This window comes from Flavobacterium seoulense, from assembly GCF_000695795.1.
Lineage (GTDB): Bacteria > Bacteroidota > Bacteroidia > Flavobacteriales > Flavobacteriaceae > Flavobacterium > Flavobacterium seoulense.
On sequence record NZ_JNCA01000015.1, the window covers coordinates 1 to 46203 of the forward strand.

46 protein-coding genes are annotated in these 46203 nt (G+C 32.3%); 29 read left to right on the plus strand and 17 right to left on the minus strand.

Annotation, left to right across the window (positions count from 1 at the left end):
* Positions 1–593 precede the first annotated feature (593 nt).
* Complete coding sequence (gene rpiB / locus FEM21_RS07755; RefSeq protein WP_035659331.1) at positions 594–1025, plus strand: ribose 5-phosphate isomerase B; 432 nt, start codon at positions 594–596, stop codon at positions 1023–1025.
* A 67-nt stretch (positions 1026–1092) separates the two neighbouring features.
* On the opposite strand, the gene FEM21_RS07760 is transcribed toward rpiB, so the two are convergent.
* Positions 1093–1341 (minus strand): DUF1294 domain-containing protein, encoded by a 249-nt coding sequence (locus FEM21_RS07760; protein WP_035659332.1) that lies wholly within the window; start codon positions 1339–1341, stop codon positions 1093–1095.
* Positions 1342–1394: 53 nt separating this feature from the next.
* Here FEM21_RS07760 and FEM21_RS07765 point away from each other — a divergent pair, with 53 nt between their 5' ends.
* On the plus strand, positions 1395–3518 hold the full coding sequence (locus tag FEM21_RS07765) for a Tex family protein (protein WP_035659333.1): 2124 nt from the start codon (positions 1395–1397) through the stop codon (positions 3516–3518).
* A gap of 74 nt (positions 3519–3592) precedes the next feature.
* On the opposite strand, the gene FEM21_RS07770 is transcribed toward FEM21_RS07765, so the two are convergent.
* Positions 3593–3769 (minus strand): Sec-independent protein translocase subunit TatA/TatB, encoded by a 177-nt coding sequence (locus FEM21_RS07770; RefSeq protein WP_035659334.1) that lies wholly within the window; start codon positions 3767–3769, stop codon positions 3593–3595.
* A 215-nt stretch (positions 3770–3984) separates the two neighbouring features.
* On the opposite strand from FEM21_RS07770, the gene FEM21_RS07775 reads away from it, so the two are divergent.
* From FEM21_RS07775 to FEM21_RS07795, 5 genes are all read left to right on the plus strand, one after another.
* Positions 3985–4488, plus strand: a complete 504-nt coding sequence (locus FEM21_RS07775; RefSeq protein WP_035659335.1) for a hypothetical protein — start codon at positions 3985–3987, stop codon at positions 4486–4488.
* Between the two features lie 61 nt (positions 4489–4549).
* Complete coding sequence (locus FEM21_RS07780) at positions 4550–6049, plus strand: GH3 auxin-responsive promoter family protein (protein ID WP_035659337.1); 1500 nt, start codon at positions 4550–4552, stop codon at positions 6047–6049.
* On the plus strand, positions 6049–7728 hold the full coding sequence (locus tag FEM21_RS07785; protein ID WP_035659339.1) for a DUF6909 family protein: 1680 nt from the start codon (positions 6049–6051) through the stop codon (positions 7726–7728). Before FEM21_RS07780 ends, FEM21_RS07785 begins: the two co-directional genes overlap by 1 nt.
* Before the next feature lie 24 nt (positions 7729–7752).
* Entirely contained in the window at positions 7753–8736 is a 984-nt protein-coding gene (locus FEM21_RS07790) for a UDP-glucuronic acid decarboxylase family protein (protein ID WP_035659340.1), read from the plus strand.
* Between the two features lie 2 nt (positions 8737–8738).
* Entirely contained in the window at positions 8739–9506 is a 768-nt protein-coding gene (locus FEM21_RS07795; protein ID WP_035659341.1) for a glycosyltransferase family 2 protein, read from the plus strand.
* Here FEM21_RS07795 and FEM21_RS07800 read toward each other — a convergent pair whose 3' ends face one another.
* Entirely contained in the window at positions 9507–10028 is a 522-nt protein-coding gene (locus FEM21_RS07800) for an ORF6N domain-containing protein (RefSeq protein WP_035659342.1), read from the minus strand. It lies immediately after the preceding gene.
* Positions 10029–10069: 41 nt separating this feature from the next.
* Positions 10070–11380 (minus strand): phenylacetate--CoA ligase family protein, encoded by a 1311-nt coding sequence (locus FEM21_RS07805; protein WP_035659344.1) that lies wholly within the window; start codon positions 11378–11380, stop codon positions 10070–10072.
* Positions 11381–11530: 150 nt separating this feature from the next.
* Between FEM21_RS07805 and purD the strand changes: the two genes are divergently transcribed.
* Positions 11531–12805: a phosphoribosylamine--glycine ligase gene (gene purD / locus FEM21_RS07810; RefSeq protein WP_035659345.1), complete on the plus strand. Its 1275-nt coding sequence runs from the start codon at positions 11531–11533 to the stop codon at positions 12803–12805.
* An 85-nt stretch (positions 12806–12890) separates the two neighbouring features.
* Here purD and FEM21_RS07815 read toward each other — a convergent pair whose 3' ends face one another.
* Positions 12891–13121, minus strand: coding sequence for a DUF6341 family protein (locus tag FEM21_RS07815; RefSeq protein WP_035659347.1), 231 nt, complete (start codon positions 13119–13121; stop codon positions 12891–12893).
* Positions 13122–13262: 141 nt separating this feature from the next.
* Here FEM21_RS07815 and FEM21_RS07820 point away from each other — a divergent pair, with 141 nt between their 5' ends.
* Positions 13263–14198 (plus strand): DUF6427 family protein, encoded by a 936-nt coding sequence (locus FEM21_RS07820; protein WP_035659349.1) that lies wholly within the window; start codon positions 13263–13265, stop codon positions 14196–14198.
* Here the strand turns inward: FEM21_RS07820 and upp are convergent.
* Entirely contained in the window at positions 14188–14841 is a 654-nt protein-coding gene (upp, locus tag FEM21_RS07825; RefSeq protein WP_035659390.1) for a uracil phosphoribosyltransferase, read from the minus strand. The genes FEM21_RS07820 and upp overlap by 11 nt on opposite strands.
* Positions 14842–14939: 98 nt before the next feature.
* Between upp and FEM21_RS07830 the strand changes: the two genes are divergently transcribed.
* The 5 genes from FEM21_RS07830 to FEM21_RS07850 all read left to right on the plus strand — a co-directional run bounded on the left by FEM21_RS07830 (position 14940) and on the right by FEM21_RS07850 (position 20826).
* Positions 14940–15545 carry a DUF4254 domain-containing protein gene (locus tag FEM21_RS07830; protein WP_035659351.1) on the plus strand — a complete coding sequence of 202 codons (606 nt, stop codon included), beginning with the start codon at positions 14940–14942 and terminating at the stop codon, positions 15543–15545.
* 42 nt (positions 15546–15587) lie between these two features.
* On the plus strand, positions 15588–16586 hold the full coding sequence (locus FEM21_RS07835; RefSeq protein WP_035659392.1) for a glycosyltransferase family 9 protein: 999 nt from the start codon (positions 15588–15590) through the stop codon (positions 16584–16586).
* 185 nt (positions 16587–16771) lie between these two features.
* On the plus strand, positions 16772–19552 hold the full coding sequence (locus tag FEM21_RS07840) for an outer membrane beta-barrel protein (RefSeq protein WP_035659353.1): 2781 nt from the start codon (positions 16772–16774) through the stop codon (positions 19550–19552).
* 13 nt (positions 19553–19565) lie between these two features.
* A complete protein-coding gene (locus FEM21_RS07845; RefSeq protein WP_051627531.1) occupies positions 19566–20327 on the plus strand; it encodes a GLPGLI family protein in 762 nt (253 codons plus the stop codon).
* Between the two features lie 34 nt (positions 20328–20361).
* A complete protein-coding gene (locus FEM21_RS07850) occupies positions 20362–20826 on the plus strand; it encodes a GNAT family N-acetyltransferase (RefSeq protein WP_035659355.1) in 465 nt (154 codons plus the stop codon).
* A gap of 22 nt (positions 20827–20848) precedes the next feature.
* Here the strand turns inward: FEM21_RS07850 and FEM21_RS07855 are convergent, their stop codons facing one another.
* The 4 genes from FEM21_RS07855 to FEM21_RS07870 all read right to left on the minus strand — a co-directional run bounded on the left by FEM21_RS07855 (position 20849) and on the right by FEM21_RS07870 (position 23011).
* Positions 20849–21157, minus strand: coding sequence for a hypothetical protein (locus tag FEM21_RS07855; RefSeq protein ID WP_035659356.1), 309 nt, complete (start codon positions 21155–21157; stop codon positions 20849–20851).
* A gap of 56 nt (positions 21158–21213) precedes the next feature.
* Positions 21214–21531 carry a type II toxin-antitoxin system RelE/ParE family toxin gene (locus FEM21_RS07860; RefSeq protein ID WP_035659357.1) on the minus strand — a complete coding sequence of 106 codons (318 nt, stop codon included), beginning with the start codon at positions 21529–21531 and terminating at the stop codon, positions 21214–21216.
* The gene (locus tag FEM21_RS07865) at positions 21531–21752 is read right to left on the minus strand and encodes a hypothetical protein (protein ID WP_035659358.1); all 222 of its coding nucleotides are present in this window, start codon (positions 21750–21752) and stop codon (positions 21531–21533) included. The genes FEM21_RS07860 and FEM21_RS07865 overlap by 1 nt, the downstream gene beginning before the upstream one ends.
* A 209-nt stretch (positions 21753–21961) precedes the next feature.
* Entirely contained in the window at positions 21962–23011 is a 1050-nt protein-coding gene (locus FEM21_RS07870) for a ferredoxin--NADP reductase (RefSeq protein WP_035659359.1), read from the minus strand.
* A 287-nt stretch (positions 23012–23298) separates the two neighbouring features.
* Between FEM21_RS07870 and porW the strand changes: the two genes are divergently transcribed.
* From porW to FEM21_RS07950, 15 genes are all read left to right on the plus strand, one after another.
* A complete protein-coding gene (gene porW / locus FEM21_RS07875; protein ID WP_035659360.1) occupies positions 23299–25920 on the plus strand; it encodes a type IX secretion system periplasmic lipoprotein PorW/SprE in 2622 nt (873 codons plus the stop codon).
* Between the two features lie 2 nt (positions 25921–25922).
* Complete coding sequence (locus tag FEM21_RS07880; protein ID WP_035659362.1) at positions 25923–26312, plus strand: bactofilin family protein; 390 nt, start codon at positions 25923–25925, stop codon at positions 26310–26312.
* A complete protein-coding gene (locus FEM21_RS07885; RefSeq protein ID WP_035659363.1) occupies positions 26293–26514 on the plus strand; it encodes an AtpZ/AtpI family protein in 222 nt (73 codons plus the stop codon). The genes FEM21_RS07880 and FEM21_RS07885 overlap by 20 nt, the downstream gene beginning before the upstream one ends.
* A 548-nt stretch (positions 26515–27062) precedes the next feature.
* Positions 27063–28253, plus strand: a complete 1191-nt coding sequence (gene atpB, locus FEM21_RS07895) for a F0F1 ATP synthase subunit A (RefSeq protein ID WP_035659364.1) — start codon at positions 27063–27065, stop codon at positions 28251–28253.
* Between the two features lie 56 nt (positions 28254–28309).
* Positions 28310–28507, plus strand: a complete 198-nt coding sequence (locus FEM21_RS07900; RefSeq protein ID WP_035659366.1) for an ATP synthase F0 subunit C — start codon at positions 28310–28312, stop codon at positions 28505–28507.
* 81 nt (positions 28508–28588) lie between these two features.
* A complete protein-coding gene (locus FEM21_RS07905) occupies positions 28589–29089 on the plus strand; it encodes a F0F1 ATP synthase subunit B (protein ID WP_035659367.1) in 501 nt (166 codons plus the stop codon).
* A gap of 4 nt (positions 29090–29093) precedes the next feature.
* Positions 29094–29627 carry an ATP synthase F1 subunit delta gene (gene atpH / locus FEM21_RS07910; protein ID WP_035659369.1) on the plus strand — a complete coding sequence of 178 codons (534 nt, stop codon included), beginning with the start codon at positions 29094–29096 and terminating at the stop codon, positions 29625–29627.
* Between the two features lie 38 nt (positions 29628–29665).
* Positions 29666–31243, plus strand: coding sequence for a F0F1 ATP synthase subunit alpha (atpA, locus tag FEM21_RS07915; protein WP_035659371.1), 1578 nt, complete (start codon positions 29666–29668; stop codon positions 31241–31243).
* 78 nt (positions 31244–31321) lie between these two features.
* Positions 31322–32182: an ATP synthase F1 subunit gamma gene (atpG, locus tag FEM21_RS07920; RefSeq protein WP_035659372.1), complete on the plus strand. Its 861-nt coding sequence runs from the start codon at positions 31322–31324 to the stop codon at positions 32180–32182.
* 163 nt (positions 32183–32345) lie between these two features.
* Positions 32346–33815 carry a lipopolysaccharide biosynthesis protein gene (locus FEM21_RS07925; protein WP_035659373.1) on the plus strand — a complete coding sequence of 490 codons (1470 nt, stop codon included), beginning with the start codon at positions 32346–32348 and terminating at the stop codon, positions 33813–33815.
* Positions 33816–33857: 42 nt separating this feature from the next.
* Positions 33858–34292 (plus strand): dUTP diphosphatase, encoded by a 435-nt coding sequence (dut, locus tag FEM21_RS07930; RefSeq protein WP_035659374.1) that lies wholly within the window; start codon positions 33858–33860, stop codon positions 34290–34292.
* Positions 34293–34415: 123 nt separating this feature from the next.
* On the plus strand, positions 34416–35426 hold the full coding sequence (locus FEM21_RS07935; protein ID WP_035659376.1) for a sugar phosphate nucleotidyltransferase: 1011 nt from the start codon (positions 34416–34418) through the stop codon (positions 35424–35426).
* Positions 35427–35635: 209 nt separating this feature from the next.
* A complete protein-coding gene (locus FEM21_RS07940; protein WP_035659378.1) occupies positions 35636–36985 on the plus strand; it encodes a tetratricopeptide repeat protein in 1350 nt (449 codons plus the stop codon).
* 1 nt (position 36986) lies between these two features.
* Positions 36987–37763: a DUF4292 domain-containing protein gene (locus FEM21_RS07945; protein ID WP_035659380.1), complete on the plus strand. Its 777-nt coding sequence runs from the start codon at positions 36987–36989 to the stop codon at positions 37761–37763.
* Between the two features lie 25 nt (positions 37764–37788).
* Complete coding sequence (locus tag FEM21_RS07950) at positions 37789–39096, plus strand: murein hydrolase activator EnvC family protein (RefSeq protein WP_035659381.1); 1308 nt, start codon at positions 37789–37791, stop codon at positions 39094–39096.
* 51 nt (positions 39097–39147) lie between these two features.
* Here FEM21_RS07950 and FEM21_RS07955 read toward each other — a convergent pair whose 3' ends face one another.
* From FEM21_RS07955 to FEM21_RS16550, 7 genes are all read right to left on the minus strand, one after another.
* Positions 39148–40176, minus strand: a complete 1029-nt coding sequence (locus FEM21_RS07955) for a hypothetical protein (protein ID WP_035659382.1) — start codon at positions 40174–40176, stop codon at positions 39148–39150.
* Between the two features lie 95 nt (positions 40177–40271).
* Positions 40272–40727: a c-type cytochrome gene (locus FEM21_RS07960; protein WP_035659383.1), complete on the minus strand. Its 456-nt coding sequence runs from the start codon at positions 40725–40727 to the stop codon at positions 40272–40274.
* A 12-nt stretch (positions 40728–40739) separates the two neighbouring features.
* Positions 40740–41858: a PQQ-dependent sugar dehydrogenase gene (locus tag FEM21_RS07965; RefSeq protein WP_035659384.1), complete on the minus strand. Its 1119-nt coding sequence runs from the start codon at positions 41856–41858 to the stop codon at positions 40740–40742.
* Positions 41859–41914: 56 nt separating this feature from the next.
* Positions 41915–42337 carry a very short patch repair endonuclease gene (locus FEM21_RS07970; protein WP_035659385.1) on the minus strand — a complete coding sequence of 141 codons (423 nt, stop codon included), beginning with the start codon at positions 42335–42337 and terminating at the stop codon, positions 41915–41917.
* Between the two features lie 6 nt (positions 42338–42343).
* Positions 42344–44731: an AIPR family protein gene (locus FEM21_RS07975; protein WP_035659386.1), complete on the minus strand. Its 2388-nt coding sequence runs from the start codon at positions 44729–44731 to the stop codon at positions 42344–42346.
* Positions 44731–45702, minus strand: coding sequence for a PD-(D/E)XK motif protein (locus tag FEM21_RS07980; protein WP_035659387.1), 972 nt, complete (start codon positions 45700–45702; stop codon positions 44731–44733). Before FEM21_RS07980 ends, FEM21_RS07975 begins: the two co-directional genes overlap by 1 nt.
* 2 nt (positions 45703–45704) lie before the next feature.
* A partial coding sequence (locus FEM21_RS16550) for a hypothetical protein (protein WP_035659389.1) occupies positions 45705–46203 on the minus strand: 499 nt, incomplete at its 5' end.

Here is a 46203-nt window from a genome sequence, read left to right on the forward strand (position 1 = left end):
ATTATAGCTTGTTAATAGCTGCAATAATTTTTTTAGAATTTGTTTTTAAATGAAGTTTTTCTTCGTTATCAAGAGTTATTAACAAGCTTGTTTTGGTTTAAATATTTAATTTTTAAGCTTTTTTGAATTTTAATTAACAACGGTTAATAATCGAAAAGTATTTTAAAATGTAAATAAGTATTTTTTTAAAAGGTATTAATAAAATCATTTTTTGTGTTTATAACTTTTCTAAAAATCGTTCAAACTTTTTTAGGTTTTTAAATTCCAATTTTGGATTAGATATTTTTTTAATACAACCAAAAAATACTTCTAATTTTCTTTCTTAACTTATTAACAATTCGTGTTAAATTAAAGTTAACTGAAAATCAGCTAATTATGAAACGCTATTAACAACTCAAAAAATTAACAAATTAATTATTGAATAAGAATTGATTTTCAATGTTTTATGAATTATTAAAAATGTTAATAAGCCGCTATTCTATTAATTTTCTGTTATTTATAGATGCAAAAGTAAATTTGATACTTAGGGTATTTTTTAAATAATAAAATACGAATAGTTTTTGGTAAATTTGCAACAAATTAAATACATAAAAATGAAAATCTCTATAGGAAACGATCACGCTGGTCCAGAATATAAAAAAGCAATTGTTCAATATTTAGAATCAAAAGGGCATCAGGTAACTAATTATGGTACTGATACCGAAGCTTCTGTAGATTATCCTGATTTTGGACATCCTGTTGCAACTGATGTTGAAGAAGGAAAAGCTGATTACGGAATTGTAATTTGCGGTTCAGGAAACGGAATTGCTATGACTGTTAATAAACATGCCGGAGTGAGAGCTGGTTTATGCTGGACTAAAGAAATTGCTTATTTAACACGTTTGCATAACGATGCTAATATTGTGAGTATTCCTGCCCGTTATACTTCAATTCAACAAGCTATCGAAATTGTAGAAACATTTTTAGAAACTGCTTTTGAAGGTGGAAGACACCAAAATCGTGTAGATAAAATTGCTTGTAAATAAAAAATTACGGTGCTTCGCACCAAATTAGATAGTAAAGCTCGGTTTTTCACCGGGCTTTTTTTATTTATTAAAATAATACCAGAATCTGAATAATTACAATTGTCCAAAACTTAAATAAATAACTTCGTTTAGCAATTTTATGCCTGAAAATCAACATAGATAATCCGGATCCAATGGTTCCACCAAAAAAGGTAAAACTTAAAAGTGTTTTTTCAGAAATTCTTCTTTTGTAGTTTTTTGCTAAATATTTATCATAGCCAATAAGAAGAAAAGCTAAAAAATTGATTGTTAATAAAGCATAGAATAAAGAAAGCATTAGTATCAAATTAAAAACAAAGATATTATTTTAGCGAATAGAAAAATATACCAATGACTAATATACAATTTATATCAAAATCAGTTGCTACAGCAGCTATAAACATTCAAAATACGGTTCAATTATTAGAAGAAGATTGCACCATTCCGTTTATTTCCCGTTATCGAAAAGATAAAACAGGTAATTTGGATGAAACGATTATTGAACAAATTGCTAAACTTCAAAAAGAATACGAAACCATCGTAAAACGAAAAGAAGCCATTTTAAAATCAATCGATGAGCAAAACGCATTGACATCTGAATTAGATAAAAAAATCCAGCAAAGCTTCGATTTACAGGAATTAGAGGATTTTTATCTGCCGTTTAAAAAGAAGAAAAAAACCAAGGCCGATGTGGCTCGTGAAAACGGATTGGAACCTTTGGCGAAAATTATCATGGCGCAAAATAACGATGATGTTGATTTTATTTCGACAAAATATATCAATGAAAATGTTATTAATAAAGAAGCCGCTTTACAAGGCGCACGTGATATTATTGCCGAATGGATTAATGAAAATATTTCTGTTCGTAAACAATTGCGAAGATTGTTTCAGCGTAAAGCTACCATTACAACCAAGGTAGTAAAAACAAAAAAGGATGAAGCAGACGCTCAAAAATTCAACCAATATTTCGATTGGTCAGAACCGTTAACAAAAGCACCTTCGCATCGTTTATTGGCAATGCTTCGTGCCGAAAACGAAGGATTTATCAAGTTCAAAGTAGAAGTTGATATTGATGAAGCTTATGATATTATTGACGAATTGGTTTTAAAAGGGCAAAGTCCGGCAACGTCACATGTGCAATTAGCTATCGAAGATTCGTATAAAAGATTACTAAATCCTGCAATTTCTAATGAAACTTTACAAGAAGCCAAAGCTAAGGCTGATGCCAATTCGATTCAGGTTTTTGCTAATAATTTAGGGCAATTATTGTTGGCACCACCATTGGGTGAAAAACGAATTTTAGCTATTGATCCTGGATTTAGAAGTGGTTGTAAAGTGGTTTGTCTGGATGAAAAAGGCGATTTGTTATACAATGAAACCATTTATCCACACGCACCTCAAAATGAAAGCGCGATGGCGATGAAAAAAATCCGTTCGATGGTGAATGCTTATAATATTGAAGCCATTTCGATAGGAAATGGTACCGCTTCACGCGAAACAGAATTCTTTATCAAAAAAATTGCTTTGGATAAGCCGGTTCAGGTTTTTGTAGTTTCTGAGGCTGGAGCTTCGGTGTATTCGGCTTCTAAAACGGCGAGAGAAGAATTTCCAAATTATGATGTAACGGTGCGTGGTTCGGTTTCTATTGGTCGTCGTTTGAGTGATCCTTTGGCCGAATTGGTAAAAATTGATCCAAAAGCCATTGGCGTAGGCCAATACCAGCATGATGTAGATCAAAGTAAACTGAAAGAAGAATTGGATACTACAGTAATTCGTTGCGTGAATTCGGTTGGCGTAAATATCAATACGGCATCTAAACATTTGTTAAGTTATGTGAGTGGAATAGGAGAGAAGCTTGCCGAAAATATTGTTAATTATCGCTCTGAAAACGGTCCTTTTGAAGACAGAAAACAATTAAAAAAAGTACCTCGATTAGGCGAAAAAGCCTATCAGCAAGGTGTGGCTTTTATTCGAATAAAAGACGGAAAAAATCCATTGGATAATTCGGCGGTGCATCCCGAAGCGTATGGAATTGTTGAAAAAATGGCAAAAGATTTAAAGTTAAAAGTTGGTGATTTAATTGCCAATAAAGAAAAAACAGCTTTGATTAAAGCAGAAAATTATATTACGCCCGAAATAGGTTTGTTAACTTTAAAAGACATTATTAAAGAATTAGAAAAACCAGGATTGGATCCGAGAAAATCAGCGAAAGTATTTGAATTTGATCCCAATGTAAAATCGATTAAAGATTTAAAAACAGGAATGATTTTGAACGGAATTGTCAATAACATTACCAATTTTGGCTGTTTTGTTGATATTGGAATTAAAGAAAGCGGATTAGTTCATATTTCTCAGCTCAAAGCAGGTTTTGTAAGCGATGTGAATGAGGTTGTAAAACTACATCAGCACGTTGAAGTAAAAGTCACTGAAGTGGATGAAGACAGAAAACGTATTCAGTTAACGATGGTTTTGTAAAACAGTAAAAACAAAAAATCCCAAAATCCAATTATGACATTAGATTTTGGGATTTTTAATAAAAAATAAATTTTTTATTTAGTTTCGTCTTCTTTTTTATCAGCAGGCTGATCTCCGTCTTTAGCAGCATTTTTGAATTCCTTAATTCCACTACCTAAACCTTTCATTAATTCCGGAATTTTTTTACCTCCAAAAAGTAATAAAATAACTGCCACTATAACAAGGATTTCTGGTAAACCTAATCTTCCCATGATTGAATAATTTATGCCGAAGCAAATTTGTAATAAAAACTGGCTACAAATATAATTAGAATAACTTAATTAGGAACTCATTTTAAGACAATTATTTAGTTTTTATAACGTTAAAAATTATTTAATTTTTTTTAAATTATTTATAATCATAAGCTAATAGCTACGGCATACATTGCTTTACATTAATTATTATATTTGTGAAATAAAGAAAAAATATGTCTGGTAAAAGATTAAAAAGAAAGAAACTTCACAAGAAATTATTCACTAAAAACCGATTGGTTATATTGAATGAAGATACTTTTGAGGAAACTTTTTCTTTAAAACTTACTTTGATGAATGTTTTTGTGGTGGCTACATTAGGAGCTATTTTTTTAATTACGGTGACAACTTTTATCATCGCTTTTACACCTTTACGGGAATTTATTCCGGGATATTCTTCGACAAAATTGAAAAAAGATGCTACTGAATTAGCATTAAAATCTGATTCCCTAACCATGGCTCTAAAGAAAAACGAAGCCTATATTCAATCGATTCAAAAAGTACTTAATGGACAATTAGATTATGCTAAATTCAATAAAGATTCCATTTTAGCTGTTGCGACAGATACAATTGAAAAAACTGATTTATCACCATCGAAAGAAGAATTAGAATTGAGAGCTGAGGTAGAAAAAGAAGATAAAAAAGCACAGCAAACGGTGTCTAAAAAGAAGAAAAAGTAAGTACTTGATTTATTAAAATGGAATTTATTTTTCTTCGAAAAAAATTAATCAGCAAAACAAAATGTCAATAAAATCAATAGCGGCAAAACTATTTGCTAAAAATATTTATAAAAAAACACAGCTTTGGGCAAGAAATCCAGTTGCTACGCAACAAGCCGTTTTTGAAAGTTTAATCAAAGATGCGCAGCAAACGCAATTTGGAAAAGACCATCATTTTGATCAAATTAAAACTACCGAAGATTTTGCTAAAAAAGTTCCCATTCGGGATTATGAAGATTTAAAATCTTATGTGGAGAAAGTAGTAAAAGGCGAGGAAAATGTGTTGTGGAAAGGCAAACCTTTGTATTTTGCAAAAACGTCGGGAACCACTTCGGGAGCTAAATACATTCCGTTGACTAAAGAATCTATGCCGTATCATATTGAAGCGGCCCGAAATGCGATTTTGCATTATATTCATGAAACGGGTAAAGCCGATTTTGTAGATGGAAAAATGATTTTCCTGCAGGGAAGTCCTATTCTGGAAGAAAAATACGGAATTAAATTTGGACGACTTTCAGGAATTGTAGCACATTTTGTTCCAAAATATTTACAAAAAAACCGCATGCCTTCCTGGGAAACCAATTGTATCGATGATTGGGAAACCAAAGTAGATGCGATTGTAGAAGAAACATTCGATAAGAATATGACGGTGATTTCTGGAATTCCGTCCTGGGTGCAAATGTATTTTGAGCGTTTACAACAAAAAGGAGGGAAGCCGATTGGAGACATTTTCAAAAATTTCAATTTGTTCATTTACGGAGGTGTGAATTATGAACCCTATCGGGCGAAATTTGAAAATTTAATTGGTAGAAAAGTAGATAGTATCGAATTGTTTCCGGCTTCGGAAGGTTTTTTCGCTTATCAGGATTCCCAAAAAGAAAAAGGAATGTTGTTATTGTTGAATTCTGGAATTTTCTACGAATTCATAAAATCGGACGAATTTTATACTGAAAATCCAAAACGTTATACCATTGGCGAAGTAGAATTGGGCGTGAATTATGTGCTAATTATTTCTACGAATGCGGGACTTTGGGGCTATAATATTGGCGATACCGTTCTGTTTACTTCGTTGAAACCGTATCGTGTCATTGTTTCGGGCAGAATCAAACATTATATTTCGGCTTTTGGCGAACACGTTATTGGTAAAGAAGTTGAAAGTGCTTTACAGGAAGCTGTCGAAGGAACTAACATTCGTGTAAACGAGTTTACTGTTGCACCTCAAATCAATCCTGAAAGTGGTTTACCGTATCACGAATGGTTTATAGAATTTGATTCTGAAACTTCTGGAGAACCTGAAAATTTAGAACATTTTGCGGAAGCGATAGATAATGCCATGCGTAAACAAAACATTTACTACGACGATTTGATTGTAGGCAATGTGTTGCGAAAAGTGGTTGTTACCAAAGTGCCAAAAAATGGTTTTCAGGAATACATGAAATCCATTGGGAAATTAGGAGGTCAAAATAAAATTCCGAGACTTTCTAATGATAGAAAAATTGCTGATTTTTTATCTAAAAACTAATGAAAGAAACTAAAAATACATCAAGAACCAGAGCTCAGGAATCATCGGCGGCTATTGAAAAAATGTACATTACCATGCGACATTTATTCAATAGAGGATTTTATAAACCAATGGGAATTTCGGGCGATACTTTGCGTGAAGCATTATTGACTTTAAGACCTGAAATCTACGGTAATATTGCCGATGAAAAAGTAGAATTAAAAGGACTTTTGTATGTAATTGAGCGTTTGCCGGTAGGAATTGAAGAATGCCGATTTATCAATTTAACTTCTGATGAAGGTTATTCTAAATCGCATTTTCAACCAATAATTCCACCAAAAAGAAGACGTAATTGTTACCGAATTGACGAAGAACAAATGAATGTCGAAATCACTCGTGGACGTTCGGACATTTATGATATTTTGACGCATCTGACTTTTATTTTCATCGAATCACATAAAATAAAAGACCGTGTTTTACTTGACGATGGAGGCGAAGTTTCGCGCGATTGGTTAAAATTAGAGCAAGCGGTTTTAAAAAATGAAAAGTTAAGTCTGATAGAAAAAGAAATTGCTATTTCGCATGCAGCAAATATTCTGGCCCGAACTTTTGAAGATGTATTAGAAATCTATGACGATTTTGCTTCGGTAGATGTCCCGGATCGTTTTTTACATATCATTTTTTGGTTAGGAAAATTAGCCATCGAAGAGGTAATGGGAAATAATAAAAGAACGATTACTTTCAGTCCGATTCTTAGAGAGCGTTTAGGGCATCATATGCACGGCGAAATATGGGCAACGAATATCAAGGAGGTTTTAAAAGAAAATCAGCTTTTAGACCGTCCTATTCATATAATTAGTGCCAATATGCATTCGGTAATGAATTCTATTTTTGCTAAAAATGTTTTGAAAACGGCTCTTAAAGGCAAATCTGATTTTGATATCTATGGAGAATTAAGCAAATCATCGGCTAACGAAATTAGAAATTCGGTTAAAGAAGTGGCTTTACAACAAGGAATGATTTTTTTGCCAGAAACTGTAGGAACCAACATTGATGTTCAAATTTTTGATACCGCTAAAATTGACTGGTCAACAACTTCTTTCCCAAATGCTAATTTTGGTGATCAAAAACCAGTGTTGATTGTAATGGATTATGCCTTTGGCGAACAAGCGTATGAAACCGTTGATGAGTTATTGAAACCGTATAAAAAGAATATTTTTCTCAATGTAGAATCGGTTTCGATTATGGGAAAAGCAGGAATTCTGGAAGGAGAAAAGGGAGATATCATGATTCCGAATGCGCATATTAATGAAGGAACGGCTGATAATTATTTTTTCGAAAATGAATTAACTCCCGAAATGTTTCAGGGTAATAATATTGCTGTTTTTTCGGGTTCTATGGTTACCGTTTTGGGAACTTCATTACAAAACAGGGATTTATTGAAGTTTTTCCATGATTCGACCTGGAGCGTTATTGGCTTAGAAATGGAAGGTTCTCATTATCAAAAAGCCATTCAATCAGCATCTAAAATTAGAAAAAGTATCCCAAAAGATGTCAAAGTGCGTTATGCTTATTATGCATCGGATAATCCGTTAGAAACCGGAAGTACGCTCGCTTCAGGCGGACTGGGAACTACGGGTGTAAAACCTACTTATTTGATTACTATTAAAATATTAGAACAAATTTTTAATATCAGTTAGAAAATAATTGATGAACATATACTTATGAAAAGAATATTGATTACAGGTGCAGCGGGATTTTTAGGTTCTCATTTATGCGATCGTTTTATCAAAGAAGGATATTTTGTTATAGGAATGGACAATCTCATTACAGGAGATTTGAAAAATATTGAACATTTATTCAAACTGGAAAATTTCGAATTTTATCATCATGATGTGAGTAAATTTGTTCACGTTCCAGGCGAATTAGATTATATTTTGCATTTTGCCTCACCGGCAAGCCCGATTGATTATTTGAAAATTCCAATTCAGACTTTGAAAGTTGGTTCACTTGGAACACATAATTTATTAGGATTAGCAAGAGTTAAAAAAGCCCGAATTTTGATTGCATCTACTTCTGAAGTTTATGGAGATCCATTAGTTCATCCTCAAACGGAAGATTACTATGGAAATGTAAATACGATAGGTCCAAGAGGTGTTTATGACGAAGCCAAAAGATTCCAGGAATCCATCACGATGGCGTACCATACTTTTCACGGTGTAGAAACGCGTATTGTTCGAATTTTTAATACTTACGGGCCAAGAATGCGTCTTAACGACGGTCGTGTAATTCCGGCTTTTATTGGTCAGGCGATTCGTGGCGAGGATTTAACCATTTTTGGTGATGGGTTGCAAACGCGTTCGTTTTGCTATGTAGACGATCAGGTAGAAGGAATTTTCCGTTTGCTGCATTCTGATTATGTGTATCCGGTAAACATTGGAAATCCAGATGAAATTACCATCAAGGATTTTGCTGAAGAAATCATCAAATTAACAAGAACCAATCAAAAAGTGGTGTATCATCCTTTGCCAATAAATGATCCATTACAGCGTCAACCGGATACTACCAAAGCCAAAGAATTATTAGGTTGGGAAGCTAAAGTAGGTCGTGCCGAAGGAATGAAAATCACCTATGAATACTTCAAATCGTTATCTCCGGAAGAACTTTCTAAAGAAGAGCATAAGGATTTTACGGATTATATTAAGTAAAAATGGAAAAGCCTTTAGTATCTGTAATTATACCAACATTCAATTCTGAAAAATACATTTCAGATACTATTATTTCTGTCCAAAATCAAACGTATCAAAACTGGGAAATCATCTTGGTTGACGATGGTTCGACAGATGAAACCCAAACAATAATAACTTCATTTCTAACGGATAAAAGGATTCAATTTTATTCGTTAGAAAAAAATTTAGGAACTGGAGTTGCAAGAAATTTTGCTTTGGAAAAAGCCAATGGAAAGTATATTTCTTTTCTGGATGCCGATGATTTGTGGAAATTGGATAAATTGGAAAAGCAAATCAATTTCATGAAAACAAATAATTTACCGTTTACTTTTTCGTTTTATGATTGTATTGATGAGCAAGGAAATTCATTGAATAAAAGAGTAGAAGCACCACGAAATTTATCTTATTTGCAATTGTTTTTTTGCAATTATGTAGGCAATCTGACGGGAATTTATGATGTAGATTATTTTGGAAAAATAAATATTTCTAATATTCGAAAACGTCAAGATTGGATGCATTGGCTTACTATTTTAAAAGAGATTAAAACGGTTAAACCAGTTCCTGAAAGTTTGGCAATTTATAGAATCAGGGAAAATTCGCTTTCTACTTCTAAGACTGCTTTAATTCAATATAATTTTGCGGTTTACAGGCAGTTTCACGGCTTTAATTTAGTAGTTTCCAGCTTGTGTATGATTGGGTTTTTAATTACGCAATTAGCGATAAAACCACGATATATTAAGAGCATTTAATTATTTTTTATATCCAATTTTTGTTCTTGGTTTCTGCTCCTCTTTTTTATTGGTTAACTCATCTAAATAAGAGAAAACCAATTCAATATTTTTACCTTGATTTTCTAGTTTCTTTTGAATTTGGACAATATCCAATTTTATTTCGGTGGTATCGAGAAGCATTTGTCTTACTTTGGCAAAAATCCTCATAATTTGAATATTGGTTTGAATGGCTTTTTCGCTATTCAAAACACTTGATAACATTAAAATGCCGTGTTCAGTGAATACAGAAGGTAATTTTCGTGTTCCGCCCCAACTTGAGGTCACAATTTGTGACTTCAAGTTTTGAAATTCAGTTTCAGTAAGTTGAAACATAAAATCTTCGGGGAATCGAGAAATGTTACGTTTAACAGCTTGATTTAAAACTTTGGTTTCAATTCCATAAAGTGATGCTAAATCTCTATCTAGCATTACTTTTTGATTTCTAATGTAGTAGATGTTATTAGAAATTGTTTCTTCCGAAAGAATAAGTTTGGAGTCCATCGCTTAGTATTTAGAAATACTAATATACGATTTTATTTACATTATAAGAAAGATGTAAATTGTTTTAGTTTTCCTCTTGCGGTTCTTTCTAATGTGTCTTTTCGAATGAATTCAAAATTTAGGTTGGGCTCTAAATATAAAGTTATTACCTGTTCTATTTTTTGAATTTGTGACAAATCTAATTCGGTTTCGCTTACATATTCAATTTCAAAACTGTCGATTTTTTGTTGTTTGATAACAAATTCTTTGACGTTTCCATCGTCTTCAATAATCGATTTGGTTACATAATAAAATGTCAATCCTGGCGATTTTTTTCCACTTGGGAGAATGGCTACATCATTGGTTCTACCAATAAGTTGTTTTAGAATGGGTTTTTCTAAAGTACTTTTTTCATCCAAAATTCCAATATCACCAATATCATAACGGATAAAAGGATGCGCTTTGTTGAACAAAGAAGTAATTACAATTCGACCTGCTGATCCGTAAGGCAAAACCTGATTGTTTTCATCCAGAATTTCCACAAACAGCGTTTCGGAATTGATTCGCCATCCGTTTTCGGGGTTTTCGAAAGCAATCAAATCCAGTTCTGAAGCGCCATATTCATTGACAATTGGAATTCCAAATTGCATTTCTAACAATTTTCTATCATCCTCAAAAAGCATTTCGGAAGTGACCATACATACTTTCAAAGTGGGACAAATTTCCTTTAAGATGAGGTTTCGCTTTCGTAAAAATTTGGCAAACAAAACAATTGAACTCGTGTAGCCGTTGAGGTAATCGAATTTTGTATTTTCGAATTTTTTCAGTATTTTTTCTAAAACTGCATCCGATAAATCAAAAACAGGAAACCGATAACGCTTACTCAAAAAATCCTTAAAACGTTCTTTTCTGTATCCGATAAAATCCAACGCAATGCCATAAAACCGAGCTTGCAGCGAACGATTAAAATCGATACCAAACGAGCCAAAACGATACATATTTGAAGCCCAGGTTAGGGCATGAGTATATTTGTCTTTGGCAAAAATAAAAGGTTCTCCACTGGAACCAGAAGTTTTATTAATGTAACAGTTTTGTATTGTAAAACCTTTAGAGATTCTATTTTTTAAAGGAATTTGAAGATTAGTTTTGTTTAAAACAGGTAAATCTTCCCAGTTTTTATATTCTTTGGAGCCGACTAAATTTTGATAAAAGGCATTGTTTTGTAAATGATAATCAACAATAGCTTGTTTCTGATTTTCAATAAATTGCTTTTTTTCTTGAGGAGAAAGTGCAACTATTTTGTCCAAATCGGATTTTGCTTTCTTAATTGGGAAAGCATTTAGTTGCAGCGAAAGGTCGAAAATAGAAAACATCAAAACTGTTATTTCTTCAAAAATAATATTATAACAAGAACTAAAGGTGTAGAATCGACAACTTTTTAATAAATAATTATTTTTTCAGTTCAAAAGCAATTATTTTTGCAGCACTCTAAAAATGAGTTTTTGCAACTAAAATTTAAAGACATGAATATATTACTATTGGGTTCAGGAGGAAGAGAGCATGCATTTGCATGGAAAATGGTTCAAAGTCCGCTTTGTGATACCCTTTTTATGGCACCTGGAAACGCCGGAACGGCTGAAATTGCAACTAATGTAAACATTGCGGTAACCGATTTTGAAGCCATCAAAGCTTTGGTTATCAAAGAAAACATCCAAATGGTTGTGGTAGGTCCTGAAGATCCTTTAGTAAGAGGTATTTATGACTTTTTCCTGGCTGATTCAGCTTTAAGTCATGTTCCGGTAATTGGTCCTTCAAAATTAGGAGCAACATTGGAAGGAAGTAAAGAATTTGCTAAAGAATTTTTGGTAAAACATAAAATTCCTACTGCAGCTTATGATAGTTTTACTGCCGAAACGGTTGAAAAAGGATGTGATTTCTTAGAAACTTTAGCTCCGCCTTATGTATTAAAAGCAGATGGTTTAGCAGCTGGAAAAGGAGTGTTGATTATTCAGGATTTAGAAGAAGCTAAATCTGAATTAAGAAATATGTTAGTAGGTCAAAAATTTGGTGCTGCAAGTTCAAAAGTGGTTATCGAAGAATTTTTGGACGGAATCGAATTGAGCTGTTTTGTATTGACTGACGGGAAAAGCTATAAAATTTTACCAACAGCCAAAGATTACAAACGTATTGGTGAAGGTGATACAGGATTGAATACAGGCGGAATGGGAGCGGTTTCTCCGGTTCCTTATGTTGATGCAGTGTTGATGGAAAAAATTGAAACCCGCATTGTAAAACCGACTATCGAAGGTTTTCAAAAAGACGGAATTCCGTATAAAGGTTTTGTTTTTATTGGATTAATCAATGTTAAAAACGAACCAATTGTAATTGAATACAATGTTCGAATGGGAGATCCGGAAACTGAAGTAGTTATTCCAAGACTAAAAACGGATTTAGTAGAATTATTTCAGGCTGTAGCCAATGAAAAATTAGACAAAATTGAATTAGAAATAGACGAAAGAAGCGCTACTACTGTAATGCTTGTTTCTGGCGGATATCCTGAAGATTTTGAAAAAGGAAAAGTAATTACTGGTTTAGAAAACGTAAATAATTCTATTGTTTTTCATGCAGGAACAAAATTAGATAACGGAAATGTAGTTACTAATGGAGGTCGTGTACTGGCAATTACTTCTTATGGTAATTCTTTCCAGGAAGCTTTGGCACAATCATACCAAAACATTGAAGCTATCCATTTTGACAATGTGTATTTTAGAAAAGATATTGGTTTCGATTTAGTTTAAAATCGGAACCAATTAGACATAAAAAAACGTCCCGATAAAGCTATCGGGACGTTTTTTTATATAAACTTGTATTGTTTTTTTCTTCTTATTTAAAGAAAGAGTGAGCTGTAGTATCTTGATTTTCAGTTCCAGCAGCGTCAAAAATACGTAATTGTTTGATCCAGTAAACAATTGCAGCTGAACAGATAATCATAAAAATCCAGTTAATTGTATTAGCGCCAAACCAAGAAATTAGTTCTAATGAACGTAACCAATCTAATGGTAAGAAAAGAAAATCAACAAAAAGAGATTGTATTCCTTCGAAAAATGCTTTCATGATATAGAATTTAAATTTTATGAATCGTTGTTATAAATTAGTAAATATTTAAAATTTATTATGCCAATAAAATTTTACTATAACTCGTTTCCTTTTTAAACAAGTATTATATTTACAGTCACAAAAGTATAAAATATCCTTATGATTACAAGTGTTTTTAAAAAATCTACACCATTAAATTTTTCTTTAGTAGTATTTTTGATATTGTTTTTTGGTTTTATATACCAAATTCAGGATTTAGCTTGGTCACATTCGGCTATTTTAGTTTTAGAAAAAATAGGAATTGGCTTGATTATTCTGGCTTCGGCATTGATTACTACTTTTGTAACAAAAAAGAATGATCTGAGCAGAGACAGTGCTTACAGCATTTTGTTTTTCCTGTTGTTTCTACTTTTTTTTCCGTCACTTTTTGACAATTTCAATCTTGTTTTAGCTAACTTTTTTATTCTTTTGGCTTTTCGACGACTTATTTCGTTACAATCTCAAAAAGTTTCTAAAGAGAAAATATTTGATGCTTCTATATGGATTTTTGTGGCTTCATTATTTCATTTTTGGTGTATTCTTTATCTAATATTAGTTTTTATTTCGATAATTGCTCACGTTGCAGGCGATTATAGAAACTGGATTTTGCCTTTTATTGCTTTTTTTGCAATAGCAATTCTTTTTGCTTTGTATTCGTTATTATTTAATAATGATGCCATTAATTATATTGTAAATGGAGTTCAGACTAATTTTAGCATTGATTATTTTACTAATGATTATCAAAACGCAGCTTTGTCTATTTATGCTACAATGGCGTTGTTTTTCATTATTTCAATTGCAATGACTTTATCATCAAGGCCATTATTGTTGCATGCTTCGTTTAAAAAAATCTTATATGCTTTTTTTATTGGTGTAGTTATCTATGTAATTTCAGAGGGAAAAAGCAACGATTTATTAGTGTTTACAATTGCTCCTTTAGCAATGATGGCAACAAGTCACATCGAAATGCCACAAATTAAACTCAATCAGGAATTAGCTTTAGGAATAGTAATGTTGTGCAGTTTATTTGCTTTTTTCTCCCAAATTATAGTTTGATTCCGTAAGCCAAATCGCCTGCGTCTCCAAGACCCGGAACAATATAACTATGCTCATTTAGTTTTTCGTCTAAAGCGCCAATCCATAAATGGCAATTGTCTGACAGATGTTTTTCCAGATAAGCAATTCCTTCAGGAACGGCGATTGTTACGGCAATATGAATGGTTTTAGGAATTCCTCTTTCAATCAGTTTGTTATAAACCGCAACAATAGATTGTCCTGTGGCAAGCATAGGATCGATTAATAACAAGCATTTGTCAGTAATATCAGGAATGGCCTGATATTCAACTTTTATTTCAAAATCATCGTCGTTATTAGGATGATGTCTGTAGGCTGAAATAAATCCGTTTTCGGCCTGGTCAAAATAATTTAAAAAACCTATATGCATCGCTAATCCAGCTCTTAGAATGGAGCAAAGCACAATGGGATTAGCAATTTGAGTTGTTTTTTTGATTCCAATGGGAGTTTGGATTTCGATATCATTGTAGGCTAATTCTTTGCTTAATTCATAAGCCATAATTTCGCCAATGCGTTCGATATTTCGTCTAAAACGCATCGCGTCTTTATGGATATTTACATCTCTTATTTCTCCTAAAAAATGATTTAAAATGCTGTTTTTTTCTGATAGATTATGGATTTTCATAGGAGAATAAAGGTTTGTTATAATGACAAATAGAAAGTTGAATAGTAATTTTTTTATAAAAGTATAAAAAGTATCTTTGTCTAAATAAAAAGATAAATATGTTTTCAAAATTAGCTTATTCCGTTTTTGAGCAAAGTATAAAAGATTATCATCAGTTTGATAATGTAGACCAACCTATAAACAATCCTTATCCAAAGGAACAGTTTGAGCATTTATTGTATTTAAAAAACTGGATTGACACCGTTCAATGGCATTTTGAAGATATTATTCGTGATCCGCAAATCGATCCTGTTGCTGCTTTGACTTTAAAAAGAAGAATTGATGCTTCTAATCAGGAACGTACGGATATGGTGGAATATATTGATAGTTATTTTCTACAAAAATACAGCAAAGTTGTTGTAAAAGAAGAGGCTAAAATCAACTCTGAAAGTCCGGCATGGGCATTTGACCGTTTGTCAATTTTGGCTTTAAAAATTTATCACATGACTGAAGAAGCTACTCGTGCTGAAGCTTCACAAGAACACAGAGATAAATGTCAGGAAAAATTAAACGTACTTTTAGAGCAAAGAACAGATTTATCTACAGCCATTGATGATTTGTTGACTGATATTGAAAATGGAGACAAATTCATGAAAGTGTACAAGCAAATGAAAATGTACAATGACGATGAATTGAATCCTGTTTTGTACCAAGGAAAGAAATAATTGAAAAGTCAGTTGACTCCAAAAATAAAGCATATCGCCGTCATGAGACTTTCCGCTATGGGAGATGTCGCCATGACGGTTCCTGTTTTACGCGCTTTTGTAAAACAGTATCCTACAATTAAAATAACGGTAATTTCCCGACCATTTTTCAAACCTTTTTTTGACGGAATACCGAATCTTTCATTTTTTGCTTTCGACGAAAAAGAAAGACATAAAGGTTTCTTAGGACTATTACGCTTGTTTAGTGATTTAAAACAATTAAAAATCGATGCTTTTGCTGATTTGCATAGTGTACTCCGATCTAAAGTGGTACGAACACTTTTTGCTTTAAGCGGAAAAAAAGTCGCTGCTGTTGACAAAGGCCGTGAAGGTAAAAAAGCATTAACGGCTCTTGAAAATAAAGTGTTCAAGCAGCTGCCAACGATGTTTGAAAATCATATTCAGGTATTTAAAAAATTAGGTTTTGACATCGATTTATCGAATCCCGTTTTTCCTGAAAAAGCTGTTTTAAGTTCTGAAATTGTTTCGATAATAGGCGAAAACCATCAGAAACTAATTGGAATTGCGCCTTTTGCACAATATGAATCTAAAGTCTATCCTTTAGATTTAATGCAGCAAGTGATTTCGAAATTAGCTGAAAATAAAAATCATACTATTTTGCTTTTTGGCGGAGGAAAAAAAGAAATAGAAATTTTGGATTCTATTTCGTCTCCATACGAAAATGTAATCAATATGGCTGGAAAAATAAAATTTCAGCAGGAATTACAATTGATTAGTAATCTGGATGTGATGCTTTCTATGGATTCCGGAAATGCTCATATTGCAGCCATGTTAGGCGTAAAAGTGGTTACACTTTGGGGCGCTACACATCCTTTTGCCGGATTTTCACCATTTAATCAACCATTGAAAAACGCTTTGGTTTCTGATAGGGAAAAATATCGATTATTGCCTACTTCGGTTTACGGGAATAAGATTGTTTCAGGTTACGAAGAGGCTATGCGAACGATTACGGTCGATTCTATTCTACAAATTTTAAAGTAATGTAAGTAAGGAAGTTAAAATGTATTTTTAGCAAAGCCTTATATTTCCTGAGTTTTTTATTGAAAGAATAATTTTATAAATTATTTAACAAACAGCTTTTAAATTATTAGTATTAAAAATACTACTTTGGCTCGCCATTAAATTGATTTTGTGAGCAGAAGTAATATTTTAAATCATTACTATTTATGAAAAAAACTATAGGTCTAGTTACAATTTTCTTCTTATGTTCATTTTCAGTTTTTTCTCAAAAAGCAACTATTTCAGGTGTTATCACCGATGCTAATGAAAAAACTCCCGTTTACAATTCAGTTGTAGCTTTGTTAACTCCTATAGATTCTATCTTATACAAATTTACCCGATCGGATAAACAAGGAAAATTTAATCTCAAGAATGTAAAATCAGGTGATTATATACTGATGACTTCACACAATCAATACGCCGATTATGTGGATGTGATTACTATGAATGAAAATGAAAAAAAGCTGGGAACTATTCCTTTAAGGAGTAAAATTGAGCTTTTAAGAGAAGTAGTAATTAAAACAGGATCTATAAGAATTAAAGGTGATACCACCAGTTACAGAGCCAGTGATTTTAAAGTAGATGCCAATGCAAATGTGGAAGAATTACTTAAAAAACTTCCCGGAATTCAGGTAGATAGAAACGGAGCTATAAAAGCGATGGGAGAAACGGTACAAAAAGTATTGGTAGATGGCGAAGAATTTTTTGGTGATGATCCGGGTATGGCCGTTAAAAATTTACGTGCCGATGCAGTAAAGGAAGTTCAGGTATTTGATAAGAAAAGTGAACTGGCTGAATTTACAGGAATTGACGATGGAAAAACCCAAAAAACAATCAATCTGAAATTAAAAGAAGATAAGAAAAAAGGATATTTTGGTAAAATAGACGGAGCGAATCAGCCGTTTACAGATGCTGATTCCAGATACAATACTAATTTAATGTTTAGCAGTTTTAAAGGCAAAAGGAAATTATCTGCTTTTTTATTAAATGGAAATACGGGTCAAGATGGACTGGGTTGGGAAGACAGTGAAAAATTTGGAGCCCGTGATAACAATATTAGTATGAATATGGATGATGATGGAAATGTAAGCTATGAATGGGTAGGAGACAATAATGATGGCGAACCGCGTATTAATACGCAAAATGGATTTATCAAAAATACGAATGCAGGATTGCAGTACACTAACAAGTGGAATGACAAACAAAACCTGAATATTTCGCCAAAATTCAATAACCAAATTTACACTAATAACAGCAGCAGAATTTCCCAAACACAAGTGGGTGAAACGCAATTAAATGAAAACCGATCTACGGTAACTAATGTTGACAGAAGTAATTTTAAGCTTAATGCGGTTTATGATGTAAAATTAGATTCGGTAAATTCTATAAAATTCTCTGCCAGAACTAATTTTTATGATACTAACAGTGATGAATTTACAAACGGAGAGACAAAAGGAAATGACGGAATATTAAAAAATAAACAACAACGGTCATTCAATACAAATTCAGATAAATCAGCTTTGTCAGCGGGTTTTTTATTCAAACATAAATTTGCTAAACCACGTCGTACGTTTTCGGTAAATGGTAGTTGGAGTAGGTTGAGTACCAACTCAGATAACTTGTTAAAATCTTCTAATGAAAGTTATATCGAAGGTATTCTTGCTACAAAAGATACTGTAAATCAAAATAAAATAGGAGACAGAACAAGTCAAAATCTTTCAGCAAGTTTTAGTTATTCTGAACCTATTGCCAAGCAGTTGTCACTTCAGTTTGCATACCAAATTGCTTATGATACAGGCAAGAATAATCAATTAACCTATGATTATTCCGAAGATACAGGAAGATATGATCAATTGGTATCTTCATTATCAAATGAGTTTGAACAGACTTTTATCACACACAGACCCAATATAAAATTGAGCTATAATGCTAAAAAAATCAATTATAGCATTGGAAGCGGTTTTGGATTTACTTCTTTTGATTTGTTAGATAAAACTATGAATAAGGAATACAAGCGTAGTTATACTAATTTTTTCCCTTCGGCGAATTTCTCCTATAAGTATAAAAGCAATAGTAACTTAAGGATTAATTATCAGGGATCAACCAGACAGCCTACGCTTGATCAATTGCAGCCTTTGAGAAACAATCAGGACTTTTTTAATCAAACGGTAGGAAATCCAGATTTAAAGCAATCTTTTACAAACAATATCAATATCAATCAGGGTAGTTATGATATGCTGACTGAAACTCAGATTTATCAGGGACTAAATTTCAGCACAACAAGTAATGCTATTATTTACAGTAGAGTGATTGATCCGGAAACGGCTAAAACAGTTTCTAAGCCCATCAATACAAATGGAAACTTTTCAGGAAATTTTTATTTTGGTTACGGATTAAAAATAAAGAAATTAGACTTAAGAGCTGATTTTAGCCCATCTTTTAGCTACAGTAAATCGGTACTGAGTATTAATGACAAAATGGGAAGTGCAAAGAATTTGAACACAGGATTATCTGTTTATTTAAGTAAGTTTAAACAAAAGCAATATGATATTAATTTAAGTAACCGATTTTCATTTAATAGAAATAGTACTTCTCAAAATAATGAAGTTAAATCGTTTAACACTAATAATTTGAGTCTGGATGTAGGAGTTTATTTTGCTGAAAAATGGAAATTATCTACTGATTATAATTTGAATACACGACAAAAAACAGTCGATTTTCAAGATAATCTGACCAATCAATTGTGGAATGCAAGATTACAACGCACTTTTAAAAATGATGAGTTTACTGCCTATTTTCTGATACGTGATATTTTAAATCAAAATATAGGAATACAAAGAAATGTGTATGAAAACACCATTAGTCAGGAACAAAACGACAGGCTTAGAAGATATGCTATGATAGGTTTTACCTGGAATTTTAAAAATGGAGGAGGAACAAAAAAATAAATAAAATAGCTATATGAAAACAAAACTTTTTTTTATCACTGTGCTCTTTTTTACAATAAGATTAAATGCACAACATTTTGTTGATAAGGCTGTAATTGAGTATGAAGTAAGTACCAATCTCAAAAAAACGATGAGTAATGATAGTTGGGGCGAAATGATGAAAGACAATCTTTCTGATCTTAAAATTTCTTATTTCAATTATACTTTTGCCGATAATAAAAGCATCTTTAAATTTAACAGATGGAGTCCGAAAACCAGAATTCCAAAATATCTGAAAGATGCAGATGAAGAAAATAGTTGGTATTCTAATTTTTATACCGGAACTATAAATATGCAAAAACAAATAGCAGGAACTCTTTTTGTTATAAACGATAGTATTCCAAAAATTGAATGGAAAATTACCAATGAAAACAGAGAAATTGCCGGATATAATTGCCGAAAAGCCGTAGGTAAAATAATGGATGATGTATATATATTTGCTTTTTATACTGATGATATTACTATTTCTGGCGGTCCGGTTTCCATTAGCGGTTTACCGGGTATGATTTTAGGACTTACAGTACCAAGATTATATACTTCCTATATTGCGACTAAAGTAGATGTAGCTTTTACTAATCCGGCTGATATAAAACCTATTACTGCTAAAAAAACATATGATTTAAAAGAGTTAAAAGCCCTTTTTGAAGATAAATTAAAAGATTGGTACAGCGATGGTGATCAGAAAGAAGAAATTCAAAGACAGAAGAATATGTTCTTGTGGAATGCTCTTTTATAATAGAATTGTAATTTCGATTTAAACAACTCAATATATGGTATTAAATGTAATCACAAAAACTTTTGATGAATTGTCAAATGTTGAATTATACAAATTACTATCTCTAAGAAACGAAGTATTTATAGTCGAACAAAATTGCCCATATTTAGATATTGATAATAAGGATCAGAAATGTTATCATTTGTTATTATCTAATAATGATACGTTAGTAGGTTACAGCCGAATTATTCCAGCTGGTCTATCCTATAATGAGGTTTCTATTGGTAGAGTTTTGATAGCGCCCGATTTTAGAGGAAAAGGATTAGGACTAAAAATTGTAGAAGAATCTATTCAATCTTGTATTAATATTTTTGGCAATGTTGATATTAAAATTGGAGCACAATTTCATTTATCAAATTTATATGGATCATTTGGTTTTATTAAAGATGGGGAACCTTATGATGAAGACGGAATTCTTCATATTGATATGATAAGGTTTTCTAATAAAGATCTTAAGTAAAAAAGCAGTTTCTTCTGTTATATTACAAATATATTTTTTCGTCTCTGCATCTGCTATAAATGTAACTTTTTAGATTCGAAATAGTTTCCAGATAATCAGGTGCCGGATAACCATAGCGTTCGTGTTCCATTTGCTCTTTTTCGATAGCGTTACAGCCTTTAATCACTTCTTTGAGCATATCGAGCATGGCAAGTTCTTTGTTGTCTGTTTTTTGAAATTTGAACTCTACAACTTCATCCTGCAATTCTTCGCAATAGTCAATTAGTTGTTGTACTTCTGGTTCGTCAAGTAGCGATGGATTGTTCCTGAATATTTCCCGAATGGATTTCATTATAATGACTTAATTTAAAAAAATCACAAGTAATCAATTTGTATCAACTATGTTTTTTATTTAGTTCTTTTGATCTTTGATGGATTTTGTCTGGTATCAAAAACATCAGCAATCATTATACATTTTTGTTCATAGTCGATAGAATAAATGATTTTATAATTGTTACAAATTAAATATCGATATTCTTTTTCTCTGTCTAACAATAGCTCTTCGACTTGAGTAATTTCTGGGTGCAAAAGTATTTTATTTGGTTCTAAAATGATTTTTTCAATTATATTTTGTGCAACTTTTAAGCTAGCATTTTCAATATAATATTCAAAAATTTGGTCTAATTGAGTTTCTGCAAAATTAGACCAAATTATCTCAAAAGCCATTATTTGTATTTGGATAAAAGTTCAGAACTGCTTTTAAATTTCCCATTTTTAAAATCATTTTCTGATTGGTCAATTCTCGAATTCAATTCAATTACCGACATCGGTTTCAGTTTTTTATTAGTTTCTTTTTTTAATAAATTTTCAAACTGAGCGATTAACTCTTCGCTTTGAAGTTTTAGAAACTCTTGTACAAATTCAATTTTTCTAGTTTGTAAATCCATGATTACGAATATTTTATTCAAAAATACAAAATTATTGTGTGTTTGGTGTAGATTTTATGATTGAGTTTACAAATGAAATACTTGTAAAAGTTGGAGGTATATTTTTTATGGTTTTCAAAAGTTATAATTTTCTTAAAACAAAAAAACTTCCCTTTTCAGAGAAGTTTTAGTTATTGAAATTTGGAAATTTTAATATTGGGATTTAACAATTATACATCATCAAAATCGACATAAATTGTATCCGATGTTGGATGAGCCTGACAGCTTAATACTAAACCTTCGGCAATTTCTTTATCGGTTAGGATAGAGTTTTTCTTCATTTCGGCGCTTCCTTCGGTTACGCGGCAAAGACAGCTGCTGCAAATTCCGCCCTGGCAAGAATAAGGAGCATCAATTCCTTGTTTTAAAGCTGCTTCCAGAATGGTTTGTTTTTGAGACATTTCGAATGAAGTTTCTTCATCGTCAACCATAACAGTAATTTTCGAATGTCCGCTTAAATCTTTGATTTCGTTTTCATGAGCCGAAGCCGTAAAAAGTTCAAACTTGATAGCTGATTCTTTTACGTTTTTCTCCTTCAAAATTCCGGAAACTGTATTGATCATATCTTCAGGGCCACACAAATAGAATTTTTCAAATTCTAATTCCTTGTGTTTGTTATTCAAAACGTAATTCACGACTGATTTGTCAATTCGTCCAAATAAAGCTTCATCAGCCTTAGCCTGACTGTACACATAATGAACAAAAAAGCGATTTACATATTGTAAATGCAAGTCGTGTAATTCCTGGTGAAAAATAGTTTCTTCGGGTGATTTATTTCCGTAAACCAATACAAATGAACTTTTTGGTTCACTTTTTAAAACAGACTTTAAGATTGATAAAACAGGAGTAATTCCGCTACCGGAAACAAAAGCAGCATAATTTTTTTGTTTGTTAGCATCAGCTTCAAAGGTAAATTTTCCTTCTGGTTTTCCTACTTCAAGAACATCGCCAGCTTTTAGTTTTGTATTAGCAAATTGTGAAAAAAGACCATCTTTTACCGCTTTTACCGCAATGCGTAATTCGCCACTTTCAGGTGAAGAACAAATAGAATAAGCACGACGAATTTCTTTTCCGTCTAGTGTTAATTTAATATTGACATATTGTCCTGCAATAAATTTATAGTCTTCTTTTAATTCTTCGGGAATATTAAAAAGTATTGAAACGGCAGCTGCGGTTTCTCTTTTAACCTCTTTTATAAGGAGTTTAAGAAAATTTGGCATGTGATATAATTTTCTGCAAATATACTAAAGTGAATAGGTTTCTTAAATCAAAGTTTTTGAAATTTAGCAGCTCTCTTGTTTTGATTGCTGTTTTCTATTTAAATCTGGCTTATAATCATTTTTAATTTAGTAGAAAACAGCTGTTTATTGATAATATAATCAAGTATTTAAATCAACTTAAAACCTTTTCGTTTATTAAATTTCTATATTTCAAAAAGAAACGTATTTTTACCAGTCTTTATACTAAAAAAACTTTTACAAAGTTTAATGATAAAAACTGCGAATCATTGAAAACCAACAGAATTAAATATTCAATTCCATTAGGATGTTTGTGTGTTTTGGTAGCCTGTTCTACCAGAAACGATACTTTTTTGGCTCGAAATTCACATGCGTTAAGTACAAAATACAATATTTTATACAACGGACAAATAGGATTAGACAAAGGAATTAAAGGTATTGAGGCTAATAATCAGGATAATTTTTGGGAAATTCTGCCTATCGAAGCCATGAATGTTGATGAAGATGTTGTAGTCGCCGACACCACAAAAAACGCCGATTTTAAGTTAGCAGAAACCAAAGCCACTAAAGCCATTCAAAAACATTCGATGAACATTGGCGGTCGGGAACGCAATTCTCAAATGGACGAAGCATATTTATTGTTAGGAAAATCGCGTTATTACGACCAACGATTTATTCCGGCTCTGGACGCTTTTAATTATATTTTATACAAATATTCAAATAGCAGCCGAATTGATGAAGCGAAGATTTGGCGCGAAAAAACCAATATGCGTTTGGGCAACGATGCTTTGGTGATCAAAAATATTAGTAAAATGCTCCAACAGCACAAACCTCACAAACAGGTTGTGGCTGATGCCAATGCACTTTTAGCAGCTTCGTTCTTAAATTTAGAAGAAAAAGACAGCGCCATTGTCAAATTAAAAATAGCGGCCGATTTTACCAAACATAATAATGAAAAAGCCAGATACCGTTTTATTCTGGGACAATTGCATCAGGAAATGGGGCAAAATGATCAGGCCAGAGAATACTACGAAGCGGTAATTAAAATGAACCGAAAATCAGACCGAAAATACATGATGCAATCTCAGGTTAGATTAGCACAATTGTTTGATTACCAAAATGGAGATAAATTTGCTTTCGACGAAAAATACCATAAACTATTAGAAAATAGAGAAAATCGTCCGTTTCTGGATATTTTAAATCACCAGCTTGGGATTTTTTATGACAAGCAAGGCAAAGATGAAAGAGCTTTAGAATATTACAATGCTTCTTTAGACCATGCTAAAAATGATAATTATTTAATTGCTTCGAATTATAGAAATATTGGAAACATGTATTTTAAAAAGGCAAGTTATCCAATGGCTGCCAAATATTACGACAGTACTTTGGTGAAACTGAATCCTAAAACCAGAGAATTTATTCATATTGAAAAAGTACGTAAAAATTTGGATGAAGTTATTTTCTACGAAGCTATAGCGGTTAGAAACGATAGTATTCTTAAAGTGGTTGCTTTACCAGAATCTGGAAGAATTGCTTATTTTGACGGTTACATCGAAAAGTTAAAAAAACAGGATGAAGCCAAGAAAATCTTAGAAGAAAAAGAGGCCGAAAAACAAAAAAATATTGAAAGAAACAATCAGGCAACAACAGCTGATGTAGCTGTTTTGGCCAACGGAAAAGCGCCGGCCAAACCAACATTTGCACCACCATCAATGGCGAGTCTTCAGGCAGATAATGTGTTTTATTTTTACAATCAGGCTACAGTTTCTTTTGGAAAAGTGGCGTTTAAGAAAAATTGGGGAAAACGTAATCCGGGCGGTTATTGGAGAGTTTCTTCTTCGGCTAATGTTAATGCTGCTATGTCACAGGATTCTCTGGCAATTGCTCAGCAGGATGTAGCTTCAGATTCTATTTCGAAAACAAAAGAAGTGAATCCAAAATATACTTCTGAATTTTATTTAAGTCAATTGCCAACATCAACCACAGCAATTGATAGTATTAGTAAAGAACGCAATGATGCCTATTATCAATTAGGTGTAATTTATAAGGAAAAATTCAAAGAAAATGATTTGGCTGCCACTAAGCTGGAACAATTGTTAGGCAATAATCCTGAAGAAAAATTAGTACTTCCTACATTGTACAATTTGTACAAAATATATCAAATTACTGATGCCAGTCGAGCCGAAGAAATTAAGAATAGAATTGTGACCCAATATCCTGATTCGCGTTATGCGCAAATTGTAAACAACGCAAACGTAGTAGTCGAAGAAGGAACTCCTGATGCGGTTTATAAAAAATTATATCAACAATATACTAATGAAGAGTTTGATGTAGTTCTGGCAAAAATAGACGGATTAATCAATCAGTTTTCGGGCGAGGAAGTCGTGTCAAAATTCGAACTTTTAAAAGCCAATACTATTGGAAAACTAAAAGGATTAGTGGCCTATAAAGCGGCATTAGAAAATGTTGCTGCTACGTATCCAAATACCGAAGAAGGTAAAAAAGCTACGGTTATTTTGGCTGAACAAATTCCGTTATTAGAGCAAATGAATTTTGATTTTAAAAAATCAAGTTATTGGAAAATTCTTTATCCTGTAGCATTAAATGCAACTAATGACAGAAAAGCAATAGAGGAAAAAATAAGCAAATTTATGAAAGCAGAGAATGCTCAAAGAATAAATCTGGCTTATAACTCTTATGTTGACAATGAAGGATTTGTTATCATTCAGGGAATTACAACACAGGATTATGCAGCAAGTGTGGTGAGTGTTTTACAAGAAGATCCTGCTTATAAAATCCAGACGCCGGCTATAATTATTTCGAATGAAAATTATAAAATAGTTCAAATCAAGAAAAATCTGAATTCGTATTTAGAAGCAAAAAAAGAATAATCATGTTTAATAAAAAAGAAAAACCTTATACTGATCTTTTAGGAAAAACAAATAGAATTGTAGAAGGAACTGTAATAAAAGGAGATATTATTTCGAAAGCTGATTTTAGATTAGATGGTGAGTTAATTGGGAATTTTCAATCTACAGGAAAACTGGTTATAGGACCTACCGGAAGTGTTACTGGTGACATTAGCTGTAAAAATGTGGATATTGAAGGAAAATTTACAGGAACAATTAATGTAGCCGAATTATTAAACATAAAAGCAAAGGCAAGTATTCAGGGCGATGTAACTGTGGGTAAATTAGCCATAGAACCTGGTGCCGATTTTAGTGCTTCTTGCAGTATGAAAGAAAACATAAAGTTGTTAACCGATGGAACAGAAACCGAATAATAGAAACAAGTGGCTTGCATTAGTTACAATTCCCACTCAAATGGGAGCAATCATTTATCTGTTTTATTTTATAGGTAGCTGGCTGGACGAAAATCATCCCAGCGATACTGTTTACTATTCTAAGATTCTTGCGATGCTGGGTGTTTGTATTGCTATTTACAATGTAATAAGACAGGTGAACGAACTTAATAAAACAGAATAAACATAAACCCAATAAATATTAGACTATAATACCATGAATTTAAAAAGTTACGCACCTGTTTTTTATTTCCTTTTGTTTGCAGTCATTCTATATATAGTACACAAATTGATTTTTAGTTTTTTTGGAGCAGATTTAGAAATTGCCAATTTTCATTATTCTTTAGAATATCTCTATGCATTTTTTGCAGCTGTGGGAGTTCTAATTGTTTTTTCTTTGATAATGGTTTTTAAAACGGCTCCGGACTTTGTTGGGATAGCATTTCTTGCGGCGACGACTATCAATTTAGTCTTCTCATATATTATTGCGCGGCCTATTTTAGCAAAAACATCGGGAAATATTAAAATTGAGAAAATCAATTTTTTTGTGATTTTTATTCTGTTTTTGTTATTTAAAATAATTATAACTGCAAAAATGTTAAAAAACAGCAATGAAAATGGCGAAAAACCGAGAATAAATTAAAAAAATATAGGGTAGTCTTGGTATATTAATTTAAAATGTACCTTTGCGTCAAATTTTAAGGACCGTAAAAATCAATATTTTAATTAGATATGATAATTTCAAAGAAACCTGTCAGATCACTAACAGCAATTCTTATAGGATTGATCTCCTCTGTTGCTATGGCAAATCCTGTAGAGGATACAACTCATGTAAAAACAGAAACAGCTTCTCATACTGAGCAAGTTGCCCATGAAACAGCTAATCATGAGACTGAAGCACACACTGAAAAACATGAGGCATTATCTCCTAAAGAAAAAATCAATGAGCACATTCAGCATCACTTAGCTGACTCTTATGATTTTACTTTATATTCTGATGAAGAAGCTGGAACACATGTTGGTTTCCCATTACCGGTTATTTTAATTGATGACGGATTAAAAGTTTTTTCAGCTTCAGCATTTCACCACGGTGAGACTGTAGCTAATGTTGATGGAGCTTATTATAAATTAGTTCACAACAAAATTTATAAAACAGATGCTGAAGGTACATTAGAATTAGATCACCACGGACATCCAACTAATGAGATGCCGTTGAACTTTTCAATTACTAAAAACGTTTTCTCATTATTAATTACCTCTTTATTATTGTTCTTAATGTTTACAGCATTAGCAAGAACGTATAAAAAAGGACCAAACAATTTACCAACTGGTTTTTCAAGAGTTTTAGAGCCATTGGTATTATTTGTAAGAGACGAAATTGCAAGACCAAACATTGGTGAAAAAAAATACAAAAAATTCATGCCGTTCTTGTTAACTGTTTTCTTTCTTATTTGGTTGTTAAACTTGATTGGATTAACACCACTTGGAATCAACGTAACAGGAAATATTGCAGTAACTTTTTGTTTAGCATTTGTTACTTTGATCATTACTAACTTTAGTGCAAACAAAGATTATTGGGGACACATTTTCTGGATGCCGGGTGTACCTGCTCCAATGAAAATTATCTTAGCACCAATTGAGGTATTGGGAATTTTTACAAAACCATTCTCATTAATGATTCGTCTTTTTGCTAACATTACAGCTGGTCACGCAGTAATGATGGGATTATTAGCAATTATTTTCCTTTTCAAAAACTTGTTAGGTACAGGTGGAAGTATTGGAGTTTCATTAGCATTAACAACATTTATTTCTTTAATCGAATTACTTGTTGCGTTTCTTCAGGCGTTTATTTTTACAATGATGTCTTCATTGTTTATTGGTATGGCTGTTCAGGAACACGATCATCATGATGATCACCACTAAGAAATTAGTACAATAACATTTTAATTTAGAAGTTTAATTTTTATATATATATACTTATGGGAACAATTCCAAATTTAGTAGGAGCTGGTTTGATCGTAATCGGAGCAGGTTTAGGTTTAGGTAAAATCGGTGGTTCAGCAATGGACGCTATTGCTCGTCAACCAGAAGCTGCAGGAAAAATCCAAACTGCTATGATTATCATTGGAGCTCTTTTGGAAGGTTTAGCATTCGGTGCTTTGATCTTAGGAGCTTAATTAAGTTTAATACAATCTGCAACGGTTGGTTGCAGATTGTATTTATTAAAAAAAGTTTAAACAAATTACAAAATATATATAATGGAAAAGTTACTTAACGATTTCTCATACGGTCTGTTTTTTTGGCAGCTTGTTATTTTAACAATCTTAATTTTATTATTAGCTAAGTTTGCTTGGAAACCAATTTTGAATTCGCTTTCTGAAAGAGAAGAAGGAATTAAAAGTGCATTAGAATCAGCAGAAAATGCCAGAAAAGAAATGCAGGATCTACAGGCTGATAACCAAAGAATCTTAAACGAAGCAAGAGCAGAACGTGATACTATGTTGAAAGAAGCTCGTGAAATGAAAGAGAAAATTGTTGCTGATGCAAAAACTGAAGCTCAGGCACAAGGATTAAAACTAATCGAGCAGGCTAAAGCGGCTATCGAAAGTGAGAAAAACGCAGCAATGGCTGAATTGAAATTACAAGTTTCTTCATTGTCATTGAGTATCGCAGAGAAATTATTGAAAGACGAATTATCTAATACTGAAGCTCAAACTAAATTAGTTGAGAAAATGTTAGGTGACGTAAAGCTAAACTAATATTATGGCAGGTACAAGAGCAGCAATTCGTTACGCAAAAGCGATCCTTGATATGGCAGACTCAATAGGAGTGGCTAACGAGGTAAATAACGATATGATTTTAATTGCTTCAACAATCAAAAGTAACTCTGAATTAAATGCTTTTATTCAAAGTCCAACAATAAGCGTTGAAGTAAAAGAAAAAGCATTATTAGAAGTTTTTGCAAATAGCAATGGCGTAACTAAAGGTTTCTTTCATTTATTATTCGAAAATAAAAGATTTGAAATTCTTGAAGCTATTGCAGTAGCATATTCTAATTTATTTGATCAGGCGAATGGTATTGAAGTTGCTAAAGTAACTACAGCTATTCCAATGGATGCTGATTTAGAAGCTAAGGTAGTTGCTAAAATTGCATCATTGTCAGATAAAAAAGTAACTATTAAAAATATTGTAGATCCTGCAATCATTGGAGGATTTATTTTAACTATAGGCGATAAGCAATACAATGCTTCTATTGCTAACCGATTACAAGTATTAAGAAAAGAATTAAGTAACTAGTTTTATTGCACATAAAAGTGTCTAAATTATAAATTAAGATGGCGGAAATCAAACCTGCTGAAATTTCAGCAATATTAAGAAAGCAAGTAGAAGGTTTTGAATCTGGCGCTACGCTGGAGGAAGTAGGAACGGTACTTCAAGTTGGAGACGGTATTGCTCGTATTTACGGGCTTTCGAATGTACAATATGGAGAATTAGTAGAATTTGAGAATGGTCTTGAGGCTATTGTATTGAATCTGGAAGAAGATAATGTTGGGGTTGTACTTTTAGGGCCATCTACAGGAATTAAAGAAGGATCTACTGCTAAAAGAACGCAACGTATTGCTTCTCTTAAAGTAGGAGAGCAAATGGTAGGACGTGTTGTTAACACTCTTGGTTTTCCAATTGATGGAAAAGGACCAATAGGTGGTGACTTATACGAAATGCCATTGGAAAGAAAAGCTCCTGGAGTAGTTTTCCGTCAGCCAGTAACTGAGCCATTACAAACAGGTGTAAAAGCAGTAGATGCTATGATCCCTGTAGGTCGTGGACAACGTGAGTTAGTTATTGGTGACCGTCAAACAGGTAAATCAACTGTTTGTATCGATACTATCTTAAATCAAAAAGAATTTTATGATGCTGGTAAACCAGTATTTTGTATCTATGTTGCAATTGGACAAAAAGCGTCAACTGTAGCAGGAATTGCAAAAATGTTAGAAGAAAAAGGAGCAATGGCTTATACAGTTATCGTTGCTGCTAATGCTTCTGATCCAGCTCCAATGCAAGTTTATGCTCCTTTCGCAGGTGCTGCAATTGGAGAATATTTTAGAGATTCTGGTCGTCCGGCTTTAATTGTTTATGATGATTTATCTAAACAAGCTGTGGCTTACCGTGAGGTTTCTCTTTTATTAAGAAGACCACCGGGACGTGAGGCATATCCTGGAGACGTTTTCTACTTACACTCTCGTTTATTAGAAAGAGCTTGTAAAGTTATCGCTGATGACGGAATTGCTAAAAACATGAATGATTTACCAGATTCTATCAAAGGAATCGTAAAAGGTGGTGGTTCATTAACAGCTTTACCAATTATCGAAACTCAGGCTGGTGACGTTTCTGCATATATCCCAACAAACGTAATCTCTATTACAGATGGTCAGATTTTCCTTGATGGAGATTTGTTCAACTCTGGGGTTCGTCCTGCAATCAACGTAGGTATCTCTGTATCTCGTGTTGGAGGTAATGCTCAAATTAAATCAATGAAAAAAGTTTCTGGAACTTTAAAATTAGATCAGGCGCAATTCCGTGAATTAGAAGCGTTTGCTAAATTTGGTTCTGATCTTGATGCTGTTACTTTAAACGTAATTGAAAAAGGAAAAAGAAACGTTGAGATCTTGAAACAAGGTTTGAACGACCCTTATACAGTAGAAGACCAAGTAGCTATTATCTATGCTGGTTCTAAAAACTTATTAAGAAATGTTCCTGTTGCTAAGGTAAAAGAATTCGAAAAAGATTTCTTAGAATTCTTAAACGCAAAACACAGAGATACTCTTGATGCTTTAAAAGCTGGTAAACTTGATGACAAGATTACTGATGTTATCGAGAATGTAGCTAAAGAAGTTTCAGCGAAATATAACTAATATAAGTATTAAGTATTGAGTACAAAGTATCAAGATTGGTCTTTGTACTTAATACTAAAGTCTTAATACAAAAAATAAATGGCAAATTTAAAGGAAATCCGTAATAGAATTACATCCGTTTCATCTACGATGCAAATCACATCGGCGATGAAAATGGTATCTGCAGCCAAGCTTAAAAAAGCTCAGGATGCAATTACAGCCATGCGCCCTTATGCCGAAAAATTAACGGAATTATTACAAAGTCTTTCTGCAACTCTTGAGGGAGGAACTGGCGAAGAATTTACTACACAACGTGAAATCAAGAAAGTATTGCTTGTTGTAATAACTTCTAACAGAGGTTTAGCTGGTGCATTTAATACTAATGCAATCAAAGAAGCTAAAAATCGTGTAGCATATTATGCAGGAAAACAAGTTGATATTTTTGCTATAGGTAAAAAAGGAAATGATATTTTAAGCAAAACAAATACAGTAATTGAAAATCAAAGTAGTGTTTTTGATAATTTGACTTTTGATAATGTTGCTGCTATTGCTGATACATTAACTCAAAAATTTGTTAGTGGTGAGTATGACAGAATTGAATTGATTTATAACCAATTTAAAAATGCAGCTACTCAAATCGTTCAAACAGAACAATTTTTACCATTAGCTCCTGTTCAATCAGATGCCAATGCAACTGCTGGAGATTATATTTTCGAACCATCAAAAGAAGAAATCGTGTTGACTTTGATTCCTAAATCATTAAAAACACAATTGTATAAAGGAATCCGTGATTCATTTGCTTCAGAACATGGTGCGCGTATGACAGCTATGCACAAAGCAACTGATAATGCGACAGCTTTAAGAAACCAATTAAAATTAACATACAACAAAGCACGTCAGGCTGCAATTACTAGCGAAATCTTAGAGATCGTTGGTGGAGCAGAAGCTTTGAATGGATAATATAAAAGTTAATTTTTTTAGATATAAAAATAGCCTTGCCATCGCAAGGCTATTTTTTTGAAAATATTTGAAAAAGAAATTAGAATAGGTGTAAAACCAACACTGATTAAATCAAAGATTTAGTTATTTTTGTTTCTTTTTAAAAGCATTAAGAGATATCACTTTGGGTTTATATAAAAATCTTTTCAAACAAACAGCCATATACGGACTAGCTACGGTTTTGCCTAGGATGTTTAGTTTCCTGTTAGTTCCGCTTTATACTAATTTGCTTCCTAAGGCAGAATACGGTAAAGTGACTATCATATTTGCCTGGATGATTTTTTTTAATGTCATTCTGGCTTACGGAATGGAAACCGCTTTTTTTAGATTTTATAATAAAGAAGAAGATAAAAAAAGAGTAGTCGAAACTTCGATGGTTTCTATCTTTTGGACGACAATTATCTTTTTACTTGTCGCACTTTTATTCCGAACGACATTAGCAGATTGGTCAGGAATCGATTCCCAATATATTACGTATTCCATTTGGATTTTAGCCTTAGACGCCTTAGTAATTATCCCTTTTTCGAAATTAAGAGCTTTTCAAAAGCCCATGGTATATGCCGTTATTAAAATTGGAAATGTATTAGTAAACTTATTACTAAGTATTCTGTTTTTAATTTATTTACCAAAATTAGCTCAAATAAACCCTACGGGATTAATCAGTTCGTTTTATATCGAAAATTTCGAAATAGGCTATATTTTCCTGGCGAACATTATTGCCAGTTTATTGACTTTTGTCGTTTTATCACCCGATTATATTTTTCTAAAATGGAAATTCGATTTTAGATTATGGAAACAAATGATGGCTTATGGATTGCCTATATTAGTAGCCGGAATTGCTTTTGCTATCAACGAACAATTTGATAAAATCCTTTTAGATAAATTACTGCCTCGCTATATCGCCGAAGATGCAGTAGGAGAGTATGGAGCTTGTTATAAGTTGGGATTGTTTATGGTTTTGTACCGTACGGCTTATACTTTAGGAATTGAACCTTTCTTTTTCAGTCATGCTTCAGATAAAAATGCGCCGCAAACTTATGCTATGGTAACCAAATATTTCGTGATTTTTGGATCTTTTATTATGTTAAGCGTTATTGTTTTTGCCGATTTGTTTAAACTTCTAATGATTCGTGATAGTTCCTATTGGGTAGCGATGAAAGTGGTGCCGTTGATTATTTTGGCCAATTTCTGTTTAGGAATTTATACGAATCTTTCTGTTTGGTACAAATTAATAGACAAGACGTATATTGGTGCTTACATTTCAATTGCAGGTGCAATCATTACTTTAGTACTTAACTTTTTGTTGATTCCGTCTCATAGTTATGTAGGTTCAGCTATTGCAACATTGGCTGCTTACGGAAGTATGATGTTGATTTCCTATTATCTGGGGAATAAATATTATCCTATTCCGTATGATTTTAAAAAGATAGGTGGTTATCTGGGATTGTCTATTGTATTTTCAATAATCTCATTTTATCGTTTTAGAGAAAATTATTTTGTTGGAATTGCGTTACTACTTTTGTTTCTCTACTTCATTTACCACAATGAGAAAGCTACTTTAATGAATATTATTAAACGTAAAAGCAATTCATAAACTCTGTTTACAGTTTTTTTAATTGCATTATAAAAATAAAAAATGAAAATAAACATCATCAATAAATCACAACACGTTTTACCAAGTTATGAAACCATAGCTTCGGCTGGAATGGATTTAAGAGCGAATTTAACCGAATCGATAACTTTACAGCCATTAGAAAGAACCATTGTTAAGACAGGTCTTTTTATCGAATTGCCGATAGGATACGAAGCACAGGTGCGTCCAAGAAGCGGACTGGCTTTTAAAAACGGAATTACAGTACTGAATAGTCCCGGAACTGTTGATGCTGATTATCGCGGAGAAATAGGTGTGATTCTGGTTAACTTATCAAATCAGGCTTTCGAAATCCAAAACGGAGAAAGAATCGCCCAACTAATCATCGCCAAGCACGAGCGTGCCGAATGGATTGAAGTAGAAGAACTTTCTGAAACGTCAAGAGGTGCTGGTGGATTTGGAAGTACAGGAGTGAAATAGTATTCAGAGAACAGTCTGCAGTATTCAGTAAAATCAAATGAATTTGCGACTAAATATATAATAAAATCTCCGCGAACTTTGCGAACCTTTGCAACTTTGCGGTTAAAAAAACAACATAAAAATATGAAAATAATTGTCCCAATGGCAGGTAGAGGTTCTCGCCTTCGCCCACATACATTAACTATTCCTAAACCATTAATTCCGGTTGCCGGAAAACCTATCGTTCACCGATTAGTAGAAGATATTGCCGGTGTTTTGAATCAGGATATTGAAGAAGTAGCTTTTATTATTCACGAAAGTTTTGGCGAAAAAGTAGAACAGGACTTAATTGCTATTGCCGAAAAATTAGGAGCAAAAGGAACTATTTATTACCAAAATGAAGCTTTAGGGACAGGACATGCTATTATGTGTGCCAAAGAATCTCTTTCTGGACCTGCGGTAATTGCTTATGCTGATACTTTGATCAGAGCTGATTTTGAATTAGATCCAACGGCTGATGCGGTAATTTGGGTAAAACAAATTGAAAATCCGGAAGCTTTCGGTGTTGTAAAATTGAACGATAAAAATGAGATCATCGAATTAGTCGAAAAATCACAGGATTTTGTGAGTGATTTGGCGGTTATCGGGATTTATTATTTCAAAGATATTGCTGTTTTAAAACAAGAATTGCAAAACGTTTTAGACAATAACATTCAGAATGGCGGTGAATACCAAATTAACGATGGTATTAAAAACATGATGGCTAACGGAAAAATCTTCAAAACAGGAGAAGTTAGCGAATGGATGGATTGCGGAAATAAAAATGTTACGGTAGAAACTAATTCGAGAATGCTTGGTTTCTTGGCTGCTGACAAAATTGATTTGGTTTCGAAAAATGTAAAAATTGAAAATTCAACTATTATTGAACCTTGTTTTATAGGTGAAAATGTAGTTTTGACTAATGCCACTGTAGGTCCGAATGTTTCTTTAGGAAACGGAACTAAAGTAGTTGACAGTTCTATTAAAAACAGTTTAGTACAAACCAATGCAACGATTAAGAATGCCAATTTAGATAATGCAATGATAGGAAATCATGCAAGTTTTGATGGCAAGTTCACAAGTATTAGTATTGGAGATTATTCGGTTTTAGAGTAAACAGGACTGAAGTCCAGCTTTACAAAATTGTCCGAGCCGAAGGCTCTATTTATAATATGTTAGTTCCGTAGGAACAAGATATATTATTCGGTTTTAGAGTAATTTTTTGCTTCTTTTGAAAATATTTTTACCATTAAGAAATTAAGTACATTAACACTTAATTTTTTAATGGTACTTTTATAATGTACTTTGAAGTTTAATTTGTAAGAATGAAAAAGTTAGTTTCTTTAATGACCTTGTTAGTTTTGCTATGCAATACAGCTTTGTCATGGGGACAAACTGAACCCGAAGAAATTAAACCTGAAGAGAATAAGTTTAAAGATTATTTCTTTGAAGCTTTAAAACAAAAAGCAATTGAAAATTACGATAAAGCCATTGTTGCTTTAGAACATTGCTTAAAAATGGATCCTAATAATGCGACCATTCCTTATGAAATAGGAAAAAATTATTTGGCGCTGAAAGATTATAAAAACGCTTATTCTTCTTTCGAAAAAGCACACACCTTAGATCCTACAAACAAATGGTTTTTAATAGGAATGTATGATGTAGATTATGCTACAAAAGATTATTTAGATGGTATTAAAGTGATTCATAAACTAATCCCTTTTGATCCAAAATTCAAAGAAGATCTTACTTCGCTTTACATGAATACCGGCGAATTTGACAAAGCATTAAATCTTATTAATGAGTTAAATGAAAGCGCGGGAAAATCAGACAGAAGAGAAAATTACAAACTTCAGATTTTGTCGAAAGGACAATATCAGGATGCCGAAATCACTAATTTAGTCGATCAGATTAATAAATATCCAAAGGAAGAAGCGAATTACATTTCACTGATTTATTTGTATTCGAAAAAAGATAATTTAGAAAAAGTACTTGAAATTGCCAGAAAACTAGAAAAAGAAATTCCAAATTCAGAATGGGCACAAGTGAGTTTGTTTAAAAACTATTTGGTGAATAACGAAAGCCAAAAAGCCATCAATGCGATGAATGTTGTGTTGGCAAGCAGTAAAATAGACAGTAAAATAAAGCATCGGATTTTTAATGAATTTTTGAATTATGTGAATGTCAATCCGCAATTTTCTCCTGATTTAGATAAAGCCATAGATTATTTTAAAGACGATACTACTGTAAATGTCGCTAAAGAAATTGGGAAATATTATCACAATAAAAAAGAATGGGATAAGTCGGTAAAGTACTATTTAATGTCTTTGAAAAAGAATAATCCAGACGAAGTAGAAGTCAATGTACTTTTATTAGATATTTATAGCCAGCAGGCTCAGTTTGAAAAATCTCTGAAAATTGCCAATGATATGATTGCATTGTATCCGGCACAACCACAGTTTTACTATTATTCAGGATTAGCTTATAATCAGTTAAAACAATTTAAAAAAGCTAAAGAAATGCTGGAAATGGGCATAGATTATGTGGTAGAAGATATTCCGTTAGAAATTAATTACAACATTCAACTTGGAGAAGCGTTTAATGGATTAGGAGATACTAACAAAAAAGAGTTGTATTTTTCTAAAGCCAATGAATTATTAAAAAAACAAAAGTAATATGAAAAGAGTCTTAGCAATAGTAATAGTCATTTTTATGGTTTCCTGTAAACCCAAAGCGATTGTTGCATCAACCACAGTTACAGAACCGGTTGATAATATCAAATCAACTAAAATAATCGATAATCATTATGATAATAAAATCGATTTTTCGACCTTATATATTAAAGCCAATGCAAGATATGCTGACGAAAAACAATCTCAAAATGTAACAGCCGAGATTAAAATAAAGAAAGATCAGCAAATTTTGGTGAGCATTCGTTTTTTAGGAATCACAATGGCAAAAGCTTCGATAACACCTACTTCGGTAAGTTATTATGAAAAAATAAAGAGTACTTATTTTGAAGGCGATTTTAGCGCATTAAGTCAGTGGTTAGGAACCGATTTGAATTACAGCAAAATTCAAAATATGTTAGTAGGAGAGGCTTTAGACGATTTGAACAAAGGAAAATATACGCAGGTTTTGCTTGATAATTTGTATCGTTTAGATGATTCGAATAATGCAAATACTAAAAAAAGCTACTATTTTAATCCGAACGATTTTACGGTAAACAAGCAGGAAGTAAGTCAGGAAACTGAGAATAGAACAATCCAGATTGCTTATCCGGAAAGAGTAGCACATAAAGAAGCTAATTTGCCTTCGGTTATCGAAATTAAAACAACGCAGCCTAAAGGGAAATCAGAAATTAACTTAAATTACAACTCGGTTTCATTTAATGAAGAACTTTCTTTCCCATATAGTGTTCCGGATGGTTACAAAAGAATAATAATTAAGTAAATTTGCAGAAATATATTTTTTAAAGATGCCAAAATATTTCCTTAGCCTGCTATTTGTTTGCCTGACTTCTACTATGTGGAGTCAATCGCAGCAAGAAAAGTTAGAACAACGAAAAGCTCAAATCCAAAGAGAAATTAGAGACAATGAGAAGATGTTGATAAGTGTCAAGTCAAAGGAAAAATCAGCTTTGAACGTTTTTTTAATTCAAAAAAACAAGATTAGATTAAAGGAAAATTTAATTCATACTACCGAAAAGCAAACCCGACTTTTAGGTGATGATATGTATCGTAATCAACTTAAAATAAATAAGCTAAACAGAGAGTTAGATGTTTTGAAAGAAGATTATGCTAAGAAAATTGTCAATTCGTACAAAAGCCGTTCAGAACAAAGCAGAGCGATGTTTATACTTTCTTCAGAGAATTTTTTACAGGCATACAAAAGAGCGCAATATTTAAAACAATATACCAGTTTTAGAAAATCGCAAGGAGAAGAAATTAATGCAAAGTCAACAGAATTACTTAGTATTAATGAAAAGTTGAAACTTCAAAAAGTTGCGAAACAAAAATTACTAGCCGAAAATCAAAAAGAAAGAGCAGAACTTGTAAAGGAAAAACAAGAGCAGGAAAAAGTAGTCAATTCGCTTAAAAAAGACAAAAACAGAATTGTTTCTGATATTCGAAAAAAACAAAGAGAATCTAAAACTATTGATGCACAAATTAACCGTTTAATTCGTGAAGCTATTGCCGAAGCCAATAGAAAAGCGGCTCTGGAACGTGCAAAAGCGGCAGCTGCTGCCGCAGCAGCTTCTGGCGATAAGAAATCTACAACTGCTACTAAAAAAGAGGTTGCTGAAACAGTTTCGAGGACACCAGTATCTTCGTCAAGAATTGAATTAACACCAGAAGACAGAGTTCTGGCGGATAATTTTAAAGCCAATAGAGGAAGCCTGCCTTGGCCGGTAGAAAAAGGATTTATCTCATTAGGTTATGGTGATCAGCCGCATCCCGTTTACAATACATTAGTCGTTCACAATAGTGGTATTGAAATTACTACGAATGACGGAGCTAATGCGAGAGCTGTTTTTGGCGGAGAAGTTTCGAGTGTGATGGTTTTGTCTCCGGTTAATAAAGCAGTAATGATTCAGCATGGAGATTATTTTACTATTTATCAAAATTTAAGTTCTGTTTCAGTAAGTAAAGGAGATAAGGTAAGTATTAAACAAAATATTGGTAGAATCCGTACTAATGGTGATACAGGAAAAACAGTAATTAAATTCTTGTTGCTGCAAAATACAACATACAACAATCCACAAAGTTGGTTATCAAATAGATAAAATTAAAAAGCGAATCAATCGATTCGCTTTTTTTATGTTTTTATATAAATGTTATTGAAACTGAATGTAGCTTGGTTTTGGCGTAAATTCTAGCAATTGTTCTGGAGTATACATTTTCCAGTCGTTCCAGTTATCATTTTTATAAAATAATTTAAAGCCTGTAAACTGAACAGGTTCTTTGTAAATGTATCTTAAATAAGTAGAACGTTTTAAAACCTGACTGCCAAAACCGTCCATATCCATTACAATTTGAACTTCGGGAGTGGTTTTAATCGCTTTATAATTAGTTAGCATTCCCTGTGTAAAACGGTGTACAACTAATATTTTTGGTGCCAATTTCTTTTCGCGTACAATTCGAACCAAAATATCGATGGCATCATTAATATCATCAGCAGACATAGTTCCAATTTTTTTACCCGGAATTTCGCCATTTTTCATCGAAAATTCGGGATCAATTCCTAAATGAACATTAGGTAAAGCCAGGTAATCTTCGAGTTGGCTTACTTCTTCCTTAACCGTGCTATGCCCAACCTGAATATCCAGAAAAACCAAAGCATTTATAGGTTTTGCCCAACTTAATAGTGTATCAATTTGCTTAAACGGCATTCGCATATTGTGTCTGTTTGCTTTTCCGGGAGCTGCCTGAGCAGAAACGGCAATGTAGTGCAAAGCCGGAATAGTGGTTACACTAGAATCGGCAGCCTGCCATTTAGCGACTTCTTCTTGTAATTTTTCAATCATTTCAGCTTTAGGATATTCGCCTAAAACCCCCATTCTTTTCGAATATAAATTTCCGTAAAAAGCAATAATTCTATTGTATGGTAATAAGGCTCCGGGCAATGGATAAGGCGCTTTTACCGGCCATCTTCCAGTGGTATCATTATTGCTTAGCGCAATCATTCTTTGGTTGTAATCCACTGTGTCAATTGTAGTAATTGGTTTCTTTTCAACCGAATCTATTTTTACTACAATAGTATCTTTTACAGGAGTTTCTTCAGTGTTAGATTTGTCTTTGTTGCAATTAGTAAAAAGGAAAAATAAAAAAGGGCTAATTAAGGTTGCTAAAGCATATTTTTTCATAAAAAAGTCAGGGTATTTGATACAAATGTAGCGTATTTTATACCCTGCTTCCTGAATTTGAAATACTATTTTATTGTTAAAAACTAGGGCGTTTTTTAGGGTTTTACCGCAGCAACCTCTTTAAGTGTGATCATTTTTGTGCTTTTATTGCTCCAGGAGTTTAGTATATAATTCATTACATCGGCAACTTCTTCATCGCTTAATCCCATAGGCGGCATGATACCATTGTATTTTTTCTGATTTACAATAATTTCGCCTTTTTGTCCGTATTTAACCGCATGAATACTTTCGGTTATTTTAGTTTTCAGCCAGTTCGAACCATCAAGCGGCGGAAAAGTAGTTCCGTTGCCTTTTCCATTGGCTAAATGACATTGGACACAAAAATCAGTATAAATTTCTTTGCCTTGTGCGATGCTTTTTTGCAAAGGTGTTTGTTGTTGTTCTATTCTTGTAATGTTATTTGTTTTCGAAATATAATCGGAATTTTTATTCGAAAAAAAGCCATAAACAGCTGTAAGGAAAGTGAATCCCAAAGTCAATTTAGTAATCATCGATTTGATTTTTTAGTTAGGGATAATTTTCAGAATTCCTTTTCCTTCTACACCAATATAGATGTAACCATCGGGAGCCTGAATTACACTGCGTAAACGGCCAATATCGGTAGCGATTTTTTGTCTTCCAATGACTTTATTACCATCCAGTTTTACCAATTCTAAATATTGAAATTTAAGAGCTCCTACAAGTAAATGTCCTTTCCAATCCGGATATTTATCGCTGGTTACAAATGCCATTCCGCTAGGTGCGATGGAAGGTGCCCAGTAATAAACAGGATCTTCAATACCTTCTTTTTTTTGTTGATTGCTAATAGTAGAATTATCATAATCAATTCCGTACGTTACTACTGGCCAGCCGTAATTAGCAGCTTTTTTGATAATGTTGATTTCGTCACCTCCTTGCGGACCATGTTCGTGTTCCCAAATAGCACCAGTTTTAGGGTGAATAGCTAATCCTTGCGGATTACGATGTCCGTAAGAATAAATAGCGGTTTTAGCCTTTTCTTTTCCCACAAACGGATTGTCTTTTGGAATGCTTCCGTCATCATTTAAACGATAGATTTTTCCGTTATCTCTCGTAATATCCTGCGGATTCACAAAATGATTACCGCGTTCTCCTGCCGAAAAATACAAGTAACCCTGATTATCAAAAACAATTCGGGAACCAAAATGCTGTCCCTTAGTCGTATTGGGTTCGCATTTGTATAAGGATTCTATTTGGCTTAAGCTTTCATTTTCAAGTTTAGCTCTGATTAATTTTGTGTTTCCGCCAGTGCCTTCTCCTTCCGTAGAAGCATACGTAATGTAAATCCAGCCGTTTTTGGCATAATCAGGATGTAGAACTATATCGAGTAAACCACCCTGACCGCGATTGTAAACTGCAGGAACATTTTTGACTTCGGTTTTTACGCCTTTTGTAATATGAAATAAAGTACCGCTTTTTTCAGTAACCAGAAACGAACCATCGGGAAGAACTGTCATTCCCCACGGATTATTGATGCCGTCAGTAACGGTTTCTAAGCGATAATTTTTAGCATCTTCTTTTAAAGGAATTTCATCGTTCGTCTTTAACTGTGCCTGACAGCTCAAAATGAAAAAAGAAAAGAACAATAATGGTAATGTCTTCATGTTTTGTGTGTTAAACTTTGTTTTTAAAGATAGTAAAAAAGTTTAATACGGGAATTTCATGATTTAAGACTTCTTAACTCGATTTCATGTTTAATGAGATTAACACAACTATCAAGATTTTTTTCAATTTCTTTAGACCAGAATCGTAGTACTTTCCAGTTTTGAGATTCGAGATAATTAGTTACTTCAATATCCCGTTGCATATTTCGTTCAATTTTTTTGATCCAAAATTCTGCATTGGTTTGCGGTTTCTTTCTGGTTTCCCAGTCTTTTCCATGAAAGAATTCTGAATCTAGAAAAATGGCAATTTTGAGTTTTTTAAAAGTAAAGTCAGGTTTGCCAAAAACTGTTTTATTGTTTTTGCGATATCGATAACCCAGATGCCACAATGCTTTTGCCAAACTAATTTCAGCTTTTGTTGCGGTACTTTTTATGGCACGCATGTTTTTGGAGCGTTGATTAGGATTGTGGACGTCCATTCTTTTTTAGTGATTTATACCAAATTTAGATAATTTTTTTATCGATTTTATGGCATTTACAACATTAACCTCTTTCACTGTTTCACTTTTTGAAATTGATTTCTGAACAGATTTTAAATTTAATAATTCTAAGTTGTCAAATATTTTTGTTTGTTCTCCCAAGTCAAATATTTTAGACCAGTCATTCTTTGAAATTAGCTTTAATCTATCATAAATCGCTTTAATATCAATTACTTCAACTTCAATATCGTTTGATAATGATTTTATAGTTTCATTGTTAATATTGTTTTCTTCAATGTATAAAAGTAATTTATTACCAATTGCAATATCTCTGCTATTAAGATTCTTAGCCCTTTTTATTTTACTTGCAATTTCCCATATATCAGTAGATAATTCTTTAAATTCATCAATATTCATTGACCATTTAGAAACACCATCCCAAAATTTATTACCAAAAGCTAAAATTTTATTGATGTTCATCAAGTTGTTTTCAGATTTGTTATGTATTTCTTCTGTTTCTATTTCCCTAGTCAAAACTTCTTCGTTAGTGATAAAGCAATCGGAATATTGTTCAAAATTGATTTTATAGTTTCCATCTTTTAATAACTTCCAGCTTGATTCTCTTTTCGCATACTCTGAAATCAATGAGTTATTCGAAGATTTAACGAGATGATTGTAAACAAAAACGATTAGTTTTTGTAATTCATTGATTATTCTACTGTCAACTCTTTGTTCCTCATAGATTTTCCATAAATCTAACCGGTTGTCTGCCAAATAATAAAAATAAGATAATGTATATGCAACCGTGAATGATTTCAGGTTGGTGTCACCAATGGCATCTATATTTTTTCTTCCAAACAGTTTATCTGTTGTTTTAAAAAGAATGGCATTTGCAATTAGCTTTTTATAAAAGTTTTCACCTGGAAGTTTATTTTTTTTAACCAGTTCATTTATTTTTTTAGTATAATGAATAAAGTTTTTCTGGGCGCCTTGTGAAACATAATGAGGTTCTAATTCCCAAATGTTAATAAATTTTGCAACGTCAGATTTGACAAACTTTTGATTTGTTGGATGTTGTTCTTTAAATTTCCTTTGTTGAGCAGGAGTAGTCAATTTATTTAAGGATTCCTTATATTGACCATTCACACGCTCGAAATACCAAAGTGTGGATAAATTTCTATTTTCAGGATCAATTACATATTTCTTTCTTGATAGAGATTCGATTTGAACAAAATATGGATTGTTGGATGACAAATCTAATTCAGACACTTTATTTTGACTGTTTGCATAACGCGCAATGTTTGGAACTTCAATGTTTTTTTGTTCAACATCTTTAATAACGGTTAATTTCATCTGAACAAACACATTACTTAAATCTGCATCCTTAAACTTTTTCTGAGTGTGGAAAAGTGATGCAGTGGTCTGACCACCATTTACAATCTGAAAATCCAACAGTCTTGTTAAATACAATTGATTATCACTGATTACGGTTTCTACATTCTCTGCTGTAGCAGTAATTCCGTTATTGTACGGTAAGAACATTTGAGGTTTTTCCCTTATAGTATCTCTTATGCCTTTGTTAAACTTTCCTGTCTGGCCTAAAAAGGCTCTGACATTACTTTCAAGCAATTCATTTGAATATTCTTTATAAAGTTTTGCTAAAACTTCTCCGGGTAATAATGCTAAATAGCATTCATATAGTTCATTTAAATTTGGCATTTTCAAACATTGAACACCATGACTATTAGTTGAAATTAAATCTTTAAAATCAATTTCAATTGGTTCTCTGTTACTTGATGATTCACTTAACTTATAGAATCTGGGGATATCCCAAACGTGTACAAAAACATCTAAATCTTCAAAACCTTTTATTGTAACTTTTTCCAAATCATGGTTTGAATTACCATTGATCAAGAAATAGATATTCATTCTGTCAAAGTTTGACTTTTGTTTAATAATGATTTTTAAAAGTTGATTAAGTTCTGTCTGAGCCGGATCCACATAATCGATATGTCCTTTAAGAGCAGCGTTCAAAAACTTTTTGATTTGATTAATACTTTTATTGAAATCGTCTTTTGTTATATTATAATCATAGGAATTCTGATTATAAAAAGTAATAAACAAATCCAATGTTTCAAAATACACTTTATTAGAATCATCTTTAAATTCATCTTTCAGGCAATATCCATTTATTTTCCAATCAATTCTGCCTTGGGAATCCGGATTAATATAAGATAAAACTCTTGCCCCTTCCGATTTACCAATATGATCTAAGATTTCAATACAATATTCTGTAAACTTATCTTCGAAACTTGCTCCTTCACCATCTGAATAAACTAATGCTGCTACATCAGACTGAATGGCTTCAATATAATTTTTTAATCCTCTATCCATTATTTTATTAATTCAAGAATTGATTTATTGTTTACTAAAAACTGTTCTATAGCTGATAATTCAATGTTGTATTTTGTGTCAAATAAACCAATCGGTAAATCTGAAGCTACCAATCTTGGAAAATCACAAATAATTTCATAAAATTTTCTTTTTCTAAAAGCATACTGACGCTTGTAATTTTCAAAATCTTCATCAAAATAACCTACTAATAAAAGTCTTTCATTGAAAAACTTTAAAGCATTCTGATTGGTATTAATTTTTGTTCTGATTTGCTCGATAATAGAATTTAATGAAAACCCTTTATCCTTAACCTCTTCAACTATATATAGGACTAAATATAGTTTAGTTAAATTTTCATTATCTAATTGTCTCTCACTTGATATTTTAACTTTTGGAACTTTTGATGAAGTTAACTTTACTTCGACACCAAATGAACCAAAACGAAAATCTTTATCATTATAATCAGGACCAGTCCAACTTTCTAATAAAGCATCAATAGAATATTCTTCATCTAACAAAGAATTGAACAACAAAAGTTCTCCAATTAGTCCTTTTTGTCTTTCAATTGTTAGCCCTTGGAAGTTTATTTTATCAAATAATTTTTTCCATTTTAAAACTACATTAGAAGTTTCAATCAAAGCCTCATTTTCAGTAACACTTTTTGAAATTTCTTCAACAATGTTTTCAATAAATAAACTAAAAATATCTTTCAGTTGATTATCTAAAAGATAAATATGTAATTCTTTTGCATCTTCAAATTCATAGATTTCAATGAATAGACCTTTAAACTTGAAGTTTTTAAATTCAGGAAATTTAGCTTTTTTAGATGTTTCAAATATGTATAAATGATTACCCGTTATATGATTTGTTGCTGCAAAACATTTGAACGGTTTAACATGTTCAAGTTGCGTTTTTATAATAATTTCATCCGTAGGAACATGACTATCCCAAATAGATTTAATACTTACCATAATTATTCGTTATCAGAATTATCATCATCCTCCATTGGCTCTAAAGCTAGTTCCTCTTTTATTGATGCAGAATAAGAAACTTGAACTTCATTTTCAATTTTTGGAAAATATAAACTATACCCAATAATCGGAATCCTGTTTTCAACTTTAGTGGTACCTCTTTCATCTAAAGCGTAAATTAGGAGCAAACCTTTACTTTCATTTGCCCTTCTCTCTTTTATACTTCCAACACCATTTTCAGCTAAATCTACTTGACGATCAACAACATCGTCAATTTGATTTTTAGTTATTTTATATAATTCAGAATGTTCTGTTTGATTTCTGACGCTACAAACTAATTCAATCTCTTTTCCATCTGCCGATAAACTATATTTTTGAGTATCATACTCTTTTCTATTTTCAGGCTTCTTAATTACTCCCTCATCATATAATAATGCTTTTTCACTAGTATTGGATACTATACAAATATTCCACTCTCTTATATTATTACTTGTATTCTGA

Excerpts from the sequence above, each read along its gene's own strand:
- rpiB (WP_035659331.1), top strand. The coding sequence starts at position 594 with ATGAAAATCTCTATAGGAAACGATCACGCTGGTCCAGAATATAAAAAA.
- FEM21_RS07760 (WP_035659332.1), bottom strand. The coding sequence starts at position 1,341 with ATGCTTTCTTTATTCTATGCTTTATTAACAATCAATTTTTTAGCTTTT.
- FEM21_RS07765 (WP_035659333.1), top strand. The coding sequence starts at position 1,395 with ATGACTAATATACAATTTATATCAAAATCAGTTGCTACAGCAGCTATA.
- FEM21_RS07770 (WP_035659334.1), bottom strand. The coding sequence starts at position 3,769 with ATGGGAAGATTAGGTTTACCAGAAATCCTTGTTATAGTGGCAGTTATT.
- FEM21_RS07775 (WP_035659335.1), top strand. The coding sequence starts at position 3,985 with ATGTCTGGTAAAAGATTAAAAAGAAAGAAACTTCACAAGAAATTATTC.
- FEM21_RS07780 (WP_035659337.1), top strand. The coding sequence starts at position 4,550 with ATGTCAATAAAATCAATAGCGGCAAAACTATTTGCTAAAAATATTTAT.
- FEM21_RS07785 (WP_035659339.1), top strand. The coding sequence starts at position 6,049 with ATGAAAGAAACTAAAAATACATCAAGAACCAGAGCTCAGGAATCATCG.
- FEM21_RS07790 (WP_035659340.1), top strand. The coding sequence starts at position 7,753 with ATGAAAAGAATATTGATTACAGGTGCAGCGGGATTTTTAGGTTCTCAT.
- FEM21_RS07795 (WP_035659341.1), top strand. The coding sequence starts at position 8,739 with ATGGAAAAGCCTTTAGTATCTGTAATTATACCAACATTCAATTCTGAA.
- FEM21_RS07800 (WP_035659342.1), bottom strand. The coding sequence starts at position 10,028 with ATGGACTCCAAACTTATTCTTTCGGAAGAAACAATTTCTAATAACATC.
- FEM21_RS07805 (WP_035659344.1), bottom strand. The coding sequence starts at position 11,380 with ATGTTTTCTATTTTCGACCTTTCGCTGCAACTAAATGCTTTCCCAATT.
- purD (WP_035659345.1), top strand. The coding sequence starts at position 11,531 with ATGAATATATTACTATTGGGTTCAGGAGGAAGAGAGCATGCATTTGCA.
- FEM21_RS07815 (WP_035659347.1), bottom strand. The coding sequence starts at position 13,121 with ATGAAAGCATTTTTCGAAGGAATACAATCTCTTTTTGTTGATTTTCTT.
- FEM21_RS07820 (WP_035659349.1), top strand. The coding sequence starts at position 13,263 with ATGATTACAAGTGTTTTTAAAAAATCTACACCATTAAATTTTTCTTTA.
- upp (WP_035659390.1), bottom strand. The coding sequence starts at position 14,841 with ATGAAAATCCATAATCTATCAGAAAAAAACAGCATTTTAAATCATTTT.
- FEM21_RS07830 (WP_035659351.1), top strand. The coding sequence starts at position 14,940 with ATGTTTTCAAAATTAGCTTATTCCGTTTTTGAGCAAAGTATAAAAGAT.
- FEM21_RS07835 (WP_035659392.1), top strand. The coding sequence starts at position 15,588 with ATGAGACTTTCCGCTATGGGAGATGTCGCCATGACGGTTCCTGTTTTA.
- FEM21_RS07840 (WP_035659353.1), top strand. The coding sequence starts at position 16,772 with ATGAAAAAAACTATAGGTCTAGTTACAATTTTCTTCTTATGTTCATTT.
- FEM21_RS07845 (WP_051627531.1), top strand. The coding sequence starts at position 19,566 with ATGAAAACAAAACTTTTTTTTATCACTGTGCTCTTTTTTACAATAAGA.
- FEM21_RS07850 (WP_035659355.1), top strand. The coding sequence starts at position 20,362 with ATGGTATTAAATGTAATCACAAAAACTTTTGATGAATTGTCAAATGTT.
- FEM21_RS07855 (WP_035659356.1), bottom strand. The coding sequence starts at position 21,157 with ATGAAATCCATTCGGGAAATATTCAGGAACAATCCATCGCTACTTGAC.
- FEM21_RS07860 (WP_035659357.1), bottom strand. The coding sequence starts at position 21,531 with ATGGCTTTTGAGATAATTTGGTCTAATTTTGCAGAAACTCAATTAGAC.
- FEM21_RS07865 (WP_035659358.1), bottom strand. The coding sequence starts at position 21,752 with ATGGATTTACAAACTAGAAAAATTGAATTTGTACAAGAGTTTCTAAAA.
- FEM21_RS07870 (WP_035659359.1), bottom strand. The coding sequence starts at position 23,011 with ATGCCAAATTTTCTTAAACTCCTTATAAAAGAGGTTAAAAGAGAAACC.
- FEM21_RS07880 (WP_035659362.1), top strand. The coding sequence starts at position 25,923 with ATGTTTAATAAAAAAGAAAAACCTTATACTGATCTTTTAGGAAAAACA.
- FEM21_RS07885 (WP_035659363.1), top strand. The coding sequence starts at position 26,293 with ATGGAACAGAAACCGAATAATAGAAACAAGTGGCTTGCATTAGTTACA.
- atpB (WP_035659364.1), top strand. The coding sequence starts at position 27,063 with ATGATAATTTCAAAGAAACCTGTCAGATCACTAACAGCAATTCTTATA.
- FEM21_RS07900 (WP_035659366.1), top strand. The coding sequence starts at position 28,310 with ATGGGAACAATTCCAAATTTAGTAGGAGCTGGTTTGATCGTAATCGGA.
- FEM21_RS07905 (WP_035659367.1), top strand. The coding sequence starts at position 28,589 with ATGGAAAAGTTACTTAACGATTTCTCATACGGTCTGTTTTTTTGGCAG.
- atpH (WP_035659369.1), top strand. The coding sequence starts at position 29,094 with ATGGCAGGTACAAGAGCAGCAATTCGTTACGCAAAAGCGATCCTTGAT.
- atpA (WP_035659371.1), top strand. The coding sequence starts at position 29,666 with ATGGCGGAAATCAAACCTGCTGAAATTTCAGCAATATTAAGAAAGCAA.
- atpG (WP_035659372.1), top strand. The coding sequence starts at position 31,322 with ATGGCAAATTTAAAGGAAATCCGTAATAGAATTACATCCGTTTCATCT.
- dut (WP_035659374.1), top strand. The coding sequence starts at position 33,858 with ATGAAAATAAACATCATCAATAAATCACAACACGTTTTACCAAGTTAT.
- FEM21_RS07935 (WP_035659376.1), top strand. The coding sequence starts at position 34,416 with ATGAAAATAATTGTCCCAATGGCAGGTAGAGGTTCTCGCCTTCGCCCA.
- FEM21_RS07940 (WP_035659378.1), top strand. The coding sequence starts at position 35,636 with ATGAAAAAGTTAGTTTCTTTAATGACCTTGTTAGTTTTGCTATGCAAT.
- FEM21_RS07945 (WP_035659380.1), top strand. The coding sequence starts at position 36,987 with ATGAAAAGAGTCTTAGCAATAGTAATAGTCATTTTTATGGTTTCCTGT.
- FEM21_RS07950 (WP_035659381.1), top strand. The coding sequence starts at position 37,789 with ATGCCAAAATATTTCCTTAGCCTGCTATTTGTTTGCCTGACTTCTACT.
- FEM21_RS07955 (WP_035659382.1), bottom strand. The coding sequence starts at position 40,176 with ATGAAAAAATATGCTTTAGCAACCTTAATTAGCCCTTTTTTATTTTTC.
- FEM21_RS07960 (WP_035659383.1), bottom strand. The coding sequence starts at position 40,727 with ATGATTACTAAATTGACTTTGGGATTCACTTTCCTTACAGCTGTTTAT.
- FEM21_RS07965 (WP_035659384.1), bottom strand. The coding sequence starts at position 41,858 with ATGAAGACATTACCATTATTGTTCTTTTCTTTTTTCATTTTGAGCTGT.
- FEM21_RS07970 (WP_035659385.1), bottom strand. The coding sequence starts at position 42,337 with ATGGACGTCCACAATCCTAATCAACGCTCCAAAAACATGCGTGCCATA.
- FEM21_RS07975 (WP_035659386.1), bottom strand. The coding sequence starts at position 44,731 with ATGGATAGAGGATTAAAAAATTATATTGAAGCCATTCAGTCTGATGTA.
- FEM21_RS07980 (WP_035659387.1), bottom strand. The coding sequence starts at position 45,702 with ATGGTAAGTATTAAATCTATTTGGGATAGTCATGTTCCTACGGATGAA.